The organism is Isoptericola sp. b515 (assembly GCF_030588125.1).
Lineage (GTDB): Bacteria > Actinomycetota > Actinomycetes > Actinomycetales > Cellulomonadaceae > Isoptericola > Isoptericola sediminis.
Window position 1 is genome coordinate 527,104 of the sequence record NZ_JAUQYR010000001.1, and the last position, 56,161, is coordinate 583,264.

Genomic DNA, 56,161 nt, shown 5'->3' on the forward strand with positions numbered 1-56,161 from the left:
CAGACCGTCGTCGTCGATGCAGATCAGCTCGCCGGGCTCGACCTCCCGCACGAAGGAGGCGCCCACGATGTCCAGGGCGGGGGTCTCGGAGGCGACCACCCAGCCCCGCTGCGTGCGGCCCAGCACGAGCGGCCGGACGCCCTGCGGGTCGCGGGCCGCGTAGAGGGCGTGCTCGTCCATGAACACCAGCGAGAAGGCGCCCCGCAGCCGCGGCAGCACCTCGAGCGCCGTCTGCTCCAGGGTGTGGTCCTCGTCGCCGGCCAGGAGCGCCGTGATGAGCGCGGTGTCGGTCGTGTTGCCGCGGGCCAGCTCGCCCCGGCGCTGGGCGCCGTACCGCTCGGCCACGAGGTCGACCAGCTCGGCGGTGTTGGTCAGGTTGCCGTTGTGCCCGAGGGCGACGGTCCCGGCCGCGGTCGCGCCGAGGGTCGGCTGCGCGTTCTCCCAGGTGACGCCGCCCGTGGTCGAGTACCGGCAGTGGCCGACGGCGATGTGCCCGGCCAGCGCGTTGAGCGCGGTCTCGTCGAAGACCTGGGAGACCAGGCCCATGTCCTTGTAGACCAGGATCTGCTCACCGTTGCTGGTGGCGATCCCGGCGGACTCCTGCCCCCGGTGCTGCAGGGCGTACAGGCCGAAGTAGGTGAGCTTCGCGACCTCTTCACCGGGGGCCCAGACACCGAAGACCCCGCAGGCGTCCTGCGGGCCCTTCTCGCCGGGCAAGAGGTCGTGGTTCAGGCGGCCGTCGGGGCGCAAGGGCATGTGTCGAGTATCCCACACACGTGTCCGGGGATCGCCGCCGCGGTCGTCCCCCGGGACGGCCGCGGCCCGACCGTCAGCGACGTCGCAGGCTGCGCCGGTCGGCGAGCACCGCGAGACCCCCCGCGAGGAGCACGAAGAGGGTCGTCGTGCCCAGCGTGAAGACGGAGACGAAGACGCCCGGCTTGAGCAGGAGGATCTCCTCGTCGACCGCGACGCTCGTGAGCCAGGTGCCGGCGACGACGCCGACCACGAGGCCCACGATCGCGCCGACGGTGAAGAACGCGCGGTAGCGCGGAGCCCGGCGGACCCGGGTGGGGTCGACGAGCAGGTGGTCCTCCGCGTCGTCGTCGGCGACGGCGCCGCCGGACGTCACGCCCTGGTCCGGCCGGGTCTCCTCGACGGCGTCGGGGGTGTCGGCGGGCTGCTCGGGAGAGGTGCTGCTCACCCGACGAGCCTATCGCCCCCGACGACAGCACCCGGTGGCGAACCCGGCGGCCCGGGCGGGCGCGTCGTGAGGGACGCGCCCGCCCGGGCCGCCGGTCGGCTCACCGGCAGGTCAGCCGCCGTGGGTGCCGCGCGCCTCGGCGACACGGTCCTCGGCCCAGGCCGGGGCACCCGGCACCAGGTCCAGCCCCACCAGCAGCGGGTCGTGGTCGGAGGACCGGAACGGCGACTCGTCGTACAGGATGGTCACGTTGTTGTTGTACCGGCTGTACTCGTTCGCGACCGGCTCGTACGCGTTGATGTTCCAGATGTCCGCACCGGCGAGGTCCTCGAGGGCCCCCTCCGAGGCGAGCACGTGGTCCAGCGACCCGACCTGACCGTCGTAGTTGTACGTGTACTTGCCGGTCGTCGGCCCGAGGTCCGTGTAGCCGGCGTCGGCGAGGACCATGATCGGGTCCTCCTGCTCGTAGGCGTTGAAGTCACCCACGAGCAGCACGCGGTCGGTCCGGGCGTCGGACGCGACCTCGTCGGCGAAGTCCACCAACGCCGTCGCCTGCCGCACGCGGGACTCGTTGTTGCGTCCCTGCCCGTCGCCGGCGTCGACGTCACCCGGCCACGGACCGAGCGACCCCTTGGACTTGAAGTGGTTCGTGATGACCACGACGTCGTCCACCGGGGCCTTGTCCTTGCCGCCCGCGGGCTGGAAGACCTGCGCCAGCGGCTCGCGGGCGTTCTGGAACGCCTCGGGGGCGTCGGTGAGGATCCGCGACGCGCCCACCGGCTCGGCACCGGCCGTGCGGTAGATGAACGCGTTGCGGATGACGTCCTCGTCCGCGGGCAGCTCGGCCGGCGAGGGGACGAACGCCCAGGTGCCGGCGCCGTCGGCCGCGTTGAGCGCGTCGACCAGGTCGGACAGGGCCTGGTCGCGGTCCTTGCCGAAGGCGGCCGAGTTCTCGACCTCCTCGAGCGCCACGACGTCGGCACCGAGGCCGCTGATCGCCGCGACGATCTTGGTCTCCTGGCGCTCGAGGTTCTCGGCGTCGGCGGCCCCGCGGGCCAGGCAGCCGGACCGCACGGTGATCGGGTTGCCCTCACGGTCCGTGTAGAAGGAGCAGCCGTCGAGCTGGTCGCCGGTGGTCGTGAAGTAGTTGAGCACGTTGAACGTCGCGACCTGCAGGTCACCGCCCACGTCCTGCGGCGAGGACTCGCGGGTGTTCTCGAACGTCGCCGGCTGGACGCCCGCGGCGTCGTCACCGGTGAGCTGCTGCTGCGGCTGGAAGGACCAGGTGCTGTAGCGGTAGTCGAGCACGACGGGCTCGGTGAACGTCACGGACGCTCCCACCCGCACCGGGTCGGTGCCGTTCAGCCACGGCAGCGGGACGTCGGTCCGCGAGTCGCGGCTGTAGTCCCACGAGGAACCGTCGTCGAGCTGGACGGCCCGGGCGGCGTTGTCGGCGGCCTGCTCGGCCGCCGCGTCCGACCCCGGTCGGCCGGCGGTGGTGGGCTGCACCAGCGGGCCGTCGCCCGCGGCCAGGCCGACCGTGCCGTAGCGGTTGGTCGGGTAGGTGTCGGTCACCGTGAAGTCGCCGGACGGCGCGAGGAGCATGTTCTCCAGCGCCTCACGCTCCTCCTCGGTGGCGGGCCACCCCGTGACCGTCGGCTCGACCGGTGCGGCGGCCTCGTCCAGCACGGTCCAGGACTCGGCGGAGACCTCGGTCAGGCCGTAGTACTCGGTGGCCTCACCGGTCACCTCGACGTGGTCACCCACGGCGACCTCCTGGGCACCCTCACGGGTGTAGACGAACACCGCGTCCGAGGCGCCGGGGGTGGCGTCGTCGGCGGGGTCGCCGCCCGTGCCGGCGGTCTGCAGCATGAACCCGTTGAAGCCGCCGGTCGGGTAGGCCGCCGTGACGACGCCGCGCGTGGTCACGTCCTGGCCGTCGAGCGGGGACGAGTCCCCCGTGCCCTGGATCTCGGCGATCGGCACGAGCTCGGGCTCCGGCTCGGGCTCGGGCTCCGGGTCGGTGCCCGGCGTCGTCCCGCTGTTCTGCGGGGTGGGCTCACCGGTCACGAAGTCCGCCGCGTTGTCCACGGTGTTCTTGTGCTCGACGCGGGCGACCGACACGGCGTTGGACGTCCCGGGCGCGGGACCCGAGCCGAGGAACGTGTTCGCCGAGCCCCAGCCGACCAGGTCGACGAGGTCGGTGACCTCGGCACAGGCGCTGCCGGTGCAGTCGAGACGGTCGGTGGAGCGGACCAGGGCCACCTCGGCGCCGGAGCCGGACATGAAGATGCCGCCCTCGACGTCCGGCGTCGGCAGGTCCGGCTGCGAGTCGTCGTTGCCCGGCGCCTGGGCGACGAGGAAGGACCCTCCGGCCGGGACCTCACCGGTGAGGTCCGTCTGGGAGGACCAGGTGGTCCCGCCGGCGGAGCCGTACTGCACGGACCAGCCGTCCAGGGAGACGGGCTCGTCACCGGGGTTGTACAGCTCGACGAAGTCGCGGTCGTAGGCGCCGCCGTTGTTGCCGCCGCCGCCGTAGACCTCGTCGATGAGGACGGGCGCGTCCACGGACGGCACAGCGGCCGCGGGGAGCGCGGCGACGGACGGGACGGCGAGGGTGGCCGCCAGCACCGCGGCGTACCCGGTACGGCGCGAGGGTCTGGCTGTTGAGGTGCGGGTCACGCTGATCCTCCAGGGCAGGGATGACAGGACGCCCAGCGAAGCAGCATCCTGTGAACCCCAGTTGAACCGCAGGTCACGAGCGTGATGCCGACAGGGGGCGGGTGGCCGCGACAGTAGCGGTCGGCACCGACGAAAGCACGGCGACAGGCCGTGTCGGTCAGCGCTCGCGCGCCGCCTGCAACGGCAGCCACGCGCTGAGGTCGGCGCGTTCCCCCGAGGCGCGGACCCTGCCCGCGGCCGCCGCGTCAGCCCAGCGGCTCCGTCCCGTGGCGAGGCCGAGCCAGGTGTCGACGTCGGTCTCGACGACGTTGGGCGGCGTCCCGCGGGTGTGCCGGGGACCCGGGACGGCCTGGACGGCACCGGCCGGGGGCACGCGGACCTCGACGGCGTTGCCGGGCGCGACGGCGGCCAGCTCCTCGAGGGTGAACCGCACCGCCGTCGTCGTGGTGCGCCGGTCGGCGTCCCCGGCGAGCCAGGACGCGACGGCGGCACGTCCGGTCGCCGGATCGGTCCGTCGTCGCGCAGGCATGGCGACACCCTAGGCCGAACGGTCAGGGCGCGGTGAACAGCACCCGGCGGTCGGCCACCGACGCCTCGGCGAGGGTGACCTTGATCCGCTCGCCCAGCGGGAGCTCGGTGCCCTGGACCCGGGCCCGCACCGCCGGGTCCCGCAGCATCACCTCGCCCCGCCGCAGGCCGTCCGGGCGGGGCTCCCCGCCGTCGTCGACCACCACGGCCTCGAAGCGGCGCCCCACCCGCGGGGCGAGCAGCGCCGCCTCGACGATGTCGATGCACGACCGCTCGAACGCGGCCTCGCGCGCCGTGGCCGCACCCATCGTGCCCGGCAGGTGCGGCAACGCCTCCAGCACCCACCCGGGGACGTCCCGGCCGGCCGACTGGGCGAGGCAGACCTCCGTCGCGTACCGGTCCGCGAGGCGGCGCAGCGGTGCCGTGACGTGGGCGTACTCGGCCCCGACGGCGGCGTGGCGGGCGTCGTCCGGCAGCCCGACCCGCGCCCCGCCGCCGGGCCCCGGGACCCCGAAGGCCAGGTAGCCGGCCCCCCGGAAGAGGGTGGTCGCCTCGGTGAGGAAGGCCGCGTGCGCGGCGCGGCGGGACTCGACCGTGGACAGCAGCTCGCCGTACGGGACGTCGTCGGGCCAGTCGATCCCGAGCGCGGCCGCCGTGCGACGCAGCCGCCGGACGTCCCGCTCCTGGGCGGGCGGCAGCGTGCGCAGCAGACCCACACCGGCCTCGCGCATCAGCCGGGCCGCCGCGATGCCCGTCAGCAGGGAGATCTGGGCGTTCCACGACTCGACGGGCAACGTCCGGCGCAGCTCCAGGTCGAAGGACCCGTCCGCACGCTGCACGACCTCCTGCTCGGGCACGTCCAGCGAGACCCCGCCGCGGTCCCGCTCACGCTGCTGCCGCAGCCGCCCGACGTCGGCCAGGTGCACCAGTGACTCCGGCGCGGTGCCGGAGTCGAGCGCCGTCTGCGCCTCGCCGTAGGTCAGCCGGGCGCGGGAACGGACGACCGCGCGCGTCACCGCGACGCTGCCGATCTCCCCGGAGGAGTCGAGGGAGACGGTCCACAGCACCACCGGCCGGTCCTCCTCCGGCAGCAGGCTCGCGGCACCCTCGGACAGCACGGCGGGGTAGAGCAGGGAGCGGGTGTCGGGGCCGTAGTAGGTCACCCCGCGCCGGTGCACCTCGGTGTCGAGCGCCCCGCCGGGCGAGACGAAGGCCGCGGTGTCCGCGACGGCGTACCGCACGATGTAGCCGTGACCCGAGCTGGCCACGTGGACGGCCTGGTCCAGGTCCTTCGACCCGGCCGGGTCGATCGTCACGAAGCCGATGTCCCGGCGGTCCTGGCGGAAGTCCTTCAGGTCGCCCCGCGCGGCGGCCTCGGCCTCCGCCCGCGCCTCGGCCGGGTACATCGCCGGGAGCCCGATCTCGGCACGCAGCGTCGCCAGCGCACTCCCGACGTCCTCGGGGGTGGCGGACGCGATCCGGAGCTGGCGGATGGGCACGTCACGACGGTAGTGGGGCCCGCGCCTGATCGCGCGGGGAGACAGGAGCCGCGCCGTCGGACACGATGGGAACGCACGCGCACCGCCGCCCGGGCGCTCGCCGCGTGGTTTCGACACGGCCGCGGGCGGCAAAGTATCTTGATATCAAACCATCTCGTCGTCCCCAGGAGCACCTGCGCATGAACACCGAGTCCCGGCCTGCGGCCGGCAAGATCATCTACACGTACACCGACGAGGCGCCCCTGCTCGCCACCTACTCGTTCCTCCCGATCGTCCAGGCGTTCGCGGCGAAGGCCGGGATCGACGTCGAGACCCGCGACATCTCCCTGGCCGGGCGCATCCTCGCCCAGTTCCCCGAGACCCTCGGCGAGGACCAGCGGGTCGAGGACGCCCTGGCCGAGCTCGGCCAGATGGCCACCACGCCCGAGGCGAACATCATCAAGCTGCCGAACATCTCGGCCTCCGTGCCGCAGCTCAAGGCCGCCATCGCCGAGCTCCAGGAGGCCGGCTTCGCGATCCCCGACTACCCGGAGGAGCCGGCCACGGACGCCGAGCGCGAGGCCCGCGCCGCGTACGACAAGGTCAAGGGCTCCGCGGTGAACCCCGTGCTGCGCGAGGGCAACTCCGACCGGCGCGCCCCCTCGGCGGTCAAGAACTACGCCAAGGCGCACCCGCACCGCATGGGCGAGTGGACCGCGGACTCCAAGACCGAGGTCGCCACGATGGGCGCCCACGACTTCCGCTCCAACGAGCAGTCCGTCGTCATCCCGTCGGCGGACACGCTGACCATCCGCCTGCGCACCGCCGAGGGCACGCAGGTCCTCAAGGAGGGGCTGGCGGTCGAGGCCGGCGAGGTCGTCGACTCGACCTTCCTGTCGGTCAAGGCGCTGCACGCCTTCCTCGCCGAGCAGATCGAGCGGGCCAAGGCGGAGGACGTGCTGTTCTCCGCCCACCTCAAGGCCACCATGATGAAGGTCTCGGACCCGATCATCTTCGGCCACATCGTCGAGGCGTTCCTGCCGGAGGTCTTCGAGAAGTACGGCGCCGAGCTCAAGGCCGCGGGCCTGTCCTCGCGCGACGGCCTCGGCGGCATCCTCAAGGGCCTGGACTCGCTCGAGCACGGCACCGAGGTCAAGGCGTCCATCGAGAAGGGGCTGGCCGACGGCCCGGCCCTGGCGATGGTCGACTCCGACCGCGGCATCACCAACCTGCACGTGCCCTCCGACGTCATCATCGACGCGTCCATGCCCGCCATGATCCGCATCGGCGGCCACATGTGGGGGCCCGACGGCGCCGAGCACGACACGCTCGCCGTCATCCCCGACTCCTCGTACGCCGGCGTGTACCAGGCCGTCATCGACGACTGCAAGGCCAAGGGCGCCCTCGACCCGGCCACGATGGGCTCCGTCCCGAACGTCGGCCTCATGGCGAAGAAGGCCGAGGAGTACGGCTCGCACGACAAGACCTTCGAGATCCCCGCCGACGGCACCGTCGAGGTCGTGAACTCCGCCGGCGACGTGCTCACCTCCCACGACGTCGAGGCCGGCGACATCTGGCGCGCGTGCCAGACCAAGGACGCCCCGATCCGCGACTGGGTCGCGCTGGCCGTGCGTCGCGCCCGCGAGTCCGGCGCCCCGGCGGTGTTCTGGCTGGACGAGACGCGTGCCCACGACGCCAACCTCATCGCGAAGCTCGAGCAGTACCTGCCGGAGCACGACACGGACGGCCTGGAGATCCTGGTCATGAACCCGGCCGAGGCCACGCGGTACTCGCTGGACCGCATGCGCGAGGGCCTGGACACCATCTCGGTGACCGGCAACGTGCTGCGCGACTACAACACGGACCTGTTCCCGATCCTCGAGGTCGGCACGTCGGCCAAGATGCTCTCGATCGTGCCGCTGATGAACGGTGGCGGGCTGTTCGAGACGGGTGCCGGCGGCTCCGCCCCGAAGCACGTCCAGCAGCTGCTCGCCGAGAACTACCTGCGCTGGGACTCCCTCGGGGAGTTCTTCGCCCTGGCCGCCTCCTTCGAGCACCTGGCCAAGGCCGAGGACAACCCCCGCGCCCGGGTCCTGGCGGACACCCTGGACCGCGCGACCGAGACGTTCCTCCACGAGGACAAGGGCCCCTCGCGCCGCATCGGCGGGATCGACAACCGCGGCTCGCACTTCTACCTCGCCCTCTACTGGGCGCAGGAGCTGGCGAAGCAGACCGAGGACCCCGCGCTGGCGGAGGTCTTCGGCCCGCTCGCCGAGCAGCTCGCGGCCCAGGAGGCCACGATCGTCGACGAGATGGTCGCGGCGCAGGGCAACCCGGCCGACGTCGGCGGCTACTACCGGCCCGACGGTGACAAGGCCGCGGCCGTGATGCGCCCCTCCAAGACGCTCAACAGCGCGATCGACTCCTTCTGAGTCATCCCGGCTGGTCCCTCAGGGGCCGGCACCCGACGGGTCGGCGCCCCGGACCAGCTGGTCCCTCAGGCGCCGACCCGTCTGAGGAGGTGCGTCGCTACCAGGACCAGCCGCGGGCGCTGAGCTCCAGCTCCTCGCGCAGCCGCTCGTCCTCCGAGACGCGCTCGTCGGGACGCAGCGGTTCGTCCACCACGGCGAGACCGGCGACGCGGCAGGCGTCCCGCAGCATGGCGTCGTAGGCGTCCTGGACGGCCCGCCAGTGGTGGGCACGCGCGTACAGCCCGGGATCCTCGGTGACGGTGCGGAGCTCCTCCGCGAGCTGGCCGAGCCGGATCTGGATGGCGAGGGTGACCAGGGGGTCGGGACCCGCCCGGCGGCGACGACGGCGGGCCACCGCGTCGTGGTGGGCGTCCGAGCGCAGCCAGGATCGCACGGCCAGACCGATGACCACCGATCCGGTCGTCAGCAGGAACACTGCGAACCACGACATCGTGCGCCTCCGAGACACCCATTCTAGTGACCCGTCTCACCGTGCGGCGACCTCGCCGCGTCCCGACCTGCTCCCCCGGCCCCTGGCCCCGGGCTCCGGGCCCCCGGCCCCGGCACCCCGGCCCCCCGTCCGCGAGTCAGGACTGATTCGCGCGAGGGAGTCCTGACTCGCGGGCCCACGGCCTGACGCACGGCGAGGGTTCGGCTCGGCCCGCTGGCGCGATCCCACGACGCGCCCTATTCTGGAATCGTTCCAGAAAAGCGACCGGGTGACCCCCGAGAGAGCGAGGAGCACGATGACCACGCCCGCCATCCATCGCACGACGGACCGTGCCGAGGCCTCCGAGACCCTCACGCGGCACCTGCAGCGTGTCCTCGTGGCGCTCGTCGACCTGCACGTCCAGGGCAAGCAGGCGCACTGGAACGTCACCGGCCGCGGGTTCCGCGACCTGCACCTGCAGCTCGACGAGCTCGTCGACGTCGCCCGGCAGCACAGCGACACGGTCGCCGAGCGGCTCCGTGCCCTGCAGGCCGTGCCCGACGGACGCTCCGAGACGGTGGCCACGTCGACCGACCTCTCGCCCTATCCCGCCGGCCTCGTGTCCGTGACCGACACCGTGGACGCCGTCGTCGAGCGCGTCGCCCAGGTCGCGGAGGTCGTGCGCGAGGTGCACGACGACGTCGACGCGGCCGACCCGACGTCGGCCGACCTGCTGCACGAGATCATCCACGACCTGGAGAAGCAGGCCTGGATGATGTCCTCCGAGAACCACGAGGTCTGACTCCCCGTCCAGGTCGCGTCCCCGTTGTGGGGATGAAAAATGCAGGTCCCCGTCTCGGGGACCTGCATTTTTCATGCCCACAACCAAGGGGCGACGGGAGGGGTCAGCCGAAGAGCCGCGGCAGCGTGCCCTCGTGGGCCTCGCGGGCCTCGTCGAGCGCGATCTCGAAGGAGTCCTCGCCGAAGGTCACGGACACGGTGTCGCCACCGGTCCGGCCCAGACGCACGACCGGCACCCCGGCACCCTCGGCGAGCGCCACGACCTCGGCCTCGCGCTCCGGCGTCACGGCCACGAGCGCCCGGGCGGTCGACTCGCTGAACAGCGTCGCGAACGGCGTCACCGCGTCCCGCGCAGCGACCTCGTCGAGGGAGACCGCGACGCCCACGCCGTAACGCAGGGACGCCTCGAGCAGGGACTGCGCGAGACCGCCCTCGGACAGGTCGTGCGCCGCCGTCGCGGCACCGGCGCGGCGCGCGGCCACCAGGACCTCGGCGAGCGAACGCTCGGCCGCCAGGTCGACCCGCGGCGGCAACCCTCCGAGGTGCTGGTGCTCGACGTCGGCCCAGGCGGAGCCGTCCAGCTCGTCGGCGGTCGTGCCGAGCAGCAGCACGGACTGGTCCGCGGCACGCCACCCGGACGGCAGCGCCGTGCGGACGTCCTCCAGCACGCCGAGCACGCCGACGACGGGCGTGGGGTGGATGGCCGAGTCGATCTGCCCGGCCTCCCCGGTGCCGTTGTACAGGGACACGTTGCCGCCGGTGACGGGCACGGCGAGCTCCTGGCAGGCGTCGGCCAGCCCCTCGATGGCCTCGACGAGCTGCCACATCGAGTCCGGGTGCTCCGGGGACCCGAAGTTGAGGCAGTCGGTCACCGCCAGCGGGGTCGCCCCGGTCGTGGCGACGTTGCGGTACGCCTCGGCCAGGGCGAGCTGCGCACCCGCCCGCGGGTCGAGCTTGCCGTACCGCCCGTTGGCGTCGGTGGCCAGGGCGACGCCCAGACCGGTGCTCTCGTCGACACGCACGACACCGCCGTCGTCGGGCTGGGCGAGCGCGGTGTTGCCCTGCACGAAACGGTCGTACTGGTCGGTGACCCAGGCCGGGGAGGCCAGGTTCGGGGAAGCCAGCAGCCGCAGCGCGGTCGCGCGCAGCTCGGCACCCGTGACCGGTCGCTCGAGGCCCAGCCCGACGACGGAGGCCGCCTGCAGCTCGTCCTGCCAGGCCGGCCGCGCGTAGGGACGCTCGTAGACCGGACCCTCGTGGGCCACGGTCTTCGGGTCGACGTCGACGATCCGCTGCCCGTGGTGGTCGATGGTCAGGCGGCCGGAGCCGTTGACCTCGCCGATGACGGAGGTCTCGACGTCCCAGCGGCCCGTGATCGCGAGGAACTCCTCGAGCTTGTCCGGCCGCACGACGGCCATCATCCGCTCCTGCGACTCCGACATGAGGATCTCGCCGGCGTTGAGGGTGGGGTCGCGCAGCAGGACGTCGTCGAGGTCGACGTGCATGCCGCCGTCACCGTTGGACGCGAGCTCGGAGGTCGCGCAGGAGATGCCGGCCGCGCCGAGGTCCTGGATGCCCTCGACGACGTGCGCGGCGTACAGGTCCAGGCAGCACTCGATGAGCACCTTCTCCATGAACGGGTCGCCGACCTGGACGCTGGGCCGCTTGGCCGGCACCCCGTCCTCGAAGGTCTCCGAGGCGAGGATGGACGCGCCGCCGATGCCGTCGCCGCCCGTGCGCGCGCCGAAGAGGATCACCTTGTTCCCGGCACCCGAGGCGTTGGCCAGGTGGATGTCCTCGTGGCGCAGCACGCCCAGGCACAGGGCGTTGACCAGCGGGTTGCCCTGGTAGGAGGGGTCGAAGACCAGCTCACCGCCGATGTTCGGCAGCCCGAGGGAGTTGCCGTACCCGCCGACGCCGGAGACCACGCCGTGCACGACGCGTGCGGTGTCGGGGTGGTCGACCGCGCCGAAGCGGAGCTGGTCCATCACGGCGACCGGGCGTGCGCCCATGGAGATGATGTCGCGCACGATGCCGCCGACACCCGTGGCCGCGCCCTGGTAGGGCTCGACGAAGGAGGGGTGGTTGTGCGACTCGACCTTGAAGGTCACGGCCCAGCCGTCGCCGATGTCGACGACGCCGGCGTTCTCCCCGATGCCGACGAGCAGATGGCGCTTCATCTCCTCGGTGACACGGTCGCCGAACTTGCGCAGGTGGACCTTGGAGGACTTGTACGAGCAGTGCTCGGACCACATCACCGAGTACATCGCCAGCTCCGCCGCCGTCGGGCGACGCCCGAGGATGTCGCGGATGCGTTGGTACTCGTCGGGCTTCAGGCCGAGCTCGCCGAACGGCAGGGCCTCGTCAGGGGTGGCGGCGGCGTTGTCGACGGTGTCGAGCGTCGGACGGGGGGTGGCAGCCTGGGCAGCGGCGGTCATCAACTTCCCTCGGGTCGCACGGGATGCTCGGGCCGAGCGTCCGCCAGTCTACCGGCGCGCCGCGAGGCCTCCCGGGGTCGCCCCCTCGTCGCCCCCGGCCGCTGCGGCGGCCGCCGCGTCCTCCGGCTCGTCCACCTGGGCGGCCAGCCCCAGCAGGAAGTCGCGCACGGCCCCGCGGCAGTGCTCCGGCACCTGCCGGGCGACCTCGAACATCTCGCGGTGCACCCGGGTCAGCCGCTCGCGGACCTCCTCCTGCGCACCCTCCGTGGCCAGGACGACGAACGAGCGGCGGTCGTGCGGGTGCGGCTGCCGCTGCAGGCGCCCCGTCCGGCTGAGCCGGTCGAGCAGCTTGGTGGTCGAGGCGGTGGAGATCTCGAGGTACTCGGCCAGGCCGCGCGGGGTCACGGGTTCGCCCCGCCGCTGGGCGGCGATGACGAACCGCAGCGCCCGCAGGTCGGTGACGTTCATGTCCATCTCGCGGCTCGCCCGCTGCCGCATCACCTCGTCGGAGCGGCGGAAGACCCGGACGGCCTCGAGCAGCTCGCGGGCCGCCGCGTCCTCGTCGCCGTACCAGTACGGCGACGAGGTGGAGAGGGAGGAGGTGCTCACGACACCCACTGTACCTAGTTCGGCTAGCAAGAATCTTGCTAGGCTAGCCACATGCCAGGCCACGGACTGACCGAACCCACGTCGGACGCCGCCGAGGATGCCGACTCCGCCTACGACGACGTCGCGTACCGCAGCGCCGCGGTGGTGATCGATCGGTACTCCACGTCCTTCGGGTGGGCGTGCCGGCTGCTGGGCCCCGAGGTGCGCGACCACGTGCGTGCCGTCTACGCCCTGGTCCGGGTCGCCGACGAGATCGTCGACGACATGGCAGCACCCCTGAGCCTGGACGAGCGCGCGGCGCTGCTCGACGAGCTCGAGCGCGAGGTCGACGCCGCCGTGCGCCGCGGCCGCAGCACCAACCTGGTGGTGCACGCCTTCGCCGTCACGGCACGGAGGTTCGGCATCGGCGCCGACCTCACGGCGCCGTTCTTCGCCTCGATGCGCACGGACCTGACGGTGAGGGAGCACGACGCCGACAGCTTCGCGCGCTACGTCTACGGGTCGGCCGAGGTGGTCGGGCTGATGTGCCTGCGCGTCTTCACCGGCGGCGACGAGGCCGCGTACGGTCGGCTCGCACCCGGTGCCGCCCGCCTCGGGGCGGCGTTCCAGAAGGTCAACTTCCTGCGCGACCTCGCCGACGACCTCGACGACCGGGGCCGCGCGTACTTCCCCGACTACGACGTCGACTTCGACGACTCGGTCCGCGACCGCCTTCTCGACGACATCGACGCCGACCTCGCCACGGCCTCGGCGACGATCGTCGAGCTGCCCCGGTCGAGCCGCGTCGCCGTGCGCGCCGCCCACGACCTGTTCGCCGAGCTCTCCCGCCGGCTGCGCGCCACGTCCGCGGACGAGCTGCGCACGCGCCGGGTCCGGGTGCCCGACGCCGTCAAGGGCCGGCTCGTGCTCTCCGCCATGGTCCGTGAACGCCGGAAGGTGGCTGTCGCGTGAAGGTCGTCGTCGTCGGGGGCGGCATCGCCGGGCTCGCCACCGCCGGGCTCCTCGCCCGGGACGGGCACGAGGTCGAGCTGCTCGAGCGGCACGAGACGCTCGGCGGCCGCGCCGGGTCGTGGGAGCGCGACGGCTTCCGGTTCGACACGGGTCCCTCGTGGTACCTCATGCCCGAGGTCTTCGACCACTGGTTCGACCTCATGGGCAGCTCGACGGAGGCCGAGCTGGACCTGCGCGCCCTGGACCCGGCGTACCGGGTCTTCCACGAGGGGCACCGGGACCCGCTCGACGTGCGGCGTGACCGCGCCGCCAACCTGGCTGCCTTCGAGACCGTCGAACCCGGCGCCGGGGCGCGCCTGGATCGGTACCTGGACGAGGCCCACGAGGCCTACGACATGGCGCTGGACCACTTCCTGTACACGACCTTCGCCTCCTGGCTGCCCCTGGCCGACCGTCGGGTCATCACCCGCGCCCACCGCCTCCTGCCCCTGCTGACCCGCTCGCTCGAGTCGCACGTGGGCCGGCGGTTCGAGGACGTCCGCCTGCAGCAGGTCCTCGGCTACCCGGCGGTGTTCCTCGGATCCTCCCCGGACCGCACCCCCGCGCTGTACCACCTGATGAGCGCCCTGGACCTGGACGGCGGCGTCCGCTACCCGGCCGGCGGGTTCGCCCGCCTGATCGACGCGGTCGCCGGGCTGTCCGAGCGCGCCGGCGCACGAATCCGGACCGGTGCGCACGTGACGGCGGTCACCACGGCCGCCGGCGAACGGCCCGGCGGGCGCGGCGGCGTCCCCGGTCCCCGCCGACCCCGCGCGCACACGACGGGCGTGCGCTGGCGCGACGCCTCCGGCCTGGAGCACCACTCCGCCGCGGACGTCGTGGTCACCGCCGCGGACCTGCACCACGTCGAGCAGGACCTGCTGCCCGCACGCCTGCGCAGCCAGCCCGAGCGCCGGTGGCGGCGCGGTGACCCCGGGCCCGGCGGCGTGCTGGTCATGCTCGGTGTCCGTGGCCGGATCCCCGAGCTCGCGCACCACTCCCTGTTCTTCACCGCCGACTGGCACGAGAACTTCGGGGCCATCGCGGACGGCCGGGTCCCGGACCCGGCGTCGCTGTACGTGTGCGCCCCCTCACGCACGGACGACACGGTCGCCCCCGCCGGCGACGAGAACCTGTTCCTCCTCGTGCCCGTGCCGGCCGACCCAGGGCTGGGGCGCGGCGGCGAGGACGGCACCGGGGACCCGCGGGTGGAGGCGATCGCCGACGACGCGATCGACCGCGTGGCCGCCTGGGCGGGCGTCCCGGACCTGCGGGACCGGATCGCCGTGCGCCGCACCGTCGGCCCCGGGGACTTCGCGGCGGACCTCGCCTCCTGGTCGGGCGGGATGCTCGGCCCGGCCCACACGCTGTCGCAGAGCGCGATGCTGCGGCCCGGGAACCAGTCGCGGCACGTGACCGGGCTGCTGCACGCCGGCGGCACGACGATCCCCGGCATCGGGCTGCCGATGTGCCTGATCAGCGCCGAGCTCGTGGTCAAGCGGCTCCGGGGGGACACGTCGGCGCGCCCGCTGGACCCCTCCCCGGGGGACGTCGCACGATCGCTTCCCTGACCCATCTGCCGGGCCATGAACAACTCATGGCACGAGTGACGTACCGGCGTGAACCGGGTCACATCTTGTTCACTCGTTGACACGCTTTCTCCGGAGTGGAGACCGTGTTTTGATGCGCGCGTGGAACACCTTCGACCCTTTGCCCCCGAAGCCTTCGAGTACGGGCTGGCGGCGTGGTCGTGGCTCGGCCTCCGGGGCAAGAACCCACGCTTCGCCACCGTCTTCGGCGACGTCCTGCTGGAGTCGTTGGAGGGCTGGTGGTTCCTCGACACCGTCGAAGGGACCCTCGAGCTGCGGTGGCACACGGCCGTCGAGCTCTCCGCCGAGCTGGACTCCCCCGAGGGACGTCAGGAGCTCCTGCTCGAGGACCTCGTGCTGGAGGCCGCCGAGCACGGTGTCGTGCCCGCTGCGGACGAGGTGCTGACCTTCATGCCGCACCCTGCGCTCGGCGGGCGGCTCCGCGGCGACCGTGCCGTGCCGGTCCGCCTCGAGCTGGCGCTGCGGATGTGCGGCGAGGTCCACCAGCAGGCACGGCGCGCCGCGGCGCCGGAACCCTCACCGCTGCTGCTCGGTCACAGCCTCTCGGTCTCCGCCCGGTCCGGCCTCGGGGACGCCCTGCCCCGGCTCTGACCCCTTGTCCCGGTCGGCGTCACGCAGTCGGTATCGACTTGTGACCCGATCGGCCCCTCCAGCGGATGCGTCCTCGCCGTGGATGACGTGTGCTGGTGGAGACGCGGTTGAGGCGGACCGCGGAGAAGGGTCGGAAACTGATGAAGAAGGTGCTCCTCGCGGGCGGAGCCGTCGCACTGGGCGACGGTGTCCTGCTCGGTACGACGATCGCGCTCGGCTGGACCGTGGTCGCGATCCTCCTGGTGGGGGCCGGCATCGCCGGTGCCACCCTGGTCGCGGCGGCGACACCGGCGCCACGGGCGCCGGTCCGTCCGTCGACCGTCACCCTGGGCCTCCCGTTGCGCGACCCGGTCGCCACGGAGAGCGCCGACGAGGCCGACGCCGTGGCGACGACGGGCATCGTGCCCGAGCCGCAGGTCGCGGAACCCGCAGCGGTCGCCGCCTGACCCCAGCGGACGACGCCCCCGGTCACCTGGTGACCGGGGGCGTCGCGTCGTCGGGTCGGCTCAGCGCGAGGACTTGCGCAGCGCCTTCTCGCTGACCGGGGCGGCACCGCTCGCCCGCTGCGCGGCGTAGTACGCGCGGGCCTCGGACTGCCGCTCGGCCTCGGCGCCGGACGAGATCTTCGCCCGCAGGTGCTCCTGGCCGTAGCCGAAACCGTCCACCAGGTCGACCGCGTGCGGGCGCAGCCGACGCAGCAGCCGGTCGACGTAGGCGGTGACGGTGCGGGCGCGCTGGTCCGACAGACGTCCGTTGAGCAGGTACCACGCCATGTTCCGCTCGATGACCGTCAGGCCGAAGACGTCGCGCACCCAGGTCATGATCCGGCGGGTGCCCGGGTCCTTGATCTCCGTCAGGGCCGTGGTGAAGGCCTCCCAGCGCAGCAGGTCGGCGTGCGCCTTGGCCGCCTCGACCAGCGCCACCTGGTTCTCGTCGACGATGCGCGCCGCCTTGGCCGGCTCCGCCTTCTGGGCGGGCCGCAGCGCCATCGCGACGTCCTCGACCATGGTGGCCACGCGGTCGGCGAGCAGCTCGCGCTGGGTCTCCGGGTCCCGCAGGTGACCGGCGGCCCGGCGGGGGTCGCCCACGTCGGCGATCGCCTGGGAGACGCGGCGCAGCCCCGTCCGGTCCAGCGCCGCGCCGGTGGCCCGCTCCACCACGAACCGTGCCATGCCGGCCGGCGTCTTGGTGGCGCCCTTGACCTCGCGGCCGTAGTCGGCGACGAGTCGACGGGCCACGAGCTGCTGCAGGACGGTGTTGTCCCCCTCGAACGTCGCGTACACGTCGAGGTCGGCGTGCAGGGAGGTGATCCGGTTCTCCGTGAGGAACCCGGCGCCGCCGCAGGCCTCGCGGCACTCCTGCAGGGTGTCGAGCGCGAACCGGGTAGAGGTCGACTTCAGGGCGGCCGCCGTCGTCTCGAGGTCCTCGCGCCGCTCGGGGGTGTCGTGCTCGCCCGAGAAGACGTCGTCGAACAGGTCGAGCAGCCGCTCGTTGGCGAAGTGGCCCGCGTACGCCTCCGCGATGGCGGGGAACAGCCGGCGACGGTGCGTGGCGTAGTCGAGCAGCACGGTCTCCTCGGCGCCGGCACCCGCGAACTGACGCCGCTCGGCCGCGTACTTCACCGCGATGGCGAGACCGATCTTGGCCGCGTTGACCGCGGAGCCGTCCAGCGAGACACGGCCCTGGACGAGGGACCCGAGCATCGTGAAGAAGCGGCGGCCCGGGCTCTCGATCGGCGAGCTGTAGGTGCCGTCGGGCGCCACCGAGCCGTAGCGGGCGAGCAGGTCCTCGCGCGGCACGCGCACGCCCGAGAAGTGCAGCCGGCCGTTGTCGATACCGCGCAGACCGCCCTTGAGGCCGTCGTCCTCCCCGCCGACCCCGGGCAGGAACTCCTGGGTCTTCGGGTCACGGATCGGCACGTAGAAGCAGTGCACGCCGTGGTTCACACCGTTCGTGATCAGCTGGGCGAACACCGTCGCGGCCGTGGCGTGCAGGGCCGCGTTGCCGAGGTAGTCCTTCCACGCCCCGCGGAACGGGGTGTCGATGACGAACTCCTGGGTCTCCGGGTCGTAGGTGGCCGTCGTGCCGATCGCCGCCACGTCGGAGCCGTGACCGGTCTCGGTCATCGCGAAGGCCCCGGGCACCGTGAGGTCCATGGCGTCCGGCAGCAGCCGGTCCTGCTGCTCCGGGGTGCCCAGGTGCAGGATCGCCGCGGAGAACAGACCCCACTGGACACCGGACTTGATCTGCAGCGACGGGTCGGCCGCGACCAGCTCGGAGAAGCAGGCGAGGTTGGCGCCGGGCTGGTCCAGGCCACCCATCCGCTCCGGGAAGGCGAGCCACGACAGCTTGCTGCCGCCCTCGACCATGACGCGCATCTGCGCGAGCACGCGCTCGCGGTGCTCGGCCGGGGTCAGGGACTCGTCCTTGTGGAACTGGGGGTCGCCGGCGCGCTCGCGCGCCTGCCGCCGCCACTCGGGCCACCGGCCCAGCAGCAGCTCGGAGACCGCCTCGACGTCGAGGCGCACGTCCTCGTCACGAGGCGCGGAGGTGCGGTCGCGGTCGGGGAGGATGGCCGGGGACTGGTCGGACGTCGTCGTCATCAGGACTCCTGCTTCTCGAGGTGGCGGGACGGCTCGGCGCCGCCGGTGGCGTCGTGGTGGAGCACGCCGACGGGCCCGTTCCAGAGCCAGGTGGTGACCTGGTCGGTCAGGTCGTCGCGGGTCTGACCGTCGGCGCGGGTGTGTCCGAGCCACCACTCCCCCGCACCGCGGACGAAGCCGACGGCACCGGCGGCCCAGGCGGCCGCCGTGGTCGGGGGGACGTGGACGGCCCGGGCGAAGGGCTCGGCGACCAGGGTGATGACCGAGTCGAGGTAGGCACCCAGCGCCTCGGGGCGGGCGGTGCCGTCGTCGGGCTCGTTGCCCCCGAGCGCGGTCCGGGTGACGAACCAGTAGACCTGGGGCGAGCTCTCGATGGTCTGCAGGTAGGTGCGCACCATGGCACGCAGGGCGGCGTGCGGCGTCGGCGCCTCCGCGGCGGCCTCCGCGAGCAGGCGGTGCATCCCCTTGACCACGGACTCGGCCACGGCGAGGCGCAGGCCGGCCTTGTCGTCGAAGTAGCGGTAGTAGATCGACTTCGACGTGCCGGCCATCGCGGCGATCTCGTCCATCGACGCGCCGGGGCCGATCTCGTGGATCGCCCGGCGGGCCTCACGCACGAGCGAGGTCCGCCGCTGGGCACGATGATCGTCCCATCGGGTGGACCGTCCGTCCGGCCGGGTGGCACGTCCGTTCGTCGCGACCGTCATCGGTCACCCCCTGTGACTCGTCTCACGGGACTGAGAGTATCAGGTACTGTGAGTACTACTTGAAACCGTCGAGTGTAAGGAAGCACACAGTGGCCACTCGCCAGACCGCCCGAGCCCAGTCCGCCGGTTCGGCACAGGCCCCGCGCGACGCCGTCGTCGTCGGCGCCAACCGCATCCCCTTCGCCCGTGCCGGGAAGAAGTACGCCGACGCCTCCAACCAGGAGATGTTCACCGCCGCCCTCGAGGGCCTCGTCGCCCGCTACGGGCTGCAGGGCGAACGCCTCGGCGAGGTCGTCGGCGGAGCCGTGCTGAAGCACTCCCGCGACTTCAACCTCATCCGCGAGTCGGTGCTGGGCTCGTCGCTCTCGCCGAACACGCCCGCGTACGACCTGCAGCAGGCCTGCGCCACCGGGCTCGAGGCGACGATCACCATCGCCAACAAGATCCGCCTGGGTCAGGTCGACTCCGGGATCGCCGGCGGTGCCGACACGATCTCCGACGCACCGGTCGCCGTCAGCGAGGGGCTGCGCCGCGCCCTGCTGGAGGCCGGGCACGCCAAGACCTGGCAGGCGCGCGCCAAGGCGCTCGCCCGGATCCGCCCCGCCGACCTCAAGCCGCTCACCCCCGCCACCGACGAGCCGCGCACCGGCCTGTCCATGGGTGAGCACCAGGCGATCACGACCGCCCGCTGGGGCATCAGCCGCGAGGCCCAGGACGAGATCGCCCTGGCCAGCCACCACCACCTCGCCGAGGCCTGGGACTCCGGGTTCTTCGACGACCTGGTCACCCCGTTCCGAGGCCTGTCCCGGGACGACAACATGCGCCCCGACAGCTCGGCGGAGAAGCTCGCCGGTCTCAAGCCCGTCTTCGGCCGCTCGCTGGAGACCCCGGCCACGATGACCGCCGGCAACTCCACCCCGCTGACCGACGGCGCCTCGACCGTGCTGCTCGGCTCGCGGGAGTGGGCCGAGTCCCACGACCTGCCGGTGCTCGCGCGGTTCGTCGACGCCGAGACCGCCGCCGTCGACTTCGTGCACGGCCGCGAGGGTCTGCTGATGGCCCCGGTGCACGCGGTACCGCGCCTGCTGGCCCGCAACGGTCTGACCCTCGAGGACTTCGACTTCTTCGAGATCCACGAGGCCTTCGCCTCCACGGTGCTCACCACCCTGGCCGCCTGGGAGGACGCCGACTACGGCAAGAACGAGCTCGGCCTGTCCGGCGCGCTCGGCACCGTGGACCGCAGCAAGCTCAACGTGCGCGGCTCCTCGCTCGCCGCCGGCCACCCCTTCGCCGCGACCGGCGGGCGGATCGTCGCCACCGCGGCCAAGCTCGTGGCCGAGAAGGCCGCCGAGACCGGCAAGCCGGCACGGGCCCTGGTGTCCGTGTGCGCCGCCGGCGGCCTCGGTGCCACCGCCGTCCTCGAGTCCGCCTGAACCCGGAAGGAGACCCCGTGACCGACCGCTACACCCAGGCCGTGAACTCCGGGTTCACGAAGACCCTCGCCACGAAGCTGGGGCTGCCGCGTCCCGCGCTCCTGCGCCGCTACCGTGCCGGTGACCCGCTCACCGTGGGCCCCGTCCTCGTCGTGTCCGACGGCGCGTCGAAGGCCGACGCGGACGCCCTGGCCCAGACGTTGCTCGGCTGGGACCTCGACGTGCGGCGCGACCCCGGCGACGACGTCCGGTTCGGCGCCGTCGTCCTCGTCCTGACCGAGACGGCCCGCCCCGGCGACGCCTCCGAGGCCGTGCTGGCCACCGGGTCCGTGCTGCGACGGCTGGCCGGCAACGGCCGGGTCGTCACCGTCTCGCGGGCTGCCGCCGAGGACGACGCCCCGGCGCTGTCGGCGGCCCGGAACGCCGTCGACGGGTTCCTGCGCTCGCTCGCCAAGGAGCTGCGCGGCGGCGCCACCGGCAACGGGATCGTGCTCACCGACGACGCCGCGGTCGACCAGACGTCCGTGCTGGCCACGCTGCGGTTCTTCCTCTCCGCGAAGAGCGCCTACGTCGACGGCCAGCTCCTGCGGGTCGGCCCGGCGAAGGCCGGAGCACCCGCCGCGGACCTGACCACGGACCGTCCGCTGGCCGGGAAGGTCGCCGTCGTCACCGGCGCCGCCCGTGGCATCGGCGCAGCGATCGCCCGCACGCTCGCCCGTGACGGCGCGACCGTCGTGTGCGTCGACGTCCCGGCCGCCGGCGAGGGGCTGGCCCGTACCGCGAACGCGGTCGGCGGCACCGCCCTGCAGCTCGACGTCACGGCGCCCGACGCCGGCCAGCGGATCCTGCTGCACGCCCGCGAGCGCCACGGCGGGCTCGACATCGTCGTCCACAACGCCGGCATCCTGCGCGACAAGCTGCTCGCCAACATGAAGCCGGCGCAGTGGGACGCGGTGATCGCGGTCAACCTCGAGGCCCAGCTGCAGATCAACGAGACGCTGGTCCAGGCCGGCCTGGAGAACCTGCACGTCGTGTCCCTGGCCTCCACCTCGGGCATCGCCGGGAACAAGGGCCAGACGAACTACGCCTTCTCCAAGGCCGGCGTCATCGGGCACACCCGGGCCACGGCACCGCTGCTCGCCGAGCACGGCGGCACCGCGAACGCGGTCGCCCCCGGGTTCATCGAGACCGACATGACGGCGTCGATCCCGATCGCCACGCGGTCCGTGGCACGGCTGCTGCCGACGCTCTCCCAGGGCGGCGAGCCGGTGGACGTCGCCGAGGCCGTCGCCTTCCTGGCCTGGCCCGCGACGGCCGGCGTCAACGGTCAGGTCCTGCGGGTGTGCGGACAGCACATGGTGGGCCAGTGACGGCGGCGCCCCCGCGCACGGCCGACGGCCGCGAGCTGCGCGTCGAGACCCAGCCGAGCCTCCCCGGGCTCGGCGGGCTCTACGCGCGGGGCGCGGCCGCCTCGGGCCTGATCGCGGCCGGCCGCGCGCTGCCGTCGATCCCGGGCATCGGGGAGGCCCGCGGATCGGAGACCCGGGCGGACGCCTCGGACGGGGACCTCACCCTGCCCGACGTGGCCTACCGCGTCGGTGGGGTGCGCACCGACGACCTCGAGCGCCACCTGCACGACTACCAGCGGCTGGTGCACGAGCCGGTGGGCAACACGATGCCGGCCGGCTACCTGCACGTGCTCACCTTCCCGCTGACGACCGGGATCATGGTGCGCAACGACTTCCCGCTGCCCCTGCTCGGCATGGTGCACCTGGCGAACCGGGTCGAGCTGCGCGGGCCGGTCACGGTCGGCGACGTCCTCGAGGTGCGGGCGTGGGCGGAGAACCTGCGTCCGCACCGGCGCGGGGTGCAGGTGGACCTCGTCGCCGAGGTCCGCCGCGACGCCGGCGACGAGACGGAGCCGCCCGTGTGGCGCGGTGTCTCGACGCACCTGGCCAAGGGGTACTTCCTCGAGGACGGCGACGGCGCGTCGGAGGCCGACCGGCCGCGCGGGGAGTGGACACCGCCCCTGCCCACCGGCCGGTGGGTGCTGGGGCCGGAGACCGGCCGTGCCTACGCGGCGGTGTCCGGGGACCGCAACCCCATCCACATGTCGGCGCTGTCGGCCAAGGCGTTCGGCTTCCCGCGGGCGATCGCGCACGGGATGTACTCCGCGGCGCGGGCGCTGGCCGACGTCGGCCCCGGGCGCGGGGACGCGTACCGGTGGACCGTGGAGTTCGCCAAGCCCGTGCTGCTGCCCGCCACCGTGGACGTGGCGATCACGCCCGAGGAGGGCGACGGGGCCGGGTTCTCCTACGTGGGATGGAACGCCCGCAAGGGGCTGCGGCACTTCTCCGGCGAGGTCACGCCGCTCTGAACGGCCCCCCGCCGGAGTCGGCACGTCGGCGGGCCCGAGGCGCAGCGCCTGCGCTGCCTCGGGCCCGCGACGTCGGGGTCACGCGACGACCGGCTGCTGCTCCTGCAGCTCGGGACGGTCCCGGAGCCGCCACAGGAACACCAGGAACCAGATCAGGACGACGAACGTCAGCGCGCCGAGGAGGAGCACCACCGCACCGGCGCCCACGAGCCAGCCGGTGGTCCCCGGCGTCGGGCCGGCCGAGAGCAGCACGGGGCTCGATCCGAGCCCCAGGGCGACCACCGTGAGCGCGACGTCCGTCGCCCGCAGGATCCGGGCGTGCCGGACCACCTGTGGCTCGTGCGCCAGCACGCGGGCGATCCCCGTGCAGATCGCGACGACCACCACCGTGAGCGCGAGCGTCTCGACCGCCCCGAGCACGGAGACGACGCCGGCCCCGACCGTCAGGCCGGGGACGAGCTGGACGATCGATCCGAGCCCGCCGAGCACCGCACCGACGGCGGCGACCGCAAAGGCCCGGTCGCGGACCGCGAGGAGCCGCAAGGCCTTCACCACCAGGATCCAGCCGATCAGGTCGACGACGACGTCGAACCCGTCGAAACGCAGGTCGAGAACGACGATGACCAGGCCCCCGACGACGATCTGCAGCGGTCTCATGCGGCGGAGAGTAGCGCAGGGCGTCCCGGCGTAGGGTCGGGCCATGGACGCCCTGCACGAGCAGACCGCCCTGGAGCTCCGCGACCGGCTGCGCGCCGGTGAGCTGACCCCGGGTGAGGTGACCGACCACTTCCTGGCCCGGATCGCGGCACGCAACGACGAGCTGGGCGCGTTCGCCCGCGTCACCCCCGAGAGGGCTCGGGAGCGCGCGACGCAGCTGGGTCCGCCGTCGGGGCCCCTGTGGGGGATGCCGACCGCCGACAAGGACCTGTGGAACCGGGCCGGAGTGCCGACCGGCTTCGGCACGCGCGCCATGGAGGGCTTCGTGCCCGAGGAGTCCGACGACGTCGTCCTGGACCTCGACGCCGCCGGGATCGTCAGCCTGGGCAAGACCGCGACGCCCGAGCTGGGGTTCCCCGCCTACACCGAGCCGCTGGCGGGGCCCGTGGCACGCAACCCGTGGGACCTCGCGCGCGGCGCCGGCGGCTCCAGCGGCGGGGCGGCGGTCGCGGTGGCCGCGGGCCTGCTGCCCTTCGCCCCGGGGTCCGACGGCGGGGGGTCCGTCCGGATCCCGGCCGCCGCCTGCGGCGTCGTGGGTCTCAAACCCTCGCGCGGCCTGCTGCCCGCGGGGTCCGGGATCGAGGCCCTCGGCGGCCTCGTGGTCAACGGACCGATCGCCCGGACGACGGCGGACACGGCGCTGCTGCTCGAGGGGATGCTGCGCCGGACCCCGGACGGCCACGTCGACCACCGGTTCACGCTGCGCACCCCGGCGGCGCACGCGGGGTCATACCTCGCGGCCGCGCTGCGCGGCGAGGTCCCCGGGCGGGACGACGACGGCGACCGGTTCCGGGTGGGGGTCACCACCTGGAACGCCTGGGACGACTACTACGACGTCACCGTGGCGCCGGAGGCACGGGCGGCCCTCGACGCGGGCGTCCGGGCGCTGGCGGGTCTCGGGCACGGCGTCGAGGAGCACACCTGGGACCCGGTCCCGGAGTACGGCGACGCCTTCCGCAGCCTGTGGATGGGCGGCGCGTCGGCGGTACCGATCGACGACGACGCGGTGCTGGACCAGCTCGAGCCGCTGACGGCATGGCTGATCCGCCGCGGCCGGCAGGTGCCGGCCCGCGAGCTCGCCGAGGCCCTGGCGACGCTGACCGGGTTCGAGCGGACCCTCATCGCCGGGATGGGCGACCTGGACGCCGTCGTCACTCCCGCACTGGCGATGACGCCGCGGCCGATCGGCTGGTTCGACGCCGCCGACCCGGACCACAACTTCGCCCAGCAGTGCCAGTACACGCCGTTCACGTCGTGGCTCAACGTGGCCGGGCTGCCCGCGATCACCGTGCCGACGCACTGGACGGCGGACGGGCTGCCCATGGGGGTGCAGATCATCGGCCGTCCCGGCGGCGAGGTCACGCTGCTGGCGCTCGCCGCCCAGCTCGAGGACGTGCTGCGCTGGCCGGAGAGGCACCCGCCCGTCTGGTGAGGCCGGTCAGTCGGGGACGCAGGCGAACGCCTCGTCACCGCCGGGGCCGGCCGTGGCCAGCAGGCCGTCCAGCCCGGACCCCTCGGGCACCGGACGCGGGTCGTCCACGACGACCCACAACCCGTCGACGACGGCGTAGTCGGCCCGCGGCCCGTCGGCGACGAGCGCAGCCACGGCGGCCACGAGCCGCTCGACCTCCTCGCCGGCCGTGCCGGCGCCGACGGACGCGCGGACGGCCCCGGCGCGGTACCCGAGCCGGGTGAGCAACGGGTGCGCGCAGAAGCGACCGTCCCGCACGCCGATGCCGTGCTCCGCGGACAGGTAGGCGGCGACCTGGCCGGGCTCGTAGCCGGACACCGTGAACGTGACGACGCCGACCGTGTCGGGGGCGTCGGGCCACAGACGGACGACCTCGACGCCGTCGATCGCCTCCAGCCCGTCGACCAGCCGGGCCCGCAGCGCGTCCTCGTGCTCGCGCAGGGCCACGGTGTCGACGGCGGCGAGCGTCTCGCAGGCGGCGGCGAGCGCCACCGCGCCGAGCACGTTGGGCGAGCCGGCCTCGTGGCGGGCCGGGCCGTCGTGCCAGTCGGTCCCGTCCACGCGCACGCTGCGCACCGCGCCGCCGCCGGCGAGGTAGGGCGTGCCGGCGTCCAGCCAGTCGCGGCGGCCGACCAGGGCGCCGGCACCGAACGGCGCGTAGGCCTTGTGGCCGGAGAAGGCGACGTAGTCGACCCCGGTCTGCGCCAGCGAGAAGCGGCGGTGCGGCACGAGCTGGGCGCCGTCCAGCACCACCCGGGCGCCGGCGCCGTGCGCGGCGGCGACGACGTCGGCGACCGGCAGCGTCTCGCCGGTGACGTTGGAGGCCCCGGTGACGGCCAGCAGGGCGTAACCGCGCCCCGCGGCCGCCCCGGCGGCGAGCTCGGCACGGACCGCCTCGAGCGTGGCGGCGACCGTGCCGCGACCGGTGAGGACCGTGGCGTCGGTCGCGCGCTGCCACGGCAGGAGGTTCGCGTGGTGCTCGACGTCGAGGACGAGCACGCGGCCCGGCGTGCCGTCCGCGGCGGGGACGCATCCGGCGAGCAGGTTGAGCGCGTCGGTGGTGTTGCGCACCAGCAGGGTGAGGTCGTCCGGGCGGGCACCGACGAACTCGCCGATGGTGGCGCGGGCGGACTCGTACAGCGTGGTGGAGACCTGCGAGAGGTAGCCGGCGCCCCGGTGCACCGAGGCGTACAGCGGCAGGGCCGCTGTGACGCGGTCGCCGACGGCCTGCAGCGCGGGCGCCGAGGCGGCGACGTCGAGGTTGGCGTACGGCACGCGCCGTCCGTCGACCAGCGGGGCGGGGGTGTCGTGCCCGAGGACGGGCAGCACCGGCGTCAGCGCGTCGACCCGGTCGACACTCGGACAGGCGGGGCTCTCGGCGATCGTGGTCATGGCGTCCTCCTCGGTGTCCCGGGGAGCCGTCTCCCCGCGCTTGCCCGACGCCGGTCGGCGCCGTGCCTGGTCGTCACCCGGGGCACCCCGCCGCGAGGGGAGGGTTGCCGGCCAGCGAGCCGGGGCTTGGCGCTGGCGCTCTTGACCTGGTGCCAGGTTCACGGATCCGCGCCGGGGTGTCAACAGATGGTCAGATGGTCTCGCGATGTGGTCGTCTCGCGGTCGAGCAAGCCCGGGGCGCGGCACGGCGTCCACCAAGCGAGACCGACGTCCCGCTTCATGGACGCCGTCGCGTACGATCGTGGAGACCATCCCGAGCGGCCGAGTGACGTGGCACGTCGACGCCGCAGCAACCCCGCGGGACCGTGCCGTCGTCGTCGACCGCGACGAGCGAGCACGGGACCGGGCGCGGGTGCTACCGCCACGACCGATGGGAGGAGTGCCGTGACCGCACCGATCGAACCCCGACCCGCGCAGGGCTACGCCGGCGACCTGACCCCGCAGCAGGCATGGGACCTGCTCGCCGCCGAACCCGGCGCCGTCCTGGTCGACGTCCGCACCGAAGGCGAGTGGCGCACGATCGGGGTGCCCGACGTCGCCTCGCTGGACAAGACGGCCGTCTTCACGCAGTGGGTCACCGGCGACGGCCGACCCAACCCGGGATTCCTCGCCGAGCTCGAGGCCGCCGGCGTGCCCACCGACCAGCCCGTGGTGTTCCTGTGCCGCTCCGGGCAGCGCTCCATCGGCGCCGCTCGCCTGGCGACGTCGGCGGGCTACGGCCCCGCCTACAACGTGCTCGAGGGTTTCGAGGGGCCGGTGGGCCCGTTCGGCGCCCGCGACCAGGCCGGGTGGAAGGTCCGCGAGCTGCCGCACACCGCCTACGCCGAGCCGACCCGGTGACCCGCACCGAGATCCCCACCGGCCCCGGCCCGAACCCCGAGCCGTACGGCGGCGCCGGCCACGCGCCCCTGCCCCCGACCGCACGTCCCGCCACCCTCGCCGTCCGCGGGGGCCACCGCCGCTCGGACTTCTCCGAGACGTCGGAGGCGATGTTCCTCACCCAGGGCTACACCTACGACTCCGCCGCCGACGCCGAGGCAGCGTTCGCCGGCGACCACTCCCGGTTCGTGTACTCCCGGTACGGCAACCCGACGGTGCGCACCTTCGAGGAACGCCTGCGCCTCATCGAGGGGGCCGAGGCCTGCTACTCCACCGCCACCGGGATGTCCGCGGTGTTCACCACGCTGGCCGCCCTGGTGCGCAGCGGGTCGCGGATCGTCTCGGCCCGGGCCCTGTTCGGCTCCACGAACGTCATCTACGACGAGATCCTCGCCAAGTGGGACGTGCAGGTCGACCTGGTCGACGGGCACGTGACGTCGCAGTGGGAGGAGGCCCTGGCCACCACCGCCGACGTCGTCTTCTTCGAGACACCGTCGAACCCCATGCAGGAGCTCGTCGACGTGCGGCGCGTGTGCGAGCTCGCCCACGCCGCGGGTGCCGTCGTCGTGGTCGACAACGTGTTCGCCACCCCGGTCCTGCAGCGGCCGCTCGAGCTGGGCGCCGACATCGTCGTGTACTCGGCGACCAAGCACGTCGACGGCCAGGGCCGGGTGCTCGGCGGGGCGATCCTCGGCCCCCGGGAGTTCCTGTCCGGACCGGTCGAGACGTTCCTGCGGCACACGGGGCCGTCGCTCAGCCCGTTCAACGCCTGGGTGCTGCTCAAGGGGCTGGAGACCCTCGACGTGCGGGTGCGCGCGCAGAACGCGAGCGCGCTGCAGCTCGCCGAGTACCTCGAGTCCGCCGACGGCGTCACCGGCGTGCGCTACCCGTTCCTGGCCTCCCACCCGCAGCACGAGCTGGCGAAGGCCCAGCAGACCGGGGGCGGCACCGTGGTCACGTTCGACCTCGCGGTGCCCGACGACGCCACCCCGGAGCAGGCGAAGCAGCGGACGTTCCGTTTCCTGGACGCGCTGCAGATCGTCGACATCTCGAACAACCTCGGGGACGCCAAGTCCTTGGTCACGCACCCCGCCACGACGACGCACCGGCGGCTCGGCGCCGAGGGCCGCGCGGCCGTCGGCATCCACGAGACCACGGTGCGGCTGTCCGTCGGGCTCGAGGACCCGCTGGACATCGTCGAGGACGTCGCCCAGGCGCTGCGGGCCTGACCCCCCGTTCCGCCGAGCATGCCGTCGCGGCCCGTCCCGGCACCGGGACGGGCCGCGAAGACCTGTTCGCCGTCGCGAGAGCATGGTCGCGGCGGAAGCAGGGCCGGATATGCCAGCTGCGACGCCTGCGACGAGGCCGTGGAGGCCAGCGCCGAGGACCTCGAACGGCTGGTGCTCGGCGTCGCCGCCGGGACTCTGCGCGAGTGGGTGCGCCGGAGCCGGCCGGGCGCCCGCACCGGCGGCCGCCGGCAGCCCTGGCCCCGTCGGGACGGCGTCGGCGCGCCATAGGCACCGCGGGACGTCATCCCGGTCGCCCGGATCCTGACGTCTCCACCGGGTGGTCGAGGCGGTGGCCGCCGGACGCGGACGGCGGCCGACGTCACTCCGTCTCGCCCCGGACCATCTCCTCCTCGGCGTCCGGGCGGGTGCTCGCGAACGCGTCGGCCGCACGGCGCAGGGCGACCGCGACCGAGCCCACCACGAGCCCCTCGCCGGGGTCGCTGGAGCGCTCGACCACACCCTGGCGGAAGTCGCGGACCTGCTCGCGCAGCGCGTCGACGAGCTCGTCGCGGTCCTCTCCCCAGGCGTCGGCGCGGAGCACCCCGGCGAGTGAGCGCAGCACTCCGACGAGCGGTTCGCACAGGTCCTCGGGCAGGCGCACCGGTTCGGCGGTGTCCACCAGCAGCGTCACGACGACGTCGACGGACGCCGCGACCGTCTCCAGCTCCTGGGCCCGGGCGTCCTGCCCCTCGGTCCACCGCCGATACCGGCGGACCCGAGGGTGGCGCCCGGCCTTCGCGGCATCACGGCTCTCCCGCACCGACGCCCGGGTCTCCTCGAGCACCGGCTGGATCGCGACGCGCCGGCGTTCCCAGTCCTCGGCGTCCACGTCGCTGGACTCCTCCAGCGACTCCGCCAGGTCCTCGACCTGCCCGGCGAGCAGCGCGCTCAACCCGTCCAGCGCGTTCTCGGTGGGGGTCAGCGGCAAGGGCGGCAGCAGCAGGTTCAGCCCGATCCCCACCAGGGCGCCGAGAGCCACCAGTCCCGCGAACGAACCCACGAACGACAGCGCGTCGGCGTTGCCGAGGATGAGTACGAACAGGGCGGAGTTCGCCACCCAGCTCCCCTGGTCGCCGAAGAACTTCCACCCGGCGCACAGCAGCGCGACGCCGATGACCAGCGCGATCGAGAACGGGCCGACCGGGAGGAACTCTTGGGCCAAGCGGGCGATCCCGGCACCGAGCAGGACGGCGACGGTGACGCGATAGGAGTCCTTGACGGACCGCACCAGCGTGCTCGTCGTCGCGATGATGGCACCGAGCGGCGCGTAGTAGGGGAAGTCCCCCAGCGGGTGCGGCACGTAGATCCCCACGACCCACGCCACCCCGGCCGCGAGCGCGCCGCGCGCCGCGATGGACCAGCGTGGATGGCGCAGCCATGCCCAGTACATCGCCTGGGCGACCCCGGCGACCCGCTTCTCGACCATCGGACCCCTCTCGTCCCGAGCGATCCTCGCCACAGAACGTCAGGAGCGCATCCGCTCGCCGGAATACGCAGGTCGGGGCGGTGGGTTGTCCCGGGCGATGAACGACGTCCCCGCCCCCTCCCTCTCGGTCCTCGACCTCGTCCCCGTGCGCACCGGGCAGTCGAGCGCGCAGGCGCTCGAGTCCTCGATGACGCTGGTCCGCCGGGCCGACGCGCTGGGCCTGACCCGCTACTGGTTCGCCGAGCACCACAACATGCCCGCCGTCGCGGCCTCCACACCGCCGGTGATGATCGCTGCCGCGGCCGCACGCACCGAACGCATCCGCGTCGGGTCCGGCGGTGTGATGCTGCCGAACCACGCCCCGCTCGTCGTCGCCGAGCAGTTCGCCGCGCTCGAGGCGCTCGCCCCCGGCCGCATCGACCTCGGGATCGGGCGTGCCCCGGGCAGCGACCCCGTCGTGACCGCCCTGCTGCGATCCTCCGGGCCGACGTCGGACGTCGACCGGTTCCCGGAGCACCTGCGCAACATCCTGGCCCTCATGGCGCCCGACGGCGCCCGGTTGCGGCTCACGGACGGCCAGACCTACGACGTCAACGCCACGCCCGCCGCGACGACGACGCCCACGCTGTGGCTGCTCGGCTCCTCGGACTACTCGGCGCGTCTGGCCGCGGAGCTCGGGCTGCCGTACGTGTTCGCGAACCACTTCTCCGGTGCCGGGATCGACCAGGTGCTCGCGCTCTACCGCGACGGGTACCGCCCCAGCGAGACCCAGCCGCGGCCGCGGACCTTCCTCACCCTGAACGCCGTCGTCGCCCCGACGGCCGAGGAGGCCCGCGAGCGCGCGCTGCCGCAGCTCCGGGCGATGGCCCGGCTGCGCACCGGTCGGCCGATGGGCACCGCCGAGACGGTCGAGGAGGCGCTGACCGCCCCGCTGGACGGCCTCGGCGAGCAGATGGTCGAGGACATGAGGTCGCGCTGGCTCGTCGGCACGCCGGACGAGGCCCGGGCCGAGGTCGCCCGCCTGGCGGCGCGGCACGGGGTCGACGAGGTGATGATCGTCCCGGTGGCCGGCAGCTACGCCTCCGAACCGCTGGACGCGACCCCCGGCCGGGTGCAGACGCTGGAGCTGCTCGCCGGCTGACGTGCGAGGATCACCGCGACGACCGAAGGAGCAAGGACCGTGCCCGACCTGCGCCCCCTCACCCCGTCGGTCGGCGTGCTGCGCGCCGACAACCCCGGCCCGATGACGCTCGACGGGACCCGGTCGGTCGTGCTGCGCGCCCCCGGTGCGCCTTCGTGCGTCGTGGTGGACCCGGGGCCGGACGACGCCGCGCACCTCGACGCCCTCGCGGCCACCGGACCCGTGGACCTCGTGCTGATCACGCACCGCCACGCCGACCACACGGCCGGCTCGGCCGGGCTGCGGACGCGGACGGGAGCCCCGGTGCGGGCCGCCGACCGGCGGCACTGCCACGGCGGCGAGCCGCTCGCCGACGGCGAGGTCGTCGAGGCCGCCGGGCTGCGCATCGACGTGCTCGCCACCCCGGGGCACACGGCGGACTCGGTGTCCTTCACGGTCACGGCACCGGGCGAGGACCCGGTGGTGCTCACCGGCGACACCGTCCTGGGGCGCGGCACGACCGTCATCGCCGAGCCCGACGGCTCGTTGCAGGACTACCTCTCCTCCCTCGACCTGCTGGAGCGGGTCGGGGAGGGCCGGCTCGGGGTCCCCGCGCACGGGCCGGAGATCGCCGACCTCGGTGACGCCGTCCGCGCCTACCGGGCGCACCGCCTCGAGCGCCTCGACCAGGTGCGCGCGGCCCTGGCCGCCCTGGGCCCCGACGCCGGGGTGGACGACGTCGGGGCCCACGTCTACGCCGACGTCGACCCGTCGGTGCTGCGGGCCGCCCGGCAGTCGGTGGCGGCCCAGCTCGCCTACCTGCGGCACGGGAGCTGACGGCTCGTCGGGGCGCGCGGGCCCCGACGACGGCATGATGGCGGCATGACCGTCCGTCTCGGCATCGCCCACGTCCCCACGCACGCCCCGGAGACGCTGCGCACCGTGGCCACCGCGGCCGAGGACGCGGGGCTGGACGACCTGTGGGTGTGGGAGGACTGCTTCAAGCAGAGCGGCCTGGCCTCGGCGTCCGCGGCCCTGGCGTGGACCGACCGGATCCGGGTCGGGATCGGCCTCCTGCCGGTCCCGCTGCGCAGCACCGCGATCACCGCGATGGAGATCGCCACGCTGGCACGGACGTTCCCGGGCCGGTTCGTCCCCGCCGTCGGGCACGGGGTGCAGTCCTGGATGGCGCAGTCCGGGGTGCGCGTCGACTCACCCCTGACGCTGCTGCGCGAGCACGTCACGACCCTGCGCGCGCTGCTGGACGGCGAGGAGGTCACGACGTCGGGCCGCTACGTGCACCTGGACGCCGTCCGCCTGGAGTGGCCGCCGACGACGCCGGTGCCCCTGTGGACGGGCGGGGTCGGCCCGCGCACGCTGGCGCTGACCGGCGAGCTGGCCGACGGCCTGACCCTGGCCAACGCGTTGACCCCGGACGACGTGCGCGACGCCGTCGCCACGGCGCGGGAGGGCGCGTCCGCCGTCGGGCGTGAGCTCCCGGACGTGCACGCGACCCTCGTCGTCGCGACCGGGGCGCGGGCTCGGGAACGACTGGCGGCGGAGCTGCCGAGGTGGGGAGCCGACCCGCAGCGCGGGATCGGGGCGGCCGGGGGCGCCGACGAGATCGCCGCGGGCGTCCGGGCGCTGGCCGACGCCGGTGCGACGGCTGTCGCGATCCAGCCGACCGCGGACGAGCCCGACCTCGCCGAGCTGGCGGCGTTCCTCGGGCGGGAGGTCAGGCCGCGGCTCGCCGACTGAGCGGGCCGTTCGGTGGGCGCGTGGCGACGCCGACCCCGGTCAGAGGTGCTTGCCGAAGCTGCGCTGGTCGTCGTAGCCGGCGTACTTGCCGTACGACTCGATCGGCTCGTACCCGAGCGCGGTGTACAGGCCGATGGCCTCCGGCTGCGCGGTGCCGGTCTCGAGCACGAACCGCCGGAACCCGGCCTGCCGGGCGACGCGCTCCAGCTCGGCCATCAGCAGGCGGGCCAGCCCGCGCCCCCGGTGCTCGGGCAGGACGAACACGCGCTTCAGCTCACCGGTCGCCGCGGGGTGCACGGTGCCCCGGCCCCGGCCGTCGTCGGTGGCGGACACGTCGCGCACGCTCCCGCACGCGGCCGGGACCCCGTCGACGCGGACGAGGAAGGTGGCGACGACCGTCCCCGGGTCGATGACCTCGTGGGCGTCGTCGTCCCCTCCGTAGCGGCGGCCGAGCTCGGCCACGGCCTCGGCGCGCAGCGCCACGGCGTCGGCGTCCTCCCACGGGACCCGGACGACCTCGACGGCGCCGCCACCCGGTCCGGTGCCTGCGGGCCGCTGCAGGTCGACACTCATGGCGCCACCCTTTCTCGCCGTCGAGGCGGACGGGCCGTCGGGATCACGCGTGGACGAGCGAGGCCAGGACCGAGGTGAAGAAGCCCAGGCCGTCGGTGCCGGAGCGCGGCCCGTCCGGACCGTCGGGGCCGAACCCCGCCTCGACCGCGTGCTCCGGGTGCGGCATGAGCCCCACGACGTTCCCCGCGGCGTTGGTGATGCCCGCGATGTCACGGCGGGAGCCGTTCGGGTTCCAGCCGACGTAGCGGAAGGCGACGCGGCCCTCCCCCTCGAGCTCGTCGAGGGTGCGCTCGTCGGCGACGAACTGGCCGTCCTGGTTCTTCAGCGGGATCGTGATGTGCTGCCCCGCCTCGTACCGGTGGGTCCACGCGGTGTCCGCGTTCTCCACGGCGAGCACCTGCTCGCGGCAGACGAAGTGCAGGTGCTCGTTCTTGATCATCGAGCCGGGCAGCAGGTGGGCCTCGGTGAGGATCTGGAAGCCGTTGCAGATGCCCAGCACCGGCATGCCGCCCTTCGCGGCGTCCACGAGCGCGTCCATGGCCGGGGCGAAGCGGCTGATCGCGCCCGCCCGCAGGTAGTCCCCGTAGGAGAACCCCCCGGGCAGGACGACGGCGTCGACCCCCTGCAGGTCGCCGTCGGCGTGGAACAGCGAGACCGGCTCGCCGCCGGCGAGGCGCACGGCGCGGGCCGCGTCGCGGTCGTCCAGGGTGCCGGGGAACGTGATGACGCCGATGCGTGCCTCGTCAAGCGTCGTGTCGACGGTGCCCGCGCTCATCAGGCCGACACCTCGGCCGCCTCGGCGGAGGCGTCCGCGACCCGGACGACGTCCTCGATGACCGGGTTCGACAGCAGCGTCTCGGCTGCTTCGCGCGCGGCGGCGAGCACCTCAGGCGTGACGTCGCCCTCGACCTCGAGCTCGAACCGCTTGCCCTGTCGGGCACCGGTGAACTGGGTGAAGCCGAGGCGCGGCAGCGCCCCGACGACGGCCTTGCCCTGGGGGTCCAGGATCTCGGGCTTGGGCATGACCTCGACGACGACGCGTCCCACGGCGGGCTCCTCAGGCGCTCGGCTGGGCCGCCGCTCCGGGATCCCGGCACGCAGCACGGCGGCAGGTGACGGGCGGGAGCACGGCGGCAGGATTCCGGGCGTCAGTCTACCCGTCGAGCGGAGCCGCGGGCCCCGGCCGGCCACGGACCCCGGACCATCGTCCGGTCGGGTGCAGACAGGGGTGGTCGTCCCCCGCTACCGTCCAGGTCATCCACAGCCAAAAGGGAGAAACCGTGACCAACCCGCCGCAGGACCCGTACGCACCCCCGACCACCACCGCAGCGGACGCGTCCGCGCCGCCGACCGAGAGCGAGCCGTCCACGCCGGACGCACCGACGACCGTGCTGCCGGACACCGCCGACGTGCCCGCTCAGCCGTACGGGGTACCGCCGACCCGCCCCGGGACGGACGGGCTGGCGATCGCCGCGCTGGTGACCGGGATCCTGCAGATGACGATCATCCCGCTCGGCCTCGGCATCGCCGCGCTGGTCCGCATCAGGAAGTCCGGCAGGTCCGGCAAGGGGTTCGCGATCGCCGGCATCGTTCTCGGCGCGCTGTCCACCGTCGCGTGGGCCGCGATCATCCTGCTGTTCTCCGCCCTCTTCACGAACGACGACTTCCAGGAGGCCTTCGTGGAGGGCTTCGAGGAGGGCTACGAGGAGTCGACCGGCACGGACCTCGGGCTCGAGGACTCCGCCGGCACGGACCCGGGACTCGCCGAGGCGTCGAGCACGGAGATCACCGTCGGCGACTGCTTCGAGGACCCCCCGCTCGAGGCCGTCGACTGCACGTCCCCGCACCACTCCGAGGTGTTCGGCGTCCAGGAGCTGGCCGGCGAGGAGTTCCCCGGTGAGCAGCAGGTGATCAAGGAGACCGAGGAGTTCTGCCTGAGCGCCTTCACCGAGTACGTCGGCACCGACTACATCGACTCCAGCCTCGACTTCTTCTACTACTACCCGACCGAGGAGATGTGGACGTCCGGGGACCGCGAGGTCTTCTGCGAGGCCGTGACGATGGACGGCAGCCCGCTCGAGGGGACGGTCGCCGGCTCCGGGATCTGAGCTCCTGGCGCCTCCTCGTCGAACCGGCCGAATTCACCCGGCGCTGTGCGTCACCTGACGCAGAAGGCGTCGGCCCTCCGGGAGAACGGTGGATCCGGACGATCTCCGCCGACGGCGGACGCCCTCCGGCCCGTCTCCCGCGGGCCGGTCGGACTCGACGAGGAGGCACCGACCCATGTCAGACAACAGCACGACGCCGACCGCGACGCGTCGGAGGTCACGGCGGCGGCTAGCCCTGTTCAGCGCTCTCGGGCTCGCCGTCCCGCTCCTGCTCGCGCAGGCCGTCCCCGCCCTCGCCGCCCATGACCTCGCATCCCTGCCCGGCAGCGACTTCGAGATCGACGTCGACGCCAACCTCACGGTCGACGACGGCGGGGACTGGATGGACTGGGAGAGCGTCGACGCCGCCGTCGGCACCGACGCGGAGACCGGCAAGAACGACGACTCGTTCGCCGGGGGGTCCAAGGAGGACGACGTCTGTCCGGGCACCACCACGGGCAGCATCCCGAACAACAAGAGCGACCTGCTGAACTTCGGGGTCTACGAGGAGGAGGGCGACCCCGGATTCCTGCACCTGTTCTGGACCCGCGTCCAGGAACCGAACGGCACCACCCTGATGGACTTCGAGCTCAACCAGTCCGGCACGGACTGTGGCAACGGGGTCAACAAGGAACGGACCGAGGGTGACCTGCTGCTCGAGTACGCCATCGACCAGGGCGGCGCGAGGGCCGAGATCACCGCCCGCCTCTGGGACGCAACCGCGAACGAGTGGGGCCCGGCCGACGTCCTCCCGGAGAACATCGCGACGGGAACCATCAACGACAGCGCGATCGCTGACGGTGACGCCATGGTCGGGGACGGCACCGATCTGGGTTCGCTGAGCCCGCGGACGTTCGGTGAGGCGAGCATCGACCTCGACTACCTGTTCGACTCCGGAGAGTGCCTGTCCTTCGGCAGCGCGTTCCTCAAGTCGCGGTCCTCGGACTCGTTCACGTCACAGCTCAAGGACTACATCGAGCCCGTCGACGTGAACATCTCCAACTGCGGGAAGCTCACCGTCGAGAAGGTCACCGACCCCAGCGGGGTGTCCGAGACCTTCGACTTCACCACCACGGGCGGTCTCACCCCGAGCACCTTCACACTGGGTGACGGGGAGTCCCAGGGCTACACCGACGTGTTCGCGGGCACCTACACGGTGACCGAGGCCGCGGACGCACCCGGACAGCTCGATCTCATCGAGTGCGACAGCGGCGACTGGAGCGTGGCCGACCGGACGGTGACCGTCAACCTGGAGGCGGACGACGACATCACCTGTACGTTCTACAACAGCCTGTTCGGTTCGATCCTCGTGGAGAAGGTCGACGACAACGGTGATCCGCTCGCCGGGGCGGAGTTCACCGCCACGCCGGGCGACATCGTGCTCACCGAGGAGAGCACCGGGGTGTTCTGCGCCGACGTGCCGTACGGCGACTACACGGTCACGGAGACCGTGGTGCCGGACGACTACGTGGGTCAGGACCCGCAGGACGTCACGGTCGACTCGTCCGAGACGTGCGCCGACCGCATCGCCGCCGGCGACGACCCGGACCTGACGTTCACCAACGAGCAGCTCCACCGCGTCGTGGTGCTGGTCTGCCACCAGGCGGACGACGAGCTCGTCGTCGGCACCGTGGCTCTCGGCGAGGGTGAGTCGCAGGACACGGTCGCACCGAGCGACATCACGCCGCTCACGGACGTCGACCCCGACGCGGAGGAGAAGCTGTGCAACCTGCCCGGGTTCTCCGACCTCGAACACGGGGAGGTGGGCCTGACCGTCAACATCCCTGGCCACACGGCCGAGTAGTCCCCTGAGCACGGCGGGCGCACGCACCAAGCGTGCGCCCGCCGTGCCGTGCCCCGGGTACGTCGTCGGCCCGGCAAGCACGCCGCACCGCCCGGGCCTACGCTGGCACGAGGGGGACCTTGCTGCGGCAGGGCCGACACGATGGCAACCGCGCGCACAGAGCCGGCGTTCGATCCGGCGTCGTTCATCGGGCTGATCGACGAGCCCGATCGCTCCCACCTGCTGGCGGCCGGGCACCGCACGAAGGTCCCCACCCGGACCACGCTCACCACCCAGGGCACCACGCCGTCGTCGCTCGGCGTGCTCCTCTCGGGCACCGCCGAGGCGGTGCGGGTCGACCCGGGCGGCCACGAGACCCGCGTGCTGTCCTACGGCCCCGGCGACGCGGTCTGCCTCCCCGAGGTCTGCGCGGCCGTCCCGGCGCTGTCGAGCGTACGCACGTCCGCGCCGGCCGAGGTGCTCGCCGTCCCCGCGCGGGCCTTCCGGCAGCTCGTCACGACACCCGCGGTCTCGGAGGCCGCGGTCTCGACCCTGGCCGCCCTCGCCTACACGCTGGAGGAGCACCGGCTGCACGGGTCCTACGGCAACGTCCGGTCCCTCGTGTGCCACTGGGTGCTCCAGCTGGCGGCACGGTCCGGCGTGCCGCAGCCCGACGGCTCGGTCGTCGTCCGGTGCACGCAGGCCGAGCTGGCGTCCTGGGCGGGGATCTCCCGCGAGGCGCTGGTCCGTCACCTGCGCGTGATGCGCCTGGACGGGCTGGTCGCCACGAGCCGCGGGTACCTGACGATCCACGACCCGGAGGGGTTGCGCGCGGCGGCCGACGACGGCGGACCGTCGACGGCGTCGCCGAACGGTGTCAGTCGAGGCGAGAACCCGTGAGCCGTTCGTACGCCTCGAGGTAGCGGTCGCGGGTCCGGCGCACGACGTCCGCCGGCAGCGCGGGCGGCGGGGCGTCCCCGGCACGGTCCCACCCGGAGGCCGGCGACGTGAGCCAGTCGCGGACGAACTGCTTGTCGAAGCTCGCCTGGGCCCGGCCCGGTGCCCAGTCGTCGGCCGGCCAGAACCGCGAGGAGTCCGGGGTCAGCACCTCGTCACCGAGCACGATCGGCCCGGTCGGGTGATCGGACCCGTCGGGCACCCGGCCGAACTCGAGCTTGGTGTCCGCGAGGACGACGCCCCGGTCCCGGGCGATCGCCTCGGCACGGGCGTAGACGGCGAGGGTCAGCTCGCGCAGCCGGGCGGCGTCGTCCGCCCCGATCCGCCGCGCCACCTCGGCGAAGCTGACGTTCTCGTCGTGCTCGCCCACCTCGGCCTTGGTCGCCGGGGTGAAGATCGGTTCCGGCAGGCGCGAGCCGTCGACGAGCCCGGCGGGCAGCGGGATACCGGTGACCTCGCCGGTGCTGCGGTACTCGGCGAGCCCGGAGCCGGTGAGGTAGCCGCGCGCCACGCACTCGACGGGGAACATGTCCAGGCGGCGACAGACCATCGCCCGGCCCGCGACGACGTCGGGGACGAGACCGTCACCCGGCTCGGCGCTGGCCTCGACCGAGACGACGTGGTTGTCGACGAGGTCGGCGAGCTGGTCGAACCACCACAGGCTGAGCTGGGTGAGGACCACACCCTTGTCGGGGATCCCCGGCGTGAGCACGTGGTCGTAGGCCGACACCCGGTCCGAGGCCACGACGAGCACGACGTCGCCCAGCGGGTGGACGCCGCCGAGCGCCGGCAGGTCCGGCAGGTACAGGTCGCGGACCTTGCCGGAGTAGGCGTGCCGCCACCCGGGCAGGTCGAGAGGGCCGCCGGCGAAGGCCTCGGGCGTCTCGGTCGTCACGGCACCTGCACCTCGCCCCGCTCGGCGGCCAGCGCGATGTCCGTGCGGTGGTGGGAGTCCGCGAGGTGGATCTCGGCGACGCCGGCGTAGGCCGCGGCCCGGGCCGCGGCGAGGTCGGCGCCCCGGCCGACCACGGACAGCACCCGGCCGCCGGCGGAGACGAGCGTGCCGTCCTCGGCCGTCGCGGTGCCGGCGTGCAGGACGTGCACACCCGGCAGGGCCTCGGCCGCCTCGATGCCGGTGATCGCATCGCCTCGTCGCGGGGACTCCGGGTAGCCGGTCGCCGCGACGACGACGTTGACCACGGCCTCGGGCGACCAGTGCAGCGGTGCGTGCTGCTCGAGCTCTCCGCGGGCCGCGGCCAGCAGCACGGACGACAACGGGGTCGTCAGGCGGGTCAGGACCGCCTGGATCTCCGGGTCACCGAACCGGGCGTTGAACTCCACCACCCGGGCGCCGCGGGAGGTCAGCGCGAGGCCGACGTAGAGCACGCCGACGAACGGGGTGCCGCGGTGCGCCATCTCGTCGATCGTCGGCTGCGCGATCCGGTCGACGACCTCGGCGACGAGGCCGGACGGCGCCCAGTCCAGCGGGGTGTAGGCACCCATGCCTCCCGTGTTCGGCCCCTCGCCGCCGTCGAACACCCGCTTGAAGTCCTGGGCGGGGACCATCGGGACGACCGAGGCGCCGTCGCACAGGCAGAAGAGCGAGACCTCGGGGCCGTCCAGGTACTCCTCGACGACGACCCGCCCCCCGGGTCGGGCACCGAGGGCCGCCTCCGCGTGCGCCAGCGCCTCCTCGCGGTCGGAGGTGACCACGACCCCCTTGCCGGCCGCCAGGCCGTCGTCCTTGACCACGTGCGGGGCGCCGAACGCGTCCAGGGCGGCGGCGACCTCGTCGCGGGTGGTGCACACGTGGGCCATCGCGGTGGGCACGTTCGCCGCCGCCATGACCTCCTTCGCGAACGACTTCGACCCCTCGAGCCGGGCCGCCTCGGCGGAGGGCCCGAAGACCGGGACACCCGCGTCCCGGACCGCGTCCGCCACCCCGGCGACCAGCGGCGCCTCGGGGCCCACGACGACGAGGTCGGCACCGAGGTCGGTGGCCAGCGCGGCGACCGCGCCGCCGTCGACGGCGTCGACGGGGTGCAGGGTGGCCTCGCGGGCCATCCCCGGGTTCCCGGGGGCCGCGTGCAGCTCGTGCGGCTCGCCCCCGAGGGCGTCTTCCGCGGCGAGGGCATGGAGGATGGCGTGCTCGCGAGCACCGTTCCCGACGACGAGGATCTTCACGGGATCTCAGTGTAGGTGGACGGGCCGGACCCCAGGGGGCCGTCCACGGGACGGCCGGTCCGCGCGCGAGCGACCGGAGAGGTGCCTAGCGTGGTCTGAGGTCGCCGACGCCCTCCACGCCGCCCCCAGGGCGCGCTGCCGACGATCGGACGGTCAGCCCGAGCTCTCCGCCACGCCACCCCTGGATTCCTCGCGTCGAGGGCACGACGGACCCGAGTCAGGAGCGGTCATGACCATCACGGATCTGCAGGGTGTCGCCGGCACGGTGGTGCTGCCGGACGACCCGGCGTACGAGGACGCACGCCACGTCTACAACTTCATGGTGGACAAGCACCCGGAGGCCGTCGTCCGGTGTGCGAACGCCGACGACGTCGCCGCCGTGGTGAACTACGCCCGCACGTCGGGCAAGCCCATCGCGGTGCGCGGCGGGGGGCACAGCGTCCCCGGGTTCGGGACGGCCGACGACGCCGTGGTCGCCGACCTGTCCGCGATCAACCACGTCGAGGTCGATCCCGAGCGTCGCATCGCCCGAGTGGGCGGCGGAGCCACCTGGGGCATGTTCAACGAGGCGGCCGGTGCGCACGGGCTCGCCACGACGGGCGGGATCATCTCCACCACCGGCGTGGGCGGACTGACCCTCGGCGGCGGCATCGGCTACCTGACCCGCGCCCACGCCCTGAGCTGCGACAACGTGAACAGCGTGCAGATCGTGCTGGCTGACGGACGCCAGGTCACGGCCAGCCCGACCCAGGAGCCGGACCTGTGCTGGGCGCTCCGCGGCGGCGGGGGCAACTTCGGCGTGGTGACCGAGTTCGAGTTCGAGCTGCACCCGGTCGGCGACATCTACGGCGGCCCCCTGTTCTTCGAGCTCTCGGACGCCGAGGCCGTCCTGCGGTGGTACCGCGAGTTCGAGGCGGACGCACCCCGCGCCTGGGGCGGGTTCCCGGCCTGGCAGATCGCTCCCCCGCTGCCCTTCGTTCCGGAGGACCGGGTGGGCGAGCCGTTCCTCGCGCTCGTCTCCTGCTTCAACGGCCCCGAGGCGGAGGGCGCGAGGCTGCTGGAGGGGGTGCGGGACGTGGCGACGCCGGTGGCCGAGCACGTGGGCGTCATGCCGTACCCGGCGCTCAACAGCGCCTTCGACGGCCTGGTCCCGCGGGGCCTGCAGCACTACTGGAAGGCGGCGTTCGTGACGGAGCTGACCGACGAGGCCATCGCCGCCCACCTCGAGCACGGCCCGAAGGTGCCCGTCGTGAACTCGACGATGCACCTCTACCCGATCGACGGCGCCGCTCACGACGTGCCCAAGAAGTCGACCGCGTGGGGTCACCGCGACGCCCGCTTCGCCTGCGTCATCGCGGGGATGTGGCCCGACCCGGCCGACAACGAGCGGTGCATCGCCTGGGTCAAGGACTACTACGCGGCGATCGCCCCGCACTCCCAGCAGGGCGGCTACACGAACTTCGCCTCCCCCGACGACGCCGACAAGGTGCGGGAGAACTTCGGCGGCAGCTTCGACAAGCTGCGCCGGGTGAAGCAGGAGTACGACCCGGAGAACCTGTTCCGGATCAACCAGAACATCCCCCCGGCGGGGTGAGCCTCGCCGGACCCGAGCGGCCCGGTCAGGACGGCACGGTCGCGTCCTGACCGGACGCCGCGAGGGAGTCGGCCACGAACCCGGTCCGCACCAGGTCGGCGACCGCGTCCCGCAGCCAGGACACGGCGTCCGGGGACCGGTCGCGCCCGGTGGCCACGGCCTGTCGGATCTCGGTGAACCGCGGCTCCAGCACCCGCACGTCGCCGCGATCCTCGGCCCAGCGGGTCACGGGCTGGCGGATCCCGGCGGCGACGTCGAGACCCTCCGCCTCGAACACGGCCGTCCCCTCCGCGCCCCGGACGAGCTGGGCGTGCCGCAGCGTCCGCGTCAGGGACAGGTCGTAGGCCGACCCCTCCTTGACCCCGATCCGCACCCCGGGGGCGTCGACGTCGGCGGCAGACCTGAGCGGCGAGGACGCGGGGACGGCGAAGACGCCCTCGATGAGGACGTACGGGTCGGTGAACGCCACGTGCTCGGCGCGCTGCGGCTCGGCCGCGAGGAACCCGACGTCGGCCTGGCCGTCCCGGACGGCGGCGAACGCGTCCCGGGCGGCGTCGACGCAGGACAGCTCGATGAACGTGCCGAGGTGGTCGGCCAGGGCACGGGCCAGGTCGACGGTGACGCCGGTGGGCGCCGACGCCGTGCCCTGGGCGAGCACCGGGTTGCCGAGGTTGATCACGGCGCGCAGCGCCCCCGTGGGGGCGAGCACGGCGGCCTCCGCGACGCGGCTCATGCCCGCGCGTGGATCAGGTCGTGGATGGGGATGATCTCGTCACGCCGCGGCCCGACCCCGACGGCGGAGATCCGGCAGCCCGACATCTTCTCGAGCGCCCGCACGTACGCCTGGGCGTTGGTCGGCAGCTCGTCGAAGGACCGGCACTGCGAGATGTCCTCCCACCAGCCGGGCAGCTCCTCGTAGATCGGCGTCGCGTGGTGGAACGCCGACTGGTCGTCCGGCATCTCGTCGTAGCGGGTGCCGTCGACGTCGTAGGCCACGCAGACCGGGATCTTCTCGATGCCGGTCAGCACGTCGAGCTTGGTCACGACGAGGTCGGTGAGTCCGTTGACGCGTGCCGCGTACCGGGCGATGACCGCGTCGTACCAGCCGCAGCGCCGGGCACGTCCCGTGGTCACGCCGTACTCCCCGCCGGTCTTGAGCAGGTACTCGCCGTTCGCGTCGAACAGCTCGGTGGGGAACGGCCCCTCCCCCACACGGGTGGTGTACGCCTTGATGACGCCGATGATCGAGTCGATCCGGGTCGGCCCGACGCCGGACCCCGTGACCGCGCCGCCGGCGGTCGCGTTCGACGACGTCACGAACGGATAGGTGCCGTGGTCGACGTCGAGCATGGTCGCCTGGCCGCCCTCGAAGAGGACGTTGTGACCGGCGTCCAGGGCCTGGTTCAGCGCGAGCCCGGTGTCGGCGACCATCGGCCGCAGCCGTTCGGCGTGCCCGAGCAGCTCCTCGACGACCTCGTCGACGTCGACGGCGCGACGGTTGTAGACCTTCACCAGCAGGTGGTTCTTCTGGTCGAGCGCGCCCTCGACCTTCTCGCGCAGGATCTTCGGGTCGAACAGGTCGGCGACCCGGATGCCCACGCGGTTGATCTTGTCGGCGTAGGCCGGGCCGATGCCCCGCCCGGTGGTGCCGATGCGCCGCTTGCCGAGGAACCGCTCGGTGACCTTGTCCACCGTGCGGTGGTACGAGGCGATGACGTGCGCACCGGAGGACACCATCAGCTTGGAGGTGTCGACGCCGCGGGCCTCGAGCGCGTCCAGCTCCTCGAAGAGGACGTCGATGTCCACCACGACACCGTTGGCGATGACCGGGGTGACACCGGGGGACAGGATGCCCGAGGGCAGGAGGTGCAGGGCGTACTTCTCGTCGCCGATCACCACCGTGTGCCCGGCGTTGTTGCCCCCGTTGAACTTGACCACGTAGTCGACGCGGTCACCGAGGAGGTCCGTCGCCTTCCCCTTGCCCTCATCGCCCCACTGGGCGCCGACGAGCACCACGGCTGGCATGGATCAACTCTCCTCGTTCGTCGATGAGACCCGGAGGATCCCGCCGGGCCTCGCCAGAGTTTACCCGGCCATGACCTGGTGTCCCAGGCAGCGCGCCCTAGGCGGGTCGGGGACGCTGCGGCAGCTCGACCGACGCGCCACCCGTGGCCGTGTCGGACTGCTCGCAGTGGTGGTCGGTGTCGATCCGGAAGAGGTCGAGCGCGCCGCACACCTCGAGCACGAAGAGGTCGCGGTCGTCGGCGCCGCGCAGGACCGTGGCCCCGCCGCGCTTGCGGCCCGCGTCGGCGAGCGAGATGAGGAACGCCGCGCCGGTGGAGTCCATGAAGGTCACCCGGCACATGTCGATCACCAGCAGCTGGCGGCGGAGGCCGACGACGCGCGCCGCGATCTCGGGGAACTGGTCCCGTTCGGCGAGGTCGAGGTCGCCGGCGATCACGAGCGTCGTCGTCGTGGAGGACGTCGCGATCTCGATCATGTGCGCGAGCCTACCGTCGCACCCCGGAGTTCCGCGCCTCGGGACGGCGAGGGCCGCGTCCGCGTGGCAGGCCCGCGGGCCGCCCTGGGAGGATGACGCCATGAACCCTCTCACCGACAACCTGCTGTCCGGACCCGACCCGACGCTCCTGCCCGACGACCACGCGGCGGTGCGGGAGGCCCTGGAGACCGGTGAGGACCCCGCGGTCCTGGCGGCGGCGCACCCGGCGGCCAGCACGGCCTGGGCCGTCCTGGCCGAGCAGACCCTCGCGGGCGGCGACGACGTCACGCGCTCCGTGACGGCCTACGCCTACGCACGGACCGGCTACCACCGGGGCCTGGACGCCCTGCGCCGGGCGGGGTGGCGCGGCCAGGGACCGGTGCCGGTCGACCACACCCCGAACCAGGGGTTCCTGCGGGCCCTGCTGGCGCTGTCGGAGGCCGCCGCGCGGATCGGCGAGACGGACGAGGCGGAGCGCTGCGCGCAGCTCCTGACGGACTCCGGGGTCGCGGCCGCCGACGTCCGCGCGCTGCGCTGACCCCGTCCCGGCCCAGCCGCCCGGCGCGCCGACGCCGGGCCGGGCCGGCTACGCGGGTCCTGACCCGCTGGTCAGGTCGGGGCGCAGCTTGGCCCAGACCAGCTTGCCCGACGCGCTGGGCCGCCATCCCCAGTCCGCCAGGCGTTCGACGATCTGCATGCCGAACCCGCCGAGCCGGTTCGGGTGCCCGTCCGTGGCGACCGGTGGCGCCGGGTTGGAGTCCTCGACCTCGATGCGCAGGCCGTCCCCCGTGTCGAACAGCCGGAGCGCGATGTTGCCCCAGCCGTGCAGCACGCCGTTGGCGACCAGCTCGCTCACGACGAGCTCGGCCGCCGCGGACTCCGCCAGCCCCCACGCCTGCGAGGTGCGCAGCACCGCGTGGCGGGCACGGCCGATGGCACCCGGTTCGCTCGGCAGCAGCCAGCGGCGCGAGCGCGGGCTCAGCGCCGTGACCCGCTGGTCGGCCTCCGGGTCGGGGACCCGCACCACGACGATCGCGACGTCGTCCTCGGGCGAGTCGGCCAGCCGGGACAGCAGCTCCTCCCCGACCCCCGCGGCGTCGCGGGCCGTGATGCGCCCGGACATCTCCGTCAGCGTCTCCAGCCCGCGCTTGAGGGACCGGTCGCGGCGCTCGATGAGCCCGTCGGTGTAGAAGACCAGCACGTCCCCGCGCCGCAGGACCTCGTGCCCGGTCTCGCGGGGCTCGTCGCCGAAGCCGACGAGCCTGCCGCCCGCGCCGTTCAGCAGGCGTGTGGTGCCGTCCCGCAGCAGCAGCGGCGGGAGGTGCCCGGCGCGGGTGTACTCCAGGCCCCAGCTGTCGTCCTCGGTCCGGTGCTGCAGCGCGGCGTAGACCATCGACGCCGGCCGCGGCACCCGCATCCCGGCCACGAGCTGGTCGACGCGGTCCAGCACGGTCCCCGGGGTCGTCAGCTCGTACGCGTAGGCGCGCACCACGGACCGCAGCTGACCCATCGCCGCGGCCGCCTCGACGTCGTGCCCGACGACGTCGCCGATCACCAGCCCGACCGTCCCGTCGGTGATCTGGAGGACGTCGTACCAGTCCCCGCCCACCTGCGCGTGCTCGGCGTTCGGCGCGTAGTAGGTCCAGACGTCCAGCCCGGTCACGTCCGCCTGCTCGGGCAGCATGGCGCGCTGCAGGGCCTCGGCGAGCCGGTGCTCGCGCGCGTACAGCCGCGCGTTGTCGATCGCGGTGCCGGCGCGGCGGGCCACGACCTCGACCACGGTGGACACGTGGTCCAGCCCCGGCGCGGGGCCCGGCTCCGGCACGGGTTCGTCCCCGTCCCAGGTGACGAGGAGACCGAGCACACGACGTCGGCCGGCCACCGCGTGCACGACGGCCTCCCGGGGCACCGCGCCCGTCTCGGCGACGACCCGGTGCATCAGGTCCCGCCGCAACCACCCCGCGGCCGAGGACGGGTCGAACCGGCCCTCGAGGCTCAGCCGCACCGGCCCGTCGACGGCGCCGTCGAGCAGCTGCTGCACGTCGTCCACCACGGGCTCGGAAACCTCGGACACGCCCCCCGTGAGGGCGGGTTCGAGCCGGTCGTGGGTCCGGTCCTCGGGGACGTAGCGCGTGTGACGCCGGCCGCGACCCGACGGCGGGGACGCGACGTCGACGCCGTCGGCGAAGAGCAGCCCGTCGTCGTTGACGTAGAACCCCGCCCAGGGCACCAGGGAACGCAGCAGGTCGGCGATGTCCCGCAGTGCGAACGGGTACTCCAGGTCGCCGAGGAGATCGGTGGTCTGCGCGATGAGGTCCAGGTCGGCGCGCTGCCGGCGTTCGACCTCCAGCGACGCCAGCTGCGCCGCCTGCTGGTCGACGTACTCGGAGACGTCGGTCGTGACGCCGATCCAGTACTCGGGGAGCCCGTGGTCGGTCGGCAGCGGGGTGACGTCGACCTGCAGCCACGTGGTGCCGCCGTCGCTGCGACGGGTGCTGACGATCCTCCGCATCGCGCGGCCGGCCTTGAGGTCCTCCTGGGCGGCGGTGCGCTGGGGGTCGTCCTCGACGAGCGCGAGCAGGGAGTTCGGGCCGAGGAGCGCCAGCTCCTCGATGCCGACGCCACCCAGCTCCTCGAACGCCCGGTTGACCCAGAGCACGGGCATGCCGAGGCTCCAGGCACCCGTGACGAAGGCCGGGACGGTCGTGACGGACAGCGCGGCCGCGAGCCGGGAGGCGGGAACGGGGAGAACGTCGGCGGACGAACCGGGCATTTGGTCCATTGCCCCCTCCCTTCTCAAGGTCTCGCGGCCAGGTTGGTGCATCGGGGGGCCATTCAACCGTAGATTGGTGTCCGCCGAGACGTGAGGTGAGCGAAAGCTCGAGGAAGGAGCACCGTGCAGGACGCATCCAATGCGGCGCACCCCCCGGACGACGGGGACGGTGACAAGAACGCGGCGCCCCAGATCGGCGACCCCGCGAGCATCCATGTGATCGTGGGGAGCTCACGCGCTCGCGTGGTCCTCTCGGGCGAGATCGACGCCGACGTCAGCTCCGAGCTGGGCGAGGCCATCTCCGACGCGGAGGCCTCCGGGCTGCCGGTCGAGATCGACGCCCACCACGTGACCTTCATGGACTCCTCCGGCGTGGCCTTCCTGGCGCGCCTCGCCTCGCGCAGCCCGCACACGGTGCGCATCCTGCGCGCACCGCCGACGGTGCGCTTCCTGCTGGAGGTCACACGGATCGGCGAGCTGCTGGAGATCGTCGACGACGACCCCGGTGTCGACCTGGACATCACCTCGGCCCAGCACTGAGCCTGCACGCACCGACGCCCCGCCGCTCCGAGGAGCGGCGGGGCGTCGGTGCGTCAGCGGAGGTTGATCACATCTTGTGACCGGCCGAGCGCAGCCACTGGCAGGCCTCGACGATGCGGGCCGCCATGCCGGCCTCGGCCTTCTTGCCCCAGGCGCGCGGGTCGTAGGCCTTCTTGTTGCCGACCTCGCCGTCGATCTTCAGCACGCCGTCGTAGTTGGTGAACATGTGCTCGACGACGGGACGCGTGAACGCGTACTGGGTGTCGGTGTCGATGTTCATCTTGATGACGCCGTTGTCGACCGCCTCGGCGACCTCCTCGGCGGTGGAGCCGGACCCGCCGTGGAACACGAGGTCGAACGGGTTCTCCTTGCCGATCTCGTCACCGACGGCCTTCTGGATCTCCCCGAGGATCGCCGGGCGCAGCTTGACGGCACCGGGCTTGTAGACGCCGTGCACGTTGCCGAAGGTGAGCGCCGTCAGGTAGCGGCCCTTCTCACCGGCACCGAGCGCCTTGACCGTGGCCAGGCCGTCCGCCGGCGTCGTGTAGAGCTTCTCGTTGATCTCCGCGACGTGGCCGTCCTCCTCGCCGCCGACGACGCCGATCTCGACCTCGAGGAGGGTGCGAGCCGCCTGCGAGAGCTCGAGCAGCTCCTCGGCGATGACGAGGTTCTCCTCCAGCGGGATGTCCGACCCGTCGAACATGTGGGACTGGAAGGTCGGGTTCTTGCCGGCCTTGACCTGCTCGGCCTCGAGCGCGAGGAGCGGGCGCACCCAGGAGTCCAGGTTCTTCTTGACGCAGTGGTCGGTGTGGATCGCGATGTTGACCGGGTAGTTCTTCGCGACCTCGTGCGCGTAGGCGGCCAGCGCCAGCGACCCGGCGACGCGGTCCTTCACCGTCGAGCCCGAGCCGTACTCCGAACCACCCACGGAGACCTGGATGATGCCGTCCGACTCCGCCTCGGCGAAGCCCTGCAGGGCTGCGGTGATGGTCTGGGACGACGTGATGTTGACGGCGGGGTAGGCGAACTTGCCGGCCTTCGCCCGGTCGATCATCTCGGCGTAGACCTCGGGGGTTGCGATAGGCATCTGCGGTACTCCAATGAGGGGACGTACGAGGGACGACGCAGGCGGGCGACGTCCCACCGTCGCTGGTGGCCGGCGAGCACGCAGCCCACATGCATCCGGATTTTCTCACGTCCGACGCATCACCGTCACATGGCGTCGCACAGGATGAGACGGTCGCCCGGGTCATCGGTGGCGCGACGGGACGTCACGGGCGGTTCACAGATGCTGCGACGCCCAGGCGTGCAGGGCGATCGCCGCCGCGGCGCCGGCGTTCAACGACCGTGTCGACCCGTGCTGGGTGATGTGGACGACGACGTCGCACACCGCCTGCGCCTGCGGGGTCAGCCCGTCGGACTCCTGGCCGAGGAGCAGCACGCACCGCGGCGGCAGCTCGCGGCGCTCGAGCGCCACCGAGCCCGGCACGTTGTCCACGCCGACCACGGGCAGGCGTTCGCCGGCCGCCCACGCGGCGAAGGACTCGGCGTCCGGGTGGTGCTGGACGTGCAGGTAGCGGTCGGTGACCATCGCACCGCGCCGGTTCCACCGCCGCCGGCCCACGATGTGCACGCCGGCGACGTTGAAGGCGTTGGAGGTGCGCACCACGGAGCCGATGTTCAGGTCGTGCGCCCAGTTCTCGATCGCGACGTGCAGCTGCCGGTCCGCCGGACGACGTCGGTCCATGTCCGCCACGATCGCCTCGACCGACCAGTAGCGGTACGCGTCGACGACGTTGCGCCGGTCGCCGTGCTCGAGCAGCTCGGGGTCGTAGCGCGGGTCGTCGGGCCAGGGCCCGGCCCACGGACCGACGCCGACGACCCGGTCACTCATCGCCGTCCCGCGTGGACTCCCACCAGAACAGCGCGCCGACCACCGCGGCCCCCGCGAGGGCGAGCAGCAGGGGGCCGACGACGGCGCTCGCGTCGTCCGGGGCCAGCAGCCCGCCGTCGGCGTCCTGCCACGGCCACAGGGCCCGCAGCGAGCCGATCATGAGACCGGCGAGCACCGCCATCGTGCCCTGCCGCCGGTGCTCGAGCAGCCAGTGCAGCAGCTTCACGAACGAGGCCAGACCGACGGCGGCACCGACGACGAACGCGCCCAGGAAGGCCAGGTCACGGTCCTCCATGGCCTGCTGGACCGGGATGTACAGCCCGAGGATCACCAGCAGCGTCGACCCCGAGACGCCCGGCAGCACGAGCGCGTTGATCGCGACCGCCGCCGAACCGGCGACGTACCACAGCGAGGGGTCGACGACCTGCGACGGCGGCAGCCCGACGAAGAAGAACCCGACCACGGCAGCACCCAGCAGCAGCACGGCGTCCAGCGGCCGGAACCGGCGGGGCATCATGCTCAGCGGCACGAGCACCGACACCGCGATCATGCCGAAGAACACCGACCGCACCGGGACCGGGTTCTCCTCGAGCAGCGGGGCGATCGTGTTCAGCGAGGCGAGGAGCACCACCACCATGCCGCCCAGCACGGGGGCGAGGAAGCGCCAGTCCACCGCCCGCAGCGCCCGGCCGGCCGGGCGCAGCCCGTGCCCCTGCGCCACGCCCTGGACCAGCTCGCGGCCGGCGTGCACGACCTGGCTCGCCGCGGCCAGCAGCTGGTCGTACAGACCCGTGATGAGCGCGACGGTCCCGCCGGAGATGCCGGGGACGGACTCGGCCATGCCGACCAGCCCGCCGCGGGCCGCCAGGCCCGGGGCGGAGCGCCAGCTCGTGCCGGACGCGGGGGCCGCGTGGCGGCGGACGGCACCGGTGTGGGTGGGAGGATCTGCGTGCTCGTCGGTCACGCTCGAAGCCTACGGGCTACCGTGTCTGCCATGACCGAGCGGAAGATCGAGTGCTGGCTGACCGACATGGACGGCGTCCTCGTGCACGAGGGCGAGGCCATCGACGGCGCGGCGGAGTTCATCGACGCCCTCCGGGAGAAGAAGCGCCGCTTCCTGGTGCTCACGAACAACTCGATCTTCACCCCGCGCGACCTGGCCGCCCGGCTCGCCACGTCGGGGGTCGAGGTGCCGGAGGAGTCCATCTGGACCTCGGCTCTCGCCACCGCCACGTTCCTCGCCGAGCAGGTGCCCGGCGGGTCGGCGTACGTCATCGGCGAGGCGGGGCTGACCACCGCCCTGCACGAGGCGGGGTACACCCTCACCGACACCGAACCCGACTACGTCGTGCTCGGCGAGACCCGCACCTACTCGTTCGAGGCGATCACCAAGGCGGTCCGGCTCATCAAGGGGGGCGCGCGGTTCATCGCCACGAACCCGGACACCACCGGGCCGTCGCCCGAGGGGCCGCTGCCGGCCACCGGTTCCGTGGCGGCGATGATCACGGCCGCCACCGGCCGCTCGCCGTACTACGTGGGCAAGCCGAACCCGATGATGTTCCGCTCGGCCCTCAACCGCATCGAGGCCCACTCGGAGACGACGGCCATGATCGGCGACCGCATGGACACCGACATCGTGGCCGGGATCGAGGCCGGCCTGGAGACGTTCCTGGTGCTGACCGGGACGACCGTGGAGGACGAGGTCGACGAGCACCCGTTCCGCCCGTCCCACGTCGTGGACTCCGTCGCGGACCTCGTCGACCGCGTCTGACCCGAGGGGCGCCCGCCCCGTCATTCCACCGCCGTCTCCGCTGTGGGCATGAAATCTACGGCCCATGACCGGTGCGGGGCGGCAGATTTCATACCCACAACGCGAGGGTCAGCCGTTCAGGCCGAGGTCCTCGAGGTCGAAGAGGTAGTGGTACGGCACCCCGAGCGCCTCGATCTTCTCCCCGGCCCCGGTGGCGCGGTCGACGATCGTGGCGCAGCCGAGCACCTCGGCACCGGCCCCGCGCAACGCCTCGATCGCGGTGATCGGCGATCCGCCGGTCGTGGTGGTGTCCTCCAGCACGACGACCTTGCGCCCCGTGACGTCCGGCCCCTCGATCTGCCGCTGCATGCCGTGGGCCTTGGCCTCCTTGCGCACGACGAAGGCGTCGAGGTCCTGCCCGCGGGAGGCCGCGGCGTGCAGCAGCGCGTCCGCGATGGGGTCCGCACCGAGGGTCAGTCCCCCGACGGCGTCGACCTCGGCGGTCCCGAGCCCGACCTCCTCGAGGTGGTCCAGCAGGACGTGCCCGACCAGCGGGGCCGCACGGTGGTGCAGCGTGATGCGACGCAGGTCGACGTAGTAGTCGGCCTCCTTGCCCGAGGAGAGCGTCACCTTCCCGTGCACGACGGCGAGGTCCTTGACGAGCTGCAGCAGCTGCTCGCGGGGGGTCGGGGAGAAGTCGGCGGAAGTCACGGGTACCAGGGTACGGGGGCGCGTCAGCGGTAGTGCCCGACGGCGCGCACCGCCCAGCGGGGCATCGCGCGCAGCAGCGCGGCGGCCGCCTTGTAGCGCACCGAGGGCGTGGAGATGACGACGCCGCGGCGCACGTCCGCGAGCGCCTCGGCCGCCACGTCGGCGGCGTGCAGCCAGGCGCCGTCCGGCAGGACCTCCGTGCTCAGGCCGGCACGGTCGTGGAACTCCGTGCGGGTGAAGCCGGGGCAGAGCACGGTCGCGGTGACACCGGTCCCCTTCAGCTCGACGGCCAGCCCCTCGGTGAAGGTCCGTACGTAGGCCTTGGCGGCGGCGTAGCTGCCGCCCGCCGTCAGGGCCGCCACCGAGGCGACGTTGAGCACGGCACCCCGGCCGCGCGGGACCATCTGACCGACGGCGGCGTGGGACAGCACCATGACCGCCCGGACCATGACGTCGACGGCGTCGAGCTCGATGTCCAGGTCCCCGGCGACGAACCGCTGCGCGGGGGCGAAACCGGCGTTGTTGACCAGCAGGCCGACCGGACGGCGGTCGTCCTCCGGGTCCGCGCCGGTCACGGTGAGCCGCTCGGCGACCCGGGTGACGTCGTCGTGGCGCGCCAGGTCCGCCTGGATCACCTCGACGTGGACACCGGCCGCGGCCCGGATCTGTCCGGCGACGCGGTCGAGCCGCTCGCCGTCACGGGCGACGAGGACGAGGTCGTGGCGAGCGGTGGCGAGCTGCCAGGCGATCTCGAGTCCGAGACCGGCGGTCGCACCGGTGACGAGCGCAGTACCCATGACGGCACTCTATGTGTCCTAGGGTGCTCGCGTGCGCATCGCCACGTGGAACGTGAACTCCGTCCGCACGCGGCTGGACCGCGTGCTGGCCTTCCTGGAACGGTCCGGGACGGACGTGCTGGCCGTCCAGGAGACCAAGTGCCGGGACGACCAGTTCCCCCACCGGGCCTTCGAGGAGGCGGGGTACGAGGTGGCGCACACCGGCTACCACCAGTGGAACGGCGTGGCCGTGGTCTCCCGGGTGGGTGTCGAGGACGTGGCGACGTCGTTCCCGCACCAGCCCACGTTCGCCAAGCCCGACGAGGAACCGCGTCTCGAGGCCCGCGCCCTCGGGGCCACCTGCGGCGGCGTGCGGGTCTGGTCGCTGTACGTGCCGCACGGCCGCGCGCTGGACGACCCGCACTACGCCTACAAGCTGGCCTGGCTGGAAGGCCTGCGCACCGACGCCGAGCAGTGGCTGGCGGCGGATCCCGGGGCGCAGCTCGCCCTGCTCGGCGACTGGAACGTCATCCCCCGTGACACCGACGTCTGGGACGTCACGGCGTTCGAGGGCAGGACCCACGTGTCGGCCGCCGAGCGGGCAGCGTTCGAGGCCTTCGGACCTGCGGGGTACACGGAGGTGACGCGCGAGCACCTGCCCGCGCCGCACACGTACACCTACTGGGACTACCAGCAGCTCGCGTTCCCGCGGGACAAGGGGCTGCGCATCGACTTCGCGTACGCCTCGCCGGCGCTGCGCGACCGGGTCACCGGTGCGACGGTCGACCGGGACGAGCGACGCGGCAAGGGCGCCAGCGACCACGTGCCGGTGGTGCTCGACCTGGTCTGAGGCGCCGAGGTGACGGCCGGTCCGGATCGATGTCACGCCGGCCCCCGCGGCGTGTCGGGAGGGCCCCCTCCCTCGCCTCGCTAGGCTCGTGAATGTCTTCACAAGCCTGATGCGAGGAGTCGCCGTGGGTACGCAGATCGATGCCTCCGCCGCCGTGGGCGAGTACGTCGCCCGGGCCGACTGGCGGGTGCACGCCAACGCCAACCAGGGCTACTCCCTCGGTGGCCTCGTCCTGAACGTCGCGGGCAAGACGATCGCGAACTACTGGCTCGACGAGGTGTTCTCCCCCGAGCTGGCCGCCGCGCACCGGCAGGGCGACCTGCACGTCCACGACCTCGACGTGCTCGGCGGCTACTGCGCCGGGTGGTCGCTGCGCCAACTGCTGTCCGAGGGGTTCGGCGGGGTCGCGGGGGCGGTCGCCTCCTGGCCGCCCCGGCACCTGAGCTCGGCGCTCGGGCAGATCGTCAACTTCTTCGGCACGCTGCAGAACGAGTGGGCGGGGGCCCAGGCCTTCAGCTCCTTCGACACCCTGCTGGCCCCGTACGTCCACGTCGACCGCCTCAGCCAGGCCGAGGTCACCCAGGCCCTGCAGGAGTTCGTCCACAACCTCAACGTGCCGTCCCGCTGGGGCACCCAGACGCCGTTCACCAACCTGACCTTCGACCTCACCTGCCCGCCCGACCTCGCCGACGAGCACCCCGTCGTCGGCGACGACGTCCTCGACGTCACCTACGGCGACCTGCAGGCCGAGTCCGACATGATCAACCGGGCGTTCGTCGCGGTCATGTCCGCCGGGGACGCCGCCGGCCGGGTGTTCACCTTCCCGATCCCGACGTACAACATCACGCCGGACTTCGACTGGGACTCCGAGATCTCCGAGGAGATCTTCGAGATGACCGCGCGGTACGGCACGCCGTACTTCCAGAACTTCATCAGCTCCGACCTGAACCCCGGCGACGTGCGCTCGATGTGCTGCCGCCTCCAGCTCGACCTGCGCGAGCTGCTCGCGCGCGGCAACGGGCTGTTCGGGTCCGGCGAGCAGACCGGCTCGCTCGGAGTGGTCACGATCAACTGCGCCCGGCTCGGGCACGTCCACGGCCCGGACCGCGAGGCGCTGTACGCGGCGCTGGACCGCCTCGTCGACCTCGCCGCCGACGGTCTCGAGGCACGCCGCGAGACGGTCCAGCGGCTCATGGACGGCGGGCTGTACCCCTGGACGCGGCGCTACCTCGGGACGCTCGACGCCCACTTCTCCACCATCGGCGTCAACGGGGTCAACGAGATGATCCGCAACGCCACCGCCGACACCGAGGACATCACCACGCCGGCCGGGCACGCCACGGCCCTCGAGCTGCTCGACCACCTGCGCACGCGCCTCGTCGAGATCCAGGAGCGCACCGGCCACCTGTACAACCTCGAGGCGACCCCTGCCGAGGGCACGACCTACCGGTTCGCCCGCGAGGACCGCGCCCGCTACCCGGGGATCCTGCAGGCGGGGACCCCGGAGCAGCCGTACTACACGAACTCCACCCAGCTCCCGGTCGGCTTCACCGACGACCCGTTCGAGGCACTCGCCCGCCAGGACGAGCTGCAGCGGCGCTACACGGGTGGCACGGTGCTTCACCTCTACCTGGGCGAGCAGATGTCCGGCGCCGAGTCGTGCCGGCTGCTCGTGCGCCGTGCCCTGGAGAACCACCGGCTGCCCTACCTCACGGTGACGCCGACGTTCTCGATCTGCGCCACGCACGGCTACCTCGCGGGCGACGTGCGCTCCTGCCCGACCTGCGGCGCCGGGACCGAGGTGTGGACCCGGGTGATGGGGTACTTCCGCCCCGTGGCGTCCTTCAACACCGGCAAGCAGGGCGAGTACGCCGAGCGCGTGCCGTTCCGGGAGCCCGCGGCCTCCCGGGAGCCCGCGGCGGTGACCGTCGATGTCGCCTGACGCGCCGGCCCGGGCACCGCTGCGCATCGCCGGCTTCGTGCCGTTCTCGACGGTCGACCGGCCCGGTCGTCTGGTCGCCACCGCGTTCACCCAGGGATGCCCGTGGCGGTGCACCTACTGCCACAA

General features: G+C 73.3%; 53 protein-coding genes and 1 riboswitch (2 of these 54 running past the window's edge). Of the genes, 26 read left to right on the forward strand and 27 right to left on the reverse strand.

Translation table 11 applies throughout. From position 1 onward, the window contains the following. The 5 genes from purF to Q6350_RS02505 form a co-directional block, all read right to left on the reverse strand. Positions 1-756 carry the 5' portion of an amidophosphoribosyltransferase gene (gene purF, locus Q6350_RS02485; protein ID WP_171246545.1) on the reverse strand. 792 nt of this gene lie to the left of the window's left edge, so the window shows 756 of its 1,548 coding nt (coding positions 1-756); the start codon lies at positions 754-756; the stop codon falls past the left edge of the window. A gap of 73 nt (positions 757-829) precedes the next feature. Then, entirely contained in the window at positions 830-1,201 is a 372-nt protein-coding gene (locus Q6350_RS02490; protein ID WP_171246546.1) for a hypothetical protein, read from the reverse strand. Positions 1,202-1,312: 111 nt separating this feature from the next. Beyond that, entirely contained in the window at positions 1,313-3,883 is a 2,571-nt protein-coding gene (locus Q6350_RS02495; protein WP_305064989.1) for an ExeM/NucH family extracellular endonuclease, read from the reverse strand. A 157-nt stretch (positions 3,884-4,040) separates the two neighbouring features. After that, positions 4,041-4,412 carry a sterol carrier family protein gene (locus tag Q6350_RS02500; protein WP_171246548.1) on the reverse strand — a complete coding sequence of 124 codons (372 nt, stop codon included), beginning with the start codon at positions 4,410-4,412 and terminating at the stop codon, positions 4,041-4,043. A gap of 22 nt (positions 4,413-4,434) precedes the next feature. Further along, positions 4,435-5,910 carry an RNB domain-containing ribonuclease gene (locus Q6350_RS02505; protein WP_304602707.1) on the reverse strand — a complete coding sequence of 492 codons (1,476 nt, stop codon included), beginning with the start codon at positions 5,908-5,910 and terminating at the stop codon, positions 4,435-4,437. 179 nt (positions 5,911-6,089) lie between these two features. On the opposite strand from Q6350_RS02505, the gene Q6350_RS02510 reads away from it, so the two are divergent. Then, the gene (locus Q6350_RS02510) at positions 6,090-8,321 is read left to right on the forward strand and encodes an NADP-dependent isocitrate dehydrogenase (RefSeq protein ID WP_304602708.1); all 2,232 of its coding nucleotides are present in this window, start codon (positions 6,090-6,092) and stop codon (positions 8,319-8,321) included. A gap of 97 nt (positions 8,322-8,418) precedes the next feature. Here the strand turns inward: Q6350_RS02510 and Q6350_RS02515 are convergent, their stop codons facing one another. Then, the gene (locus tag Q6350_RS02515; RefSeq protein ID WP_304602709.1) at positions 8,419-8,811 is read right to left on the reverse strand and encodes a hypothetical protein; all 393 of its coding nucleotides are present in this window, start codon (positions 8,809-8,811) and stop codon (positions 8,419-8,421) included. Between the two features lie 295 nt (positions 8,812-9,106). Here Q6350_RS02515 and Q6350_RS02520 point away from each other — a divergent pair, with 295 nt between their 5' ends. After that, positions 9,107-9,592, forward strand: coding sequence for a Dps family protein (locus Q6350_RS02520; protein WP_369810796.1), 486 nt, complete (start codon positions 9,107-9,109; stop codon positions 9,590-9,592). A 103-nt stretch (positions 9,593-9,695) separates the two neighbouring features. On the opposite strand, the gene purL is transcribed toward Q6350_RS02520, so the two are convergent. Both purL and Q6350_RS02530 read right to left on the reverse strand, forming a co-directional pair. Continuing rightward, positions 9,696-12,029: a phosphoribosylformylglycinamidine synthase subunit PurL gene (gene purL, locus Q6350_RS02525; RefSeq protein ID WP_304602710.1), complete on the reverse strand. Its 2,334-nt coding sequence runs from the start codon at positions 12,027-12,029 to the stop codon at positions 9,696-9,698. Positions 12,030-12,077: 48 nt separating this feature from the next. Beyond that, on the reverse strand, positions 12,078-12,638 hold the full coding sequence (locus tag Q6350_RS02530; RefSeq protein WP_304602711.1) for a MarR family winged helix-turn-helix transcriptional regulator: 561 nt from the start codon (positions 12,636-12,638) through the stop codon (positions 12,078-12,080). 51 nt (positions 12,639-12,689) lie between these two features. Here Q6350_RS02530 and Q6350_RS02535 point away from each other — a divergent pair, with 51 nt between their 5' ends. From Q6350_RS02535 to Q6350_RS02550, 4 genes are all read left to right on the forward strand, one after another. Further along, complete coding sequence (locus Q6350_RS02535) at positions 12,690-13,589, forward strand: squalene/phytoene synthase family protein (RefSeq protein ID WP_171246876.1); 900 nt, start codon at positions 12,690-12,692, stop codon at positions 13,587-13,589. Then, a complete protein-coding gene (gene crtI, locus Q6350_RS02540; RefSeq protein ID WP_305064995.1) occupies positions 13,586-15,199 on the forward strand; it encodes a phytoene desaturase family protein in 1,614 nt (537 codons plus the stop codon). Before Q6350_RS02535 ends, crtI begins: the two co-directional genes overlap by 4 nt. 120 nt (positions 15,200-15,319) lie before the next feature. Next, positions 15,320-15,829 carry a hypothetical protein gene (locus Q6350_RS02545; protein ID WP_305064997.1) on the forward strand — a complete coding sequence of 170 codons (510 nt, stop codon included), beginning with the start codon at positions 15,320-15,322 and terminating at the stop codon, positions 15,827-15,829. 140 nt (positions 15,830-15,969) lie between these two features. Further along, on the forward strand, positions 15,970-16,275 hold the full coding sequence (locus Q6350_RS02550; RefSeq protein WP_304602714.1) for a hypothetical protein: 306 nt from the start codon (positions 15,970-15,972) through the stop codon (positions 16,273-16,275). A gap of 60 nt (positions 16,276-16,335) precedes the next feature. Here Q6350_RS02550 and Q6350_RS02555 read toward each other — a convergent pair whose 3' ends face one another. Both Q6350_RS02555 and Q6350_RS02560 read right to left on the reverse strand, forming a co-directional pair. After that, positions 16,336-18,432: an acyl-CoA dehydrogenase gene (locus Q6350_RS02555; protein WP_305064999.1), complete on the reverse strand. Its 2,097-nt coding sequence runs from the start codon at positions 18,430-18,432 to the stop codon at positions 16,336-16,338. Further along, positions 18,432-19,139 carry a TetR/AcrR family transcriptional regulator gene (locus Q6350_RS02560; protein ID WP_171246881.1) on the reverse strand — a complete coding sequence of 236 codons (708 nt, stop codon included), beginning with the start codon at positions 19,137-19,139 and terminating at the stop codon, positions 18,432-18,434. The genes Q6350_RS02555 and Q6350_RS02560 overlap by 1 nt, the downstream gene beginning before the upstream one ends. Before the next feature lie 89 nt (positions 19,140-19,228). On the opposite strand from Q6350_RS02560, the gene Q6350_RS02565 reads away from it, so the two are divergent. Genes Q6350_RS02565 through Q6350_RS02575 form a run of 3 tightly spaced genes read left to right on the forward strand, consistent with a single transcriptional unit; the run spans position 19,229 to position 22,949 of the window. Then, on the forward strand, positions 19,229-20,572 hold the full coding sequence (locus Q6350_RS02565) for an acetyl-CoA C-acetyltransferase (RefSeq protein WP_304602716.1): 1,344 nt from the start codon (positions 19,229-19,231) through the stop codon (positions 20,570-20,572). Positions 20,573-20,589: 17 nt separating this feature from the next. Further along, on the forward strand, positions 20,590-21,942 hold the full coding sequence (locus tag Q6350_RS02570) for a 3-oxoacyl-ACP reductase (RefSeq protein WP_305065003.1): 1,353 nt from the start codon (positions 20,590-20,592) through the stop codon (positions 21,940-21,942). Next, complete coding sequence (locus tag Q6350_RS02575) at positions 21,939-22,949, forward strand: MaoC/PaaZ C-terminal domain-containing protein (protein ID WP_305065005.1); 1,011 nt, start codon at positions 21,939-21,941, stop codon at positions 22,947-22,949. Before Q6350_RS02570 ends, Q6350_RS02575 begins: the two co-directional genes overlap by 4 nt. 78 nt (positions 22,950-23,027) lie before the next feature. On the opposite strand, the gene Q6350_RS02580 is transcribed toward Q6350_RS02575, so the two are convergent. After that, positions 23,028-23,606 (reverse strand): hypothetical protein, encoded by a 579-nt coding sequence (locus Q6350_RS02580; protein ID WP_305065007.1) that lies wholly within the window; start codon positions 23,604-23,606, stop codon positions 23,028-23,030. 43 nt (positions 23,607-23,649) lie between these two features. Here Q6350_RS02580 and Q6350_RS02585 point away from each other — a divergent pair, with 43 nt between their 5' ends. Beyond that, positions 23,650-25,098 carry an amidase gene (locus Q6350_RS02585; RefSeq protein WP_305065009.1) on the forward strand — a complete coding sequence of 483 codons (1,449 nt, stop codon included), beginning with the start codon at positions 23,650-23,652 and terminating at the stop codon, positions 25,096-25,098. A 6-nt stretch (positions 25,099-25,104) separates the two neighbouring features. Here the strand turns inward: Q6350_RS02585 and Q6350_RS02590 are convergent, their stop codons facing one another. After that, positions 25,105-26,529: an aminotransferase class V-fold PLP-dependent enzyme gene (locus Q6350_RS02590; RefSeq protein WP_305065011.1), complete on the reverse strand. Its 1,425-nt coding sequence runs from the start codon at positions 26,527-26,529 to the stop codon at positions 25,105-25,107. Between the two features lie 31 nt (positions 26,530-26,560). Further along, a riboswitch (SAM riboswitch) is annotated at positions 26,561-26,676 on the reverse strand. 297 nt (positions 26,677-26,973) lie between these two features. Between Q6350_RS02590 and Q6350_RS02595 the strand changes: the two genes are divergently transcribed. The 3 genes from Q6350_RS02595 to Q6350_RS02605 are packed head-to-tail and all read left to right on the forward strand — an operon-like array spanning position 26,974 to position 28,985. Next, entirely contained in the window at positions 26,974-27,429 is a 456-nt protein-coding gene (locus Q6350_RS02595; RefSeq protein WP_305065013.1) for a rhodanese-like domain-containing protein, read from the forward strand. Next, positions 27,426-28,697 carry an O-succinylhomoserine sulfhydrylase gene (locus tag Q6350_RS02600; protein ID WP_370375355.1) on the forward strand — a complete coding sequence of 424 codons (1,272 nt, stop codon included), beginning with the start codon at positions 27,426-27,428 and terminating at the stop codon, positions 28,695-28,697. The genes Q6350_RS02595 and Q6350_RS02600 overlap by 4 nt, the downstream gene beginning before the upstream one ends. A gap of 18 nt (positions 28,698-28,715) precedes the next feature. Then, positions 28,716-28,985, forward strand: a complete 270-nt coding sequence (locus tag Q6350_RS02605; protein WP_305065015.1) for a DUF6226 family protein — start codon at positions 28,716-28,718, stop codon at positions 28,983-28,985. A gap of 91 nt (positions 28,986-29,076) precedes the next feature. On the opposite strand, the gene Q6350_RS02610 is transcribed toward Q6350_RS02605, so the two are convergent. Further along, entirely contained in the window at positions 29,077-30,183 is a 1,107-nt protein-coding gene (locus Q6350_RS02610) for an aromatic acid exporter family protein (RefSeq protein WP_305065017.1), read from the reverse strand. A 97-nt stretch (positions 30,184-30,280) separates the two neighbouring features. Here Q6350_RS02610 and Q6350_RS02615 point away from each other — a divergent pair, with 97 nt between their 5' ends. Genes Q6350_RS02615 through Q6350_RS02625 form a run of 3 tightly spaced genes read left to right on the forward strand, consistent with a single transcriptional unit; the run spans position 30,281 to position 33,061 of the window. Further along, positions 30,281-31,324, forward strand: a complete 1,044-nt coding sequence (locus tag Q6350_RS02615) for an LLM class flavin-dependent oxidoreductase (RefSeq protein ID WP_305065018.1) — start codon at positions 30,281-30,283, stop codon at positions 31,322-31,324. Positions 31,325-31,363: 39 nt separating this feature from the next. Next, positions 31,364-32,140, forward strand: coding sequence for an MBL fold metallo-hydrolase (locus Q6350_RS02620; RefSeq protein WP_305065020.1), 777 nt, complete (start codon positions 31,364-31,366; stop codon positions 32,138-32,140). Positions 32,141-32,185: 45 nt separating this feature from the next. After that, positions 32,186-33,061, forward strand: coding sequence for an LLM class flavin-dependent oxidoreductase (locus Q6350_RS02625; protein WP_304602729.1), 876 nt, complete (start codon positions 32,186-32,188; stop codon positions 33,059-33,061). 39 nt (positions 33,062-33,100) lie between these two features. On the opposite strand, the gene Q6350_RS02630 is transcribed toward Q6350_RS02625, so the two are convergent. The 3 genes from Q6350_RS02630 to purS are packed head-to-tail and all read right to left on the reverse strand — an operon-like array spanning position 33,101 to position 34,681. Continuing rightward, complete coding sequence (locus tag Q6350_RS02630; protein ID WP_304602730.1) at positions 33,101-33,634, reverse strand: GNAT family N-acetyltransferase; 534 nt, start codon at positions 33,632-33,634, stop codon at positions 33,101-33,103. Between the two features lie 43 nt (positions 33,635-33,677). Then, positions 33,678-34,409 carry a phosphoribosylformylglycinamidine synthase subunit PurQ gene (gene purQ, locus Q6350_RS02635; RefSeq protein WP_304602731.1) on the reverse strand — a complete coding sequence of 244 codons (732 nt, stop codon included), beginning with the start codon at positions 34,407-34,409 and terminating at the stop codon, positions 33,678-33,680. Next, a complete protein-coding gene (gene purS / locus Q6350_RS02640; RefSeq protein ID WP_171246899.1) occupies positions 34,409-34,681 on the reverse strand; it encodes a phosphoribosylformylglycinamidine synthase subunit PurS in 273 nt (90 codons plus the stop codon). The genes purQ and purS overlap by 1 nt, the downstream gene beginning before the upstream one ends. Before the next feature lie 233 nt (positions 34,682-34,914). Between purS and Q6350_RS02645 the strand changes: the two genes are divergently transcribed. From Q6350_RS02645 to Q6350_RS02655, 3 genes are all read left to right on the forward strand, one after another. Further along, positions 34,915-35,742, forward strand: coding sequence for a DUF4190 domain-containing protein (locus Q6350_RS02645; protein WP_304602732.1), 828 nt, complete (start codon positions 34,915-34,917; stop codon positions 35,740-35,742). Positions 35,743-35,917: 175 nt separating this feature from the next. Then, positions 35,918-37,585: a collagen binding domain-containing protein gene (locus tag Q6350_RS02650; protein ID WP_305065025.1), complete on the forward strand. Its 1,668-nt coding sequence runs from the start codon at positions 35,918-35,920 to the stop codon at positions 37,583-37,585. Positions 37,586-37,726: 141 nt separating this feature from the next. After that, positions 37,727-38,464, forward strand: coding sequence for a Crp/Fnr family transcriptional regulator (locus Q6350_RS02655; protein WP_304602734.1), 738 nt, complete (start codon positions 37,727-37,729; stop codon positions 38,462-38,464). Here the strand turns inward: Q6350_RS02655 and Q6350_RS02660 are convergent. Both Q6350_RS02660 and purD read right to left on the reverse strand, forming a co-directional pair. Then, on the reverse strand, positions 38,442-39,416 hold the full coding sequence (locus Q6350_RS02660; RefSeq protein ID WP_304602735.1) for a phosphoribosylaminoimidazolesuccinocarboxamide synthase: 975 nt from the start codon (positions 39,414-39,416) through the stop codon (positions 38,442-38,444). The genes Q6350_RS02655 and Q6350_RS02660 overlap by 23 nt on opposite strands. Beyond that, positions 39,413-40,705, reverse strand: coding sequence for a phosphoribosylamine--glycine ligase (gene purD / locus Q6350_RS02665; protein ID WP_305065028.1), 1,293 nt, complete (start codon positions 40,703-40,705; stop codon positions 39,413-39,415). The genes Q6350_RS02660 and purD overlap by 4 nt, the downstream gene beginning before the upstream one ends. A gap of 229 nt (positions 40,706-40,934) precedes the next feature. On the opposite strand from purD, the gene Q6350_RS02670 reads away from it, so the two are divergent. Beyond that, entirely contained in the window at positions 40,935-42,299 is a 1,365-nt protein-coding gene (locus Q6350_RS02670) for an FAD-binding oxidoreductase (RefSeq protein WP_304602737.1), read from the forward strand. Between the two features lie 25 nt (positions 42,300-42,324). On the opposite strand, the gene Q6350_RS02675 is transcribed toward Q6350_RS02670, so the two are convergent. From Q6350_RS02675 to Q6350_RS02685, 3 genes are all read right to left on the reverse strand, one after another. Continuing rightward, positions 42,325-43,032, reverse strand: coding sequence for a transporter substrate-binding domain-containing protein (locus Q6350_RS02675; RefSeq protein WP_304602738.1), 708 nt, complete (start codon positions 43,030-43,032; stop codon positions 42,325-42,327). Then, entirely contained in the window at positions 43,029-44,324 is a 1,296-nt protein-coding gene (locus Q6350_RS02680) for an adenylosuccinate synthase (RefSeq protein WP_304602739.1), read from the reverse strand. The genes Q6350_RS02675 and Q6350_RS02680 overlap by 4 nt, the downstream gene beginning before the upstream one ends. A gap of 97 nt (positions 44,325-44,421) precedes the next feature. Beyond that, complete coding sequence (locus Q6350_RS02685) at positions 44,422-44,799, reverse strand: STAS domain-containing protein (protein ID WP_304606630.1); 378 nt, start codon at positions 44,797-44,799, stop codon at positions 44,422-44,424. A gap of 100 nt (positions 44,800-44,899) precedes the next feature. Here Q6350_RS02685 and Q6350_RS02690 point away from each other — a divergent pair, with 100 nt between their 5' ends. Beyond that, positions 44,900-45,337 carry a DUF3151 domain-containing protein gene (locus Q6350_RS02690; protein WP_304602741.1) on the forward strand — a complete coding sequence of 146 codons (438 nt, stop codon included), beginning with the start codon at positions 44,900-44,902 and terminating at the stop codon, positions 45,335-45,337. A gap of 48 nt (positions 45,338-45,385) precedes the next feature. Here the strand turns inward: Q6350_RS02690 and Q6350_RS02695 are convergent, their stop codons facing one another. Continuing rightward, positions 45,386-47,581, reverse strand: coding sequence for a SpoIIE family protein phosphatase (locus Q6350_RS02695; RefSeq protein ID WP_304602742.1), 2,196 nt, complete (start codon positions 47,579-47,581; stop codon positions 45,386-45,388). Positions 47,582-47,695: 114 nt separating this feature from the next. Here Q6350_RS02695 and Q6350_RS02700 point away from each other — a divergent pair, with 114 nt between their 5' ends. Next, complete coding sequence (locus Q6350_RS02700) at positions 47,696-48,112, forward strand: STAS domain-containing protein (RefSeq protein ID WP_304602743.1); 417 nt, start codon at positions 47,696-47,698, stop codon at positions 48,110-48,112. 67 nt (positions 48,113-48,179) lie between these two features. Here the strand turns inward: Q6350_RS02700 and fbaA are convergent, their stop codons facing one another. The 3 genes from fbaA to Q6350_RS02715 all read right to left on the reverse strand — a co-directional run bounded on the left by fbaA (position 48,180) and on the right by Q6350_RS02715 (position 50,970). Further along, positions 48,180-49,199, reverse strand: coding sequence for a class II fructose-bisphosphate aldolase (gene fbaA / locus Q6350_RS02705; protein WP_171246908.1), 1,020 nt, complete (start codon positions 49,197-49,199; stop codon positions 48,180-48,182). Positions 49,200-49,394: 195 nt separating this feature from the next. Beyond that, positions 49,395-50,006 carry a TrmH family RNA methyltransferase gene (locus Q6350_RS02710; RefSeq protein ID WP_304602744.1) on the reverse strand — a complete coding sequence of 204 codons (612 nt, stop codon included), beginning with the start codon at positions 50,004-50,006 and terminating at the stop codon, positions 49,395-49,397. Further along, the gene (locus tag Q6350_RS02715; protein ID WP_305065033.1) at positions 49,999-50,970 is read right to left on the reverse strand and encodes a DUF368 domain-containing protein; all 972 of its coding nucleotides are present in this window, start codon (positions 50,968-50,970) and stop codon (positions 49,999-50,001) included. Before Q6350_RS02715 ends, Q6350_RS02710 begins: the two co-directional genes overlap by 8 nt. Before the next feature lie 30 nt (positions 50,971-51,000). Between Q6350_RS02715 and Q6350_RS02720 the strand changes: the two genes are divergently transcribed. Next, the gene (locus tag Q6350_RS02720; protein WP_305065035.1) at positions 51,001-51,777 is read left to right on the forward strand and encodes an HAD-IIA family hydrolase; all 777 of its coding nucleotides are present in this window, start codon (positions 51,001-51,003) and stop codon (positions 51,775-51,777) included. A gap of 108 nt (positions 51,778-51,885) precedes the next feature. Here the strand turns inward: Q6350_RS02720 and pyrE are convergent, their stop codons facing one another. Beyond that, positions 51,886-52,467, reverse strand: coding sequence for an orotate phosphoribosyltransferase (gene pyrE, locus Q6350_RS02725; protein WP_171246912.1), 582 nt, complete (start codon positions 52,465-52,467; stop codon positions 51,886-51,888). A gap of 23 nt (positions 52,468-52,490) precedes the next feature. After that, a complete protein-coding gene (locus tag Q6350_RS02730; protein ID WP_171246913.1) occupies positions 52,491-53,264 on the reverse strand; it encodes an SDR family oxidoreductase in 774 nt (257 codons plus the stop codon). Positions 53,265-53,295: 31 nt separating this feature from the next. Between Q6350_RS02730 and Q6350_RS02735 the strand changes: the two genes are divergently transcribed. From Q6350_RS02735 to Q6350_RS02745, 3 genes are all read left to right on the forward strand, one after another. Next, positions 53,296-54,093 carry an exodeoxyribonuclease III gene (locus Q6350_RS02735; RefSeq protein WP_304606627.1) on the forward strand — a complete coding sequence of 266 codons (798 nt, stop codon included), beginning with the start codon at positions 53,296-53,298 and terminating at the stop codon, positions 54,091-54,093. 109 nt (positions 54,094-54,202) lie between these two features. After that, entirely contained in the window at positions 54,203-56,035 is a 1,833-nt protein-coding gene (locus Q6350_RS02740) for a ribonucleoside triphosphate reductase (RefSeq protein ID WP_369810794.1), read from the forward strand. Then, positions 56,025-56,161 carry the 5' end (the start) of an anaerobic ribonucleoside-triphosphate reductase activating protein gene (locus tag Q6350_RS02745; RefSeq protein WP_171246916.1) on the forward strand. It continues 574 nt past the right edge of the window, so the window shows 137 of its 711 coding nt (coding positions 1-137); the start codon lies at positions 56,025-56,027; its stop codon lies off the right edge, out of view. Before Q6350_RS02740 ends, Q6350_RS02745 begins: the two co-directional genes overlap by 11 nt.

What these genes read in the sequence shown, in the direction of transcription:
- Q6350_RS02680 (WP_304602739.1), bottom strand. Translation starts at nt 44,324, where the DNA reads ATGCCAGCCGTGGTGCTCGTCGGCGCCCAGTGGGGCGATGAGGGCAAG.
- Q6350_RS02610 (WP_305065017.1), bottom strand. Translation starts at nt 30,183, where the DNA reads ATGGTCGAGAAGCGGGTCGCCGGGGTCGCCCAGGCGATGTACTGGGCA.
- Q6350_RS02675 (WP_304602738.1), bottom strand. Translation starts at nt 43,032, where the DNA reads ATGAGCCGCGTCGCGGAGGCCGCCGTGCTCGCCCCCACGGGGGCGCTG.
- Q6350_RS02625 (WP_304602729.1), top strand. Translation starts at nt 32,186, where the DNA reads ATGACCGTCCGTCTCGGCATCGCCCACGTCCCCACGCACGCCCCGGAG.
- Q6350_RS02550 (WP_304602714.1), top strand. Translation starts at nt 15,970, where the DNA reads ATGAAGAAGGTGCTCCTCGCGGGCGGAGCCGTCGCACTGGGCGACGGT.
- Q6350_RS02685 (WP_304606630.1), bottom strand. Translation starts at nt 44,799, where the DNA reads ATGATCGAGATCGCGACGTCCTCCACGACGACGACGCTCGTGATCGCC.
- Q6350_RS02585 (WP_305065009.1), top strand. Translation starts at nt 23,650, where the DNA reads ATGGACGCCCTGCACGAGCAGACCGCCCTGGAGCTCCGCGACCGGCTG.
- Q6350_RS02535 (WP_171246876.1), top strand. Translation starts at nt 12,690, where the DNA reads ATGCCAGGCCACGGACTGACCGAACCCACGTCGGACGCCGCCGAGGAT.
- fbaA (WP_171246908.1), bottom strand. Translation starts at nt 49,199, where the DNA reads ATGCCTATCGCAACCCCCGAGGTCTACGCCGAGATGATCGACCGGGCG.
- Q6350_RS02690 (WP_304602741.1), top strand. Translation starts at nt 44,900, where the DNA reads ATGAACCCTCTCACCGACAACCTGCTGTCCGGACCCGACCCGACGCTC.
- Q6350_RS02510 (WP_304602708.1), top strand. Translation starts at nt 6,090, where the DNA reads ATGAACACCGAGTCCCGGCCTGCGGCCGGCAAGATCATCTACACGTAC.
- Q6350_RS02605 (WP_305065015.1), top strand. Translation starts at nt 28,716, where the DNA reads ATGCCGTCGCGGCCCGTCCCGGCACCGGGACGGGCCGCGAAGACCTGT.
- Q6350_RS02580 (WP_305065007.1), bottom strand. Translation starts at nt 23,606, where the DNA reads ATGAGACCGCTGCAGATCGTCGTCGGGGGCCTGGTCATCGTCGTTCTC.
- purL (WP_304602710.1), bottom strand. Translation starts at nt 12,029, where the DNA reads ATGACCGCCGCTGCCCAGGCTGCCACCCCCCGTCCGACGCTCGACACC.
- Q6350_RS02590 (WP_305065011.1), bottom strand. Translation starts at nt 26,529, where the DNA reads ATGACCACGATCGCCGAGAGCCCCGCCTGTCCGAGTGTCGACCGGGTC.
- Q6350_RS02500 (WP_171246548.1), bottom strand. Translation starts at nt 4,412, where the DNA reads ATGCCTGCGCGACGACGGACCGATCCGGCGACCGGACGTGCCGCCGTC.
- Q6350_RS02615 (WP_305065018.1), top strand. Translation starts at nt 30,281, where the DNA reads ATGAACGACGTCCCCGCCCCCTCCCTCTCGGTCCTCGACCTCGTCCCC.
- Q6350_RS02520 (WP_369810796.1), top strand. Translation starts at nt 9,107, where the DNA reads ATGACCACGCCCGCCATCCATCGCACGACGGACCGTGCCGAGGCCTCC.
- Q6350_RS02650 (WP_305065025.1), top strand. Translation starts at nt 35,918, where the DNA reads ATGTCAGACAACAGCACGACGCCGACCGCGACGCGTCGGAGGTCACGG.
- Q6350_RS02515 (WP_304602709.1), bottom strand. Translation starts at nt 8,811, where the DNA reads ATGTCGTGGTTCGCAGTGTTCCTGCTGACGACCGGATCGGTGGTCATC.
- Q6350_RS02560 (WP_171246881.1), bottom strand. Translation starts at nt 19,139, where the DNA reads ATGACGGTCGCGACGAACGGACGTGCCACCCGGCCGGACGGACGGTCC.
- Q6350_RS02695 (WP_304602742.1), bottom strand. Translation starts at nt 47,581, where the DNA reads ATGGACCAAATGCCCGGTTCGTCCGCCGACGTTCTCCCCGTTCCCGCC.
- Q6350_RS02655 (WP_304602734.1), top strand. Translation starts at nt 37,727, where the DNA reads ATGGCAACCGCGCGCACAGAGCCGGCGTTCGATCCGGCGTCGTTCATC.
- Q6350_RS02740 (WP_369810794.1), top strand. Translation starts at nt 54,203, where the DNA reads ATGCGAGGAGTCGCCGTGGGTACGCAGATCGATGCCTCCGCCGCCGTG.
- Q6350_RS02730 (WP_171246913.1), bottom strand. Translation starts at nt 53,264, where the DNA reads ATGGGTACTGCGCTCGTCACCGGTGCGACCGCCGGTCTCGGACTCGAG.
- Q6350_RS02555 (WP_305064999.1), bottom strand. Translation starts at nt 18,432, where the DNA reads ATGACGACGACGTCCGACCAGTCCCCGGCCATCCTCCCCGACCGCGAC.
- Q6350_RS02720 (WP_305065035.1), top strand. Translation starts at nt 51,001, where the DNA reads ATGACCGAGCGGAAGATCGAGTGCTGGCTGACCGACATGGACGGCGTC.
- Q6350_RS02630 (WP_304602730.1), bottom strand. Translation starts at nt 33,634, where the DNA reads ATGAGTGTCGACCTGCAGCGGCCCGCAGGCACCGGACCGGGTGGCGGC.
- purQ (WP_304602731.1), bottom strand. Translation starts at nt 34,409, where the DNA reads ATGAGCGCGGGCACCGTCGACACGACGCTTGACGAGGCACGCATCGGC.
- Q6350_RS02710 (WP_304602744.1), bottom strand. Translation starts at nt 50,006, where the DNA reads ATGAGTGACCGGGTCGTCGGCGTCGGTCCGTGGGCCGGGCCCTGGCCC.
- Q6350_RS02670 (WP_304602737.1), top strand. Translation starts at nt 40,935, where the DNA reads ATGACCATCACGGATCTGCAGGGTGTCGCCGGCACGGTGGTGCTGCCG.